42 protein-coding genes (2 of these 42 cut by a window edge) are annotated in these 57,671 nt (G+C 44.7%); 17 read left to right on the forward strand and 25 right to left on the reverse strand.

The window, feature by feature from the left end; all coding sequences use genetic code 11:
• Positions 1-556: the 3' portion of a hypothetical protein gene (locus BLU98_RS02910; RefSeq protein ID WP_092721765.1), read on the forward strand. It extends 35 nt beyond the left edge of the window; the window shows 556 of its 591 coding nt (coding positions 36-591); its start codon lies beyond the left edge, outside the window; its stop codon occupies positions 554-556.
• On the opposite strand, the gene BLU98_RS02915 is transcribed toward BLU98_RS02910, so the two are convergent.
• Complete coding sequence (locus tag BLU98_RS02915; RefSeq protein WP_092721767.1) at positions 540-1,079, reverse strand: LOG family protein; 540 nt, start codon at positions 1,077-1,079, stop codon at positions 540-542. The two genes, BLU98_RS02910 and BLU98_RS02915, sit on opposite strands and share 17 nt — an antisense overlap.
• Positions 1,080-1,152: 73 nt before the next feature.
• On the opposite strand from BLU98_RS02915, the gene BLU98_RS02920 reads away from it, so the two are divergent.
• Genes BLU98_RS02920 through BLU98_RS02940 form a run of 5 tightly spaced genes read left to right on the forward strand, consistent with a single transcriptional unit; the run spans position 1,153 to position 6,693 of the window.
• A complete protein-coding gene (locus BLU98_RS02920) occupies positions 1,153-2,610 on the forward strand; it encodes a sodium:solute symporter (protein ID WP_092721769.1) in 1,458 nt (485 codons plus the stop codon).
• Between the two features lie 17 nt (positions 2,611-2,627).
• Positions 2,628-3,260 carry an O-methyltransferase gene (locus BLU98_RS02925; protein ID WP_257574667.1) on the forward strand — a complete coding sequence of 211 codons (633 nt, stop codon included), beginning with the start codon at positions 2,628-2,630 and terminating at the stop codon, positions 3,258-3,260.
• Positions 3,261-3,262: 2 nt separating this feature from the next.
• Complete coding sequence (locus BLU98_RS02930; protein ID WP_092721773.1) at positions 3,263-4,351, forward strand: glucosaminidase domain-containing protein; 1,089 nt, start codon at positions 3,263-3,265, stop codon at positions 4,349-4,351.
• Between the two features lie 6 nt (positions 4,352-4,357).
• A complete protein-coding gene (gene hpt, locus BLU98_RS02935; RefSeq protein WP_092721775.1) occupies positions 4,358-4,906 on the forward strand; it encodes a hypoxanthine phosphoribosyltransferase in 549 nt (182 codons plus the stop codon).
• A gap of 44 nt (positions 4,907-4,950) precedes the next feature.
• Positions 4,951-6,693 (forward strand): vWA domain-containing protein, encoded by a 1,743-nt coding sequence (locus BLU98_RS02940; RefSeq protein WP_092721777.1) that lies wholly within the window; start codon positions 4,951-4,953, stop codon positions 6,691-6,693.
• Between the two features lie 16 nt (positions 6,694-6,709).
• Here the strand turns inward: BLU98_RS02940 and BLU98_RS02945 are convergent, their stop codons facing one another.
• Both BLU98_RS02945 and BLU98_RS02950 read right to left on the reverse strand, forming a co-directional pair.
• Positions 6,710-8,839, reverse strand: a complete 2,130-nt coding sequence (locus BLU98_RS02945) for an N-acetylmuramoyl-L-alanine amidase (RefSeq protein WP_092721779.1) — start codon at positions 8,837-8,839, stop codon at positions 6,710-6,712.
• Positions 8,840-8,850: 11 nt separating this feature from the next.
• Positions 8,851-9,213: a BlaI/MecI/CopY family transcriptional regulator gene (locus BLU98_RS02950; protein ID WP_026769380.1), complete on the reverse strand. Its 363-nt coding sequence runs from the start codon at positions 9,211-9,213 to the stop codon at positions 8,851-8,853.
• Between the two features lie 143 nt (positions 9,214-9,356).
• Here BLU98_RS02950 and lpxB point away from each other — a divergent pair, with 143 nt between their 5' ends.
• The gene (lpxB, locus tag BLU98_RS02955) at positions 9,357-10,469 is read left to right on the forward strand and encodes a lipid-A-disaccharide synthase (RefSeq protein ID WP_092721974.1); all 1,113 of its coding nucleotides are present in this window, start codon (positions 9,357-9,359) and stop codon (positions 10,467-10,469) included.
• Here the strand turns inward: lpxB and BLU98_RS02960 are convergent.
• Positions 10,455-10,634: a DUF6728 family protein gene (locus tag BLU98_RS02960; protein WP_026769378.1), complete on the reverse strand. Its 180-nt coding sequence runs from the start codon at positions 10,632-10,634 to the stop codon at positions 10,455-10,457. The genes lpxB and BLU98_RS02960 overlap by 15 nt on opposite strands.
• A 106-nt stretch (positions 10,635-10,740) precedes the next feature.
• Complete coding sequence (gene metX / locus BLU98_RS02965; protein ID WP_092721781.1) at positions 10,741-11,757, reverse strand: homoserine O-acetyltransferase MetX; 1,017 nt, start codon at positions 11,755-11,757, stop codon at positions 10,741-10,743.
• A 77-nt stretch (positions 11,758-11,834) separates the two neighbouring features.
• On the opposite strand from metX, the gene BLU98_RS02970 reads away from it, so the two are divergent.
• Positions 11,835-13,001, forward strand: coding sequence for a trans-sulfuration enzyme family protein (locus BLU98_RS02970; RefSeq protein ID WP_092721976.1), 1,167 nt, complete (start codon positions 11,835-11,837; stop codon positions 12,999-13,001).
• 22 nt (positions 13,002-13,023) lie between these two features.
• Here BLU98_RS02970 and BLU98_RS02975 read toward each other — a convergent pair whose 3' ends face one another.
• From BLU98_RS02975 to BLU98_RS02985, 3 genes are read right to left on the reverse strand one after another with little or no spacing between them, the layout of a single operon-like run.
• The gene (locus BLU98_RS02975; RefSeq protein WP_092721783.1) at positions 13,024-14,196 is read right to left on the reverse strand and encodes a glycoside hydrolase family 130 protein; all 1,173 of its coding nucleotides are present in this window, start codon (positions 14,194-14,196) and stop codon (positions 13,024-13,026) included.
• Positions 14,197-14,212: 16 nt separating this feature from the next.
• On the reverse strand, positions 14,213-14,938 hold the full coding sequence (locus BLU98_RS02980; protein ID WP_026769374.1) for a ThuA domain-containing protein: 726 nt from the start codon (positions 14,936-14,938) through the stop codon (positions 14,213-14,215).
• An 11-nt stretch (positions 14,939-14,949) separates the two neighbouring features.
• Complete coding sequence (locus BLU98_RS02985; RefSeq protein WP_026774675.1) at positions 14,950-15,966, reverse strand: polysaccharide deacetylase family protein; 1,017 nt, start codon at positions 15,964-15,966, stop codon at positions 14,950-14,952.
• 116 nt (positions 15,967-16,082) lie between these two features.
• Here BLU98_RS02985 and BLU98_RS02990 point away from each other — a divergent pair, with 116 nt between their 5' ends.
• Genes BLU98_RS02990 through BLU98_RS03000 form a run of 3 tightly spaced genes read left to right on the forward strand, consistent with a single transcriptional unit; the run spans position 16,083 to position 18,823 of the window.
• Complete coding sequence (locus BLU98_RS02990; RefSeq protein ID WP_092721785.1) at positions 16,083-17,270, forward strand: nucleoside permease; 1,188 nt, start codon at positions 16,083-16,085, stop codon at positions 17,268-17,270.
• Between the two features lie 33 nt (positions 17,271-17,303).
• Complete coding sequence (locus tag BLU98_RS02995; protein ID WP_092721787.1) at positions 17,304-18,497, forward strand: Gfo/Idh/MocA family protein; 1,194 nt, start codon at positions 17,304-17,306, stop codon at positions 18,495-18,497.
• Positions 18,498-18,502: 5 nt separating this feature from the next.
• Entirely contained in the window at positions 18,503-18,823 is a 321-nt protein-coding gene (locus BLU98_RS03000; RefSeq protein ID WP_092721789.1) for a Dabb family protein, read from the forward strand.
• Positions 18,824-18,848: 25 nt separating this feature from the next.
• Here the strand turns inward: BLU98_RS03000 and BLU98_RS03005 are convergent, their stop codons facing one another.
• Positions 18,849-19,772: a sugar phosphate isomerase/epimerase family protein gene (locus tag BLU98_RS03005; RefSeq protein ID WP_092721791.1), complete on the reverse strand. Its 924-nt coding sequence runs from the start codon at positions 19,770-19,772 to the stop codon at positions 18,849-18,851.
• Between the two features lies 1 nt (position 19,773).
• The gene (locus BLU98_RS03010) at positions 19,774-21,681 is read right to left on the reverse strand and encodes a glycoside hydrolase family 3 protein (protein WP_257574669.1); all 1,908 of its coding nucleotides are present in this window, start codon (positions 21,679-21,681) and stop codon (positions 19,774-19,776) included.
• Between the two features lie 101 nt (positions 21,682-21,782).
• Between BLU98_RS03010 and BLU98_RS03015 the strand changes: the two genes are divergently transcribed.
• Entirely contained in the window at positions 21,783-22,556 is a 774-nt protein-coding gene (locus BLU98_RS03015) for an NUDIX hydrolase (RefSeq protein WP_092721793.1), read from the forward strand.
• Between the two features lie 19 nt (positions 22,557-22,575).
• Positions 22,576-23,259: an HAD family hydrolase gene (locus BLU98_RS03020; RefSeq protein WP_092721795.1), complete on the forward strand. Its 684-nt coding sequence runs from the start codon at positions 22,576-22,578 to the stop codon at positions 23,257-23,259.
• A gap of 8 nt (positions 23,260-23,267) precedes the next feature.
• Here BLU98_RS03020 and BLU98_RS03025 read toward each other — a convergent pair whose 3' ends face one another.
• Positions 23,268-24,587, reverse strand: a complete 1,320-nt coding sequence (locus BLU98_RS03025) for a vanadium-dependent haloperoxidase (RefSeq protein ID WP_092721797.1) — start codon at positions 24,585-24,587, stop codon at positions 23,268-23,270.
• Positions 24,588-24,597: 10 nt separating this feature from the next.
• Positions 24,598-28,176, reverse strand: a complete 3,579-nt coding sequence (locus BLU98_RS03030) for a CRTAC1 family protein (protein ID WP_092721799.1) — start codon at positions 28,174-28,176, stop codon at positions 24,598-24,600.
• Between the two features lie 104 nt (positions 28,177-28,280).
• On the opposite strand from BLU98_RS03030, the gene BLU98_RS03035 reads away from it, so the two are divergent.
• Positions 28,281-29,789 (forward strand): DUF1593 domain-containing protein, encoded by a 1,509-nt coding sequence (locus tag BLU98_RS03035; protein WP_092721801.1) that lies wholly within the window; start codon positions 28,281-28,283, stop codon positions 29,787-29,789.
• A 192-nt stretch (positions 29,790-29,981) separates the two neighbouring features.
• Here the strand turns inward: BLU98_RS03035 and BLU98_RS03040 are convergent, their stop codons facing one another.
• The 7 genes from BLU98_RS03040 to BLU98_RS03070 all read right to left on the reverse strand — a co-directional run bounded on the left by BLU98_RS03040 (position 29,982) and on the right by BLU98_RS03070 (position 47,762).
• The gene (locus BLU98_RS03040; protein ID WP_092721803.1) at positions 29,982-31,583 is read right to left on the reverse strand and encodes a carboxylesterase/lipase family protein; all 1,602 of its coding nucleotides are present in this window, start codon (positions 31,581-31,583) and stop codon (positions 29,982-29,984) included.
• Positions 31,584-31,830: 247 nt separating this feature from the next.
• On the reverse strand, positions 31,831-33,558 hold the full coding sequence (locus BLU98_RS03045) for a RagB/SusD family nutrient uptake outer membrane protein (protein ID WP_092721805.1): 1,728 nt from the start codon (positions 33,556-33,558) through the stop codon (positions 31,831-31,833).
• A gap of 21 nt (positions 33,559-33,579) precedes the next feature.
• The gene (locus BLU98_RS03050) at positions 33,580-36,798 is read right to left on the reverse strand and encodes a SusC/RagA family TonB-linked outer membrane protein (protein ID WP_092721807.1); all 3,219 of its coding nucleotides are present in this window, start codon (positions 36,796-36,798) and stop codon (positions 33,580-33,582) included.
• Positions 36,799-37,267: 469 nt separating this feature from the next.
• Positions 37,268-40,861, reverse strand: coding sequence for a VCBS repeat-containing protein (locus tag BLU98_RS03055; protein ID WP_092721809.1), 3,594 nt, complete (start codon positions 40,859-40,861; stop codon positions 37,268-37,270).
• An 89-nt stretch (positions 40,862-40,950) separates the two neighbouring features.
• The gene (locus BLU98_RS03060) at positions 40,951-42,678 is read right to left on the reverse strand and encodes a RagB/SusD family nutrient uptake outer membrane protein (RefSeq protein WP_092721811.1); all 1,728 of its coding nucleotides are present in this window, start codon (positions 42,676-42,678) and stop codon (positions 40,951-40,953) included.
• A gap of 30 nt (positions 42,679-42,708) precedes the next feature.
• On the reverse strand, positions 42,709-45,888 hold the full coding sequence (locus BLU98_RS03065; protein ID WP_092721813.1) for a SusC/RagA family TonB-linked outer membrane protein: 3,180 nt from the start codon (positions 45,886-45,888) through the stop codon (positions 42,709-42,711).
• 149 nt (positions 45,889-46,037) lie between these two features.
• Positions 46,038-47,762, reverse strand: a complete 1,725-nt coding sequence (locus BLU98_RS03070; protein WP_092721815.1) for a GMC oxidoreductase — start codon at positions 47,760-47,762, stop codon at positions 46,038-46,040.
• 195 nt (positions 47,763-47,957) lie between these two features.
• Between BLU98_RS03070 and BLU98_RS03075 the strand changes: the two genes are divergently transcribed.
• On the forward strand, positions 47,958-48,848 hold the full coding sequence (locus BLU98_RS03075; RefSeq protein WP_092721817.1) for a helix-turn-helix domain-containing protein: 891 nt from the start codon (positions 47,958-47,960) through the stop codon (positions 48,846-48,848).
• A gap of 10 nt (positions 48,849-48,858) precedes the next feature.
• On the opposite strand, the gene BLU98_RS03080 is transcribed toward BLU98_RS03075, so the two are convergent.
• Positions 48,859-50,574 carry a GMC oxidoreductase gene (locus BLU98_RS03080; protein ID WP_092721819.1) on the reverse strand — a complete coding sequence of 572 codons (1,716 nt, stop codon included), beginning with the start codon at positions 50,572-50,574 and terminating at the stop codon, positions 48,859-48,861.
• A gap of 99 nt (positions 50,575-50,673) precedes the next feature.
• Positions 50,674-51,921 (reverse strand): peptidase T, encoded by a 1,248-nt coding sequence (pepT, locus tag BLU98_RS03085; RefSeq protein WP_092721821.1) that lies wholly within the window; start codon positions 51,919-51,921, stop codon positions 50,674-50,676.
• A gap of 151 nt (positions 51,922-52,072) precedes the next feature.
• On the opposite strand from pepT, the gene BLU98_RS03090 reads away from it, so the two are divergent.
• Positions 52,073-52,621 (forward strand): hypothetical protein, encoded by a 549-nt coding sequence (locus BLU98_RS03090; protein ID WP_092721823.1) that lies wholly within the window; start codon positions 52,073-52,075, stop codon positions 52,619-52,621.
• Positions 52,622-52,687: 66 nt separating this feature from the next.
• Here BLU98_RS03090 and BLU98_RS03095 read toward each other — a convergent pair whose 3' ends face one another.
• A complete protein-coding gene (locus tag BLU98_RS03095; protein WP_092721825.1) occupies positions 52,688-53,143 on the reverse strand; it encodes an FKBP-type peptidyl-prolyl cis-trans isomerase in 456 nt (151 codons plus the stop codon).
• Positions 53,144-53,242: 99 nt separating this feature from the next.
• Here BLU98_RS03095 and fmt point away from each other — a divergent pair, with 99 nt between their 5' ends.
• Positions 53,243-54,205 carry a methionyl-tRNA formyltransferase gene (gene fmt / locus BLU98_RS03100; protein ID WP_257574670.1) on the forward strand — a complete coding sequence of 321 codons (963 nt, stop codon included), beginning with the start codon at positions 53,243-53,245 and terminating at the stop codon, positions 54,203-54,205.
• 4 nt (positions 54,206-54,209) lie between these two features.
• Here the strand turns inward: fmt and BLU98_RS03105 are convergent, their stop codons facing one another.
• The 3 genes in view from BLU98_RS03105 to BLU98_RS03115 are tightly spaced (at most 38 nt apart) and all read right to left on the reverse strand, a layout consistent with a single transcriptional unit that may run on beyond the window.
• The gene (locus tag BLU98_RS03105) at positions 54,210-55,181 is read right to left on the reverse strand and encodes a lytic transglycosylase (protein ID WP_257574671.1); all 972 of its coding nucleotides are present in this window, start codon (positions 55,179-55,181) and stop codon (positions 54,210-54,212) included.
• A gap of 29 nt (positions 55,182-55,210) precedes the next feature.
• Positions 55,211-56,572 carry a methyltransferase RsmF C-terminal domain-like protein gene (locus BLU98_RS03110; RefSeq protein WP_092721830.1) on the reverse strand — a complete coding sequence of 454 codons (1,362 nt, stop codon included), beginning with the start codon at positions 56,570-56,572 and terminating at the stop codon, positions 55,211-55,213.
• A 38-nt stretch (positions 56,573-56,610) separates the two neighbouring features.
• Positions 56,611-57,671: the 3' portion of an NAD(P)(+) transhydrogenase (Re/Si-specific) subunit beta gene (locus BLU98_RS03115; RefSeq protein ID WP_092721832.1), read on the reverse strand. The gene runs 337 nt beyond the window's last position; the window shows 1,061 of its 1,398 coding nt (coding positions 338-1,398); its start codon lies beyond the right edge, outside the window; it ends in the stop codon at positions 56,611-56,613.

A 57,671-nucleotide genomic window follows, 5' to 3' on the forward strand; every position in this document is an offset into this window, starting at 1 on the left:
CTTGTGTGCGGGGCTTTTTGCACAAGACAGCACTGAAACAGAACAAAAAGGAAAATTCAAAAGAGAGAATATCTTTTTAGGTACCAGCCTCAACCTCGGGTTTGCCAGTCGTTCATTCAATGTGGGACTGAACCCGGAGATTGGTTACAGCATCAATAACTGGCTTGATTGCGGCCTCGCTTTCAATGTCAATTATTTTTCACAGAATGCATCTGATTATGATCCTACCCGTTACAGGAATTTTAATTTCGGTGGCGGTACTTTTTTGAGAATATGGCCGGTAAGCTTTCTGCACCTGCAGGTACAGCCCGAATACAACTGGATCAATTCTTCACAGAAAGTAGGATCGCAGCCCAGCGTTACTTATCATTTCAACGCAGCCAGTTTATTATTGGGCGTTGGTTACGGCACCAGGATCATTGGCGGGCAATACCAGTACATCACCCTCATGATCGATGTACTGCAAAACGCCAACTCGCCTTATCGCGACAGCTACAATGATCCGTTGCCCGTTTTCAGAGCAGGCTTTGGCATTTATCTCAATAAAAAGCACTGATGGCCGCTGCGGGTGTATCATATACCAGCAGTCTTTCCTGCCAGTTCTCATAAAGGAATCCTTTTTGCCACATGGCTTGAAGATGTGTCACCAGTGTATCGTAAAATCCTGCTGTATTCAGCAGGATTATTTTTTTGTTGTGTATCTGTAAAGTGTTCCAGGTAAGCATCTCAAACAATTCATCGAGTGTACCATTTCCGCCCGGCAATACCACCGCCATATCGCAGAGATCATACATCATTTTTTTACGCGTGTGCATATCGGATACTACATGTAATTCTGTAATGCTTTCGTGCTGGTGTTCCCAGGCCAGCAGTAGTTCGGGTATCACACCGATCACTTTCCCACCTCCCTCCATAACCGAATTGGCCACAGCGCCCATCAGTCCTTTGTTACCGCCACCATACACCAATGTGATATTACGTTCGGCCATAAGCCTGCCCAACGCTTTCGCATCCTGCTCAAAAAGCGGATCCGATCCGCTTTTCGAACCACAGAAAACGGCTATTCGCTTCTCCTGCATACTAGGGTTTTGCCAACAAAGTAAGAGAATTGGATATAGTCTTGTGCATTATCTTTACTTAAACCAAATACAGATGTCTCCCCTTCTGCTCTTTTCTTTTGTTATAAGTTATTTTTTGATACTGCTGGTAGTGGCCTGGTACACTGGAAGAAACAGCAACAACGATTCTTTTTTTATTGGCAACCGGAACAGCAACTGGATGCTGGTTGCGTTTGGCATGATCGGCACATCGCTGAGTGGTGTTACGTTTGTAAGCGTACCCGGAGCTGTGGCCCGGGAATCGTTCGCTTATTTCCAGATCACCCTGGGTTACCTGCTGGGCTATTTAGTGATCGCTTTTGTTTTATTACCGTTGTATTACCGGCTCAACCTCACTTCTATTTACAATTACCTGAGCAGCCGGTTAGGGTTCATTTCATACAAAACAGGCGCTTCTTTTTTCATCCTTTCACGCACCCTCGGCGCCACGGCGAGATTATACCTGGTGGTAAAAATATTACAGGATGCCATCCTGGAAAGTTTTCATGTTCCCTTCTGGCTCACCACACTCATCATACTGGCCATGATATTGCTGTACACTTATGAAGGAGGTGTGAAGACCATTGTATGGACCGATACATTGCAGACCTCCTGCATGCTGCTGGGTCTTGTGATCTGTGTTTATTATATCCTGAACTATCTACACCTGGGTGTAGGCGAAAGTTTGGCCGCGATGCAGGAAAAAGGGTATAACAAGATTTTCTTCACCGATCCGCACAGCAAGTTCTTCTTTTTAAAACAGATCCTGGCCGGCGCTTTCGTTACTATTACCATGACGGGGATGGACCAGGAAATGATGCAGAAAAACATTTCGGTTAAAACACTGAAAGACTCTCAGAAAAATGTGGTTACCCTCGGCTTCATCATGCTGGTGGTGATCTTTTTGTTCCTCTTCCTGGGCGGGCTGCTCTACCTGTTTGCCGGAACGCAACAAGTAACGGCTACCGGAGATGCACTCTTCCCTGCGATTGCCCTGAACCACATGCCTAAAATGGTATCCGTGATCTTTATCATCGCACTGATCTCGGCCCTGTTTCCCAGTGCCGATGGCGCCATTACTGCACTAACTTCTTCCTTTTGCATCGATATCCTGGGTATGCAAAGGCGTAACGACTGGAATGACGCACAAAAGAAAAAGATCCGCCAGCGCATACACCTGGGCGTTGCCTGTCTCTTCCTGCTTTTTGTGATGGTGTACAAATGGGTAGACAGCAGCAGCATGATCGGGGTGATATTGAAAGTGGCTGCTTATACTTATGGTCCCTTGTTGGGTCTTTTCACTTTCGGTATACTGCTCAAAAGAAATGTGCAGGACCGGCTGGTGCCCCTCGTTTGTATACTCTCGCCATTGCTCTGCCTGGTGATTGACAAATACCAGAAAGCGCTTTTCGGCTCTTTTGAGATCGGACTGGAGCTACTGATCATCAACGGGTTGATCACTTTTACAGGCCTATGGCTCATTTCAAGCCCTGCTGTTAAGCAAAAAGCATAGATATTTGCGCAATGGATATGATCTCCCCCCTCGTTGATGCTTATGCGCTGCAGTATACATCGCCGGAAGAAGCGTTGATGCAGGAGATCAATGAATTTACCATGCGTAACCACCCACAGTCGAATATGCTGAGCGGCCACGTGCAGGGAAAATTATTAAGCTTCATCAGTACTATTCTGCGTCCCAAATACGTTTTAGAGGTAGGAACTTTTGTTGGCTATAGTGGCCTCTACCTGGCACAGGGTTTGTCGCCAGATGGTGAGTTGCATACCCTGGAGTTAAGGGAAGAAGACGCGCAAACTGCCCGTAGGTATTTTGCCAGGAGTGAAAAAGGCAAGCAGATACATTTACATACGGGCAATGCGCTGGACCTGATACCCCAGATCGACAGGAAATGGGACCTGGTGTTCATCGATGCAGATAAAACCGGCTATATCGATTATTACGAGCTGGTGGTTCCCCGCCTGAGCGACCGCGGCATGATACTGGCCGATAATGTGCTCTTTCATGGCGAAGTATTGGAGGAACCCATAAAAGGTAAAAATGCCAAAGCGATCCAGGCTTTCAATGAGCACGTGAAGCAGGATCCCAGAACAGAACAAATTTTATTAACCGTCAGAGATGGTTTGCTCCTTATAAAAAAGAAATAGGCATGATGAAGAAACTGATTTTGTTGGTATGTCTGGGCTTATGTTTCAACGCAGCTATGTCGCAGAGCGAAAGGGCAACGACTTATATCAATACGTATAAAGAACTGGCTATTGCCGAAATGATCCGGTCGGGTGTGCCTGCGTCTATTACCCTTGCACAGGGCATACTGGAATCGGATTACGGCGAAAGTGAGCTGGCGCAGAAATCGAACAACCATTTCGGCATCAAATGCAAAACGGAATGGACTGGTCCCAAAACCTACCACGACGATGATGAGCGCGGGGAATGTTTTCGCGTTTACGCATCTGCTGCAGCATCCTATCGCGATCATTCCGATTTTTTGAAGAACAGGCCTTATTATACCGATCTCTTCAAACTTGACCCCACCGATGATGAAGGATGGGCCTATGGTTTGAAAAAAGCAGGCTATGCCACAGAGCGCGATTATCCGCAGCGCCTGCTGAAACTCATCAACGATTACGATCTACACAAATATAACCTGGTAGCCCTCGACAGGATCAAAAACGGAATGCCTGCTTCTAATGCGACCGCTCCTGTTAAAGCAATTTCCGAAGATGCTGTTCCCGGTTCCATCAATCTTGCTACAACTACAACCGCTACAGAAGAAAAAGCAGAAGAAGAACATGCAGAGGCAGAAAGCGTAACACATGCTACAACTGTTACAAGCAAAAAAGCCCGGCCCTCCAATTATCCGGCGGGAACCATTTTTACCATCAACCATACCAAAGTGATCTATGCCGCAGAAGGCACGTCCCTGCTGGCTTTGGCGGGGCAATACGATATCAGCCTGGGTAAACTGCTTGATTTCAATGAGCTGAACGAGATGGATATATTGGATACCGACAGGCTCCTTTTCCTGGAAAGAAAAATGAAAAGAGGCGCTACCGATATTCACATTGTAGCCGAAAATGAAAGCCTCTATGATATTGCACAGAAAGAAGGCGTGAGGATGGAAAGCCTGATGGAATATAACAACCTGAAAAAAGATGCGCGGCTTTCTGCTGGTCAGAAATTATACCTTCGCGCTGCCAGTCCCGTTGTGGCCAAATCATCCAAAGCTTCTAAATAACTGCTTATGTCAGTGATCACTGTTCACGATAAATCCTTTGTTTCTTACCTGCCCGAATCATTGATACTGGAAAAGATCAAAGCGCTGGCGGATGAATTGAACCGGGATTATGCCGGCAAAAAGCCTTTGTTCATTGCCATACTGAATGGTTCCTTCATGTTCGCTTCCGACCTGTTCAAAGAACTCCATATCGATGCAGAGATCTGCTTCATCAAACTGGCTTCTTACAAAGGAACCAAGTCTACCGGGCATGTGATCACCGCCATTGGACTGGATACCGATATTACCGACAGGCATGTAGTGATACTGGAAGATATCATCGATACGGGCAAGACCATGAATGAGTTCCTTCCCCAGATACGCAACCAGCAACCTGCATCCCTGAAAATTGCGGTATTGCTGCACAAGCCCGATGCCACCGTATTTCCTATACAGATTGATTATTGCTGCTTTTCCATCCCCAACAAATTTGTGGTAGGTTATGGCCTCGATTACGATGGCCTGGGCAGGAATATCCGCGAATTATACCAGCTCGAAACAGGGCCTAGCGTGTAAATACGCGTTTTTTTCAGTAAATTGTAGTAAATCCATGCATACAGATGAAGGCTGTCGCCTGGTTATTACTTGCTTGTTCTTTTCCCTGCCTGCTCATGGGGCAGAATTACCTGCGTGGAGAAGTGAAGGATGAGCAGGGGCGTTTATTACAGGGCGTACGCATACAATTGGCAAGCACCGGCACTTATCCATATTATACCGGCAACCTGGGCAGCTTTGGCATCCCTTCTTCCAGGCTCATTGATACCATTACATTGTCTTACGAAGGTTATGATACCCTGCGTACTGCCATCGATACCAGGAAGACCCAGTTCTTTGTTTTGAAAATGCAGCCTGAGCTGGCAAATTTTTACAGGGCCAGGCTCAGCTCTCTCACCAACCATCTCCAAACAGAACCAGTTGTACCTGCTTCTGTAATGGGCGAGAGCTACAGCGACATTATGGAAAACCGTTTTATCCAGGCATCGCAATATCCGGAAACAGGTTTTGCACTGAACATCGACAAAGCTTCTTATAGTAATATCCGTCGTTTCATTCACAATAATATGCGGGTGCCTGTGCATGCGATCCGCATTGAAGAAATGCTTAATTATTTCAGTTATCCTGCTGCTGAAAATTCCCGTGCCTTTACCTGCCAGACAACCGTTACATCCTGCCCCTGGCAGCAGGAACATCAACTGCTGTACCTTCATATTCATGCACCGCAATTGCAACTTGACAGTGTGCCTCCTTCCAATCTTGTTTTTTTGATCGATGTGTCTGGCTCGATGGATAAGCCCAACCGGCTCCCCTTGCTGCAGTCGGCATTCAAGTTACTGGCAGATAATTTACGTCCGCAGGATACCATCAGTATCATGACTTACGGCGGCAATGTGCGCATTGCATTGGCGCCAACAGGAGGCGCTGAAAAGAAAAAGATCAAAGCAGTCATCGATTCGCTGAGTGCTGCGGGTGATACACCGGGCGCCGGAGCCATCCAGCAGGCTTATGCATTGGCTTCGCACACTTATATGCGCAATGGCAACAACAGGGTGATACTGGCTACCGATGGGGATTTCAATGTGGGACAATCATCGGAAAAAGAGCTGGAAGACCTGATTGTTCAATATCGCAAAAGCGGTATTTACCTTACTTGCCTGGGAGTAGGCATGGGCAATTATAAAGACAGCAAGCTGGAAGTGCTGGCTAAAAAAGGCAATGGCAATTTTGCTTATCTGGATCATTTAGGCGAAGCACAAAAAGTATTGGTAACTGAATTCACACAAACATTATATGCTGTTGCCAACAATGCAACGGTTATCGTTCGCTTCAATCCCAGCCTTGTCAAAACCTATCGCCTGATTGGCTTTGACAACAAGAGAACCGCTTTGAACGACAGTACCCGTGAATTGGAAGGTGGAGAAATCGGCAGTGGGCATGCCCTGATGGCTTTGTTTGAAATAGAACCGGCAACTACTCATTCATCAACGGAAAACCTGGCCTCCATTGATTTGCGCTACCAGCTTCCCGACAGCGCATCTTTTATGCATCATGCATTTACAGCATCTAATCAACCCATAGCAATTGAAAAAGCCGAACATGCTTACCAATTCGCTGCGGCAGTAAGCATGTTCGGCGCTGTATTGAAAGGTTCTCCTTATACAAAAGACCTCACTTTAGAGAAAGTGCTGGCATTCGCTGAACCTGTTGTCGATCCTGCTAATATTCAACAAGAGGAACTATTGCAGCTTATCAAACAGGCCATTGAAATATATCATCCTTCAAAGAAGCGAAAGAAGAAAAAATAATCGAATGATCAGCAGTTTAGTTTACTGCCAGCATTTTTTGTATTTCTTTAATTGAATGTGTGCGTGTGGATAGTAACAATACTCCTTTGTGGTATTTTTTTGAATAATCGTTTCCAGCGGCCTCAACAAAATCACTTCGCTTGTATGATGTGTTAAGTTCGTCAACACTCACCCGCTTTCCGTCTACCAATACCAGGTCTGTGACACCTTCTATCCAAACCGTCTGCCCGCTTTTGGTAGTGATGACGGATTTACCATCAATCTCGAAATAAGATTTCTCATTATCTTTTTTCAGCTCATTCAATTTTTTCATCATCAGATCAGCTTTACTATGCTGCTTTGTCGTTGTAGAGTCAGCTACTTGCTTTTTAGTGGTGATCTCTACAACTCCGTTTTTGCCTTCCTCTCCATACTTTTTAAAGGCGGCCTCATCTTTTAAAACACTAATATTGTCAATATCATTTGGATCCAGTTTTAATTCTTTCAAACCCTTCCGGCCCATTTTTTCTCCGTCAACTACAAACAAAGGATGAGCAGCCGTATCTTTTACTTTCACTTCTATGGCAGTATCTACCGGAATGAAGGTGGTTTGATTTTCATGAGCCGATAAATATTGCTGGATACCGGTCAATATAGCGCCGGCCATTTTCTGCTGGTAAGCAGTGCTCTTCAGATTGGACATATCAGATGGGTTGGACATGAACCCTGCTTCTATCAATACAGAAGGGCAATTCACTTCCTGCAATACCCAGATGCCCTTGCGGCTGGATTGTATGCCGCGGAATTTGTTCACTCCCCCGAGTGAAGAAGCCATATAATTGGCCAGCCTGTAATTGGCCTGGTAGTCCTTCGCTTTTTCTTTACTGGCAATGAACAGCTCGATGCCCTGGGTTGAAGTGGAAGCTGTGTTATCGCAGTGCAGTGAAATGAAAAGATCAGGATGTTGCGCATTCGCCAGTTGCGCTTTTTCTGTTACCGGCTGAAAAACATCGCTCTCCCTGGTGAGCACGATCTTAACACGATCATTGCTGTTCATGGATTTAATTTTTTGCGCCAGTTCCAGCGCAATGTCTTTTTCAATGGATCCGTCCACACCCACAGCGCCACGGTCTTGTCCGCCATGCCCTGCATCGATAACCACTGTGTATTGTTTATCCAATTTATACACTGCGTTTGAAACTACTTCCTGCTGATCGGCAGCCGCATCATGCACGATGTTGTTCATCACGGTTTCCATCACGGTTCCCACCGATATGGGTTGGCGTCTTTCTTTGTTACGAAAAGCAAAGAGCATTACTACAACAGCCAGCAGCGGCAGTACCACCAGCCTTCTTACATAGGTAAACCTCGGATTTTTGTTGTTGGTGAGCATTTGTAACCTCCTTTTAATGGGTGAAAAAAAGAATGGATTAGTGAGTGCAAAATGTTGTTGCGGGTAAGCTGCTGTAAGTAGCATCTGCGCCAGTGAGGCAGTATCGCCGTTCACAACGGCTTTCTTATCGGCAATGAATTCATGGATCATATCCATTTCTCGTCGCAACAACCAGAAAAAAGGGTTAAACCATCCCAGCACCAATACCAATTGCATCAACAGTTTATCTATCGAATGTTTTTGACGCACATGTGTTAATTCATGTTGCAATATCTGTTTACCTGATTCGCTGTACAGGTCAATGGCTTCATTCCAGAAAATATACCGGAAGAAAGAAAAAGGAGTACCCTTGGCGCGGGTAATGATGAGATAAACATCTTCTACATTGCGACAGGAATGCATTTTGAGCAAGCGATACAAACGTATCAGGGTTTTGATGGTGAACAGCAGGATAAGTCCTGCCACTGCAACATAGAGTGTTGCTGCCACCGTATCCCAGTTCCACAGAAAGCCTTTGTGCTGTATCGTTTCTTCCATTTCGGAATTGCTATCGGCTACCACATACAACCATCGCATCATATCCTGGTTACTGGCCTGCGGCCTGTTCCATTGTATTTTGATCAGCGGAACCGTCCAGGATAAAAGCGCTACGGCCAGCAAATAAAAACGGTTGTACTGGTGAAACCGTTTATTACGCAGTACCAGCCAGTAATATCCCATCATAACAGCGCTGCATACGATCACTTGCAGGAAATAATAAGCAATAGAAAGCATGGCAAAGGGTTTTATGATTTTTTATTTTTGAGCTGTTGCAGCAGTAATTCCAGTTCTTTCACGCTGATATCTTTCTGTTTCAACATAAAAGAAACAGCGTTGCTGAAAGAACCTTCGAAGTAGCCCTCTACCATGTTACGGATATAACTGGATGAGTACTCCTCTTTCGATACCAGCGGATAATACTGGTGTACCCTGCCAATAGGCGTAATACCTACAAAGCCTTTATCAACCAGTATTTTCACAATGGTGGCCACCGTATTGGAATGAGGCCGTGGTTCCGGCTGTGCTTCCACAATGTCTTTGAGGAATGCTTTGTTGAGCCGCCAGATACTCTGCATGATCTGCTCTTCTGCTTTTGTTAAGGATCTCATTAGGGGGATGTATTAATTGAATTCAAACATAAAACTATTTATTTAGTTAAACAACTATTTTTTTAGTTTTAAAAGTCCGTTAACATTTATGCCTGGCAAAAACAGTCTCACACAATCTTTTGAAAGCGGTATTTTGCAGCCCGATGAAATACTATCTTATTGCAGGCGAAGCCAGCGGCGATCTGCACGGCGGCAACCTCATCAAACAATTATTGCAAAAAGATGCTTCGGCCGGTATCCGCTGTTGGGGAGGCGATCTCATGCAGGCTGCAGGAGCCACACTGGTCAAGCATTACCGCGACCTGGCATTCATGGGTTTTGCGGAAGTAATCATGAACTTGCCTACTATCCTGGGTAATATCCGGTTCTGCAAACAGGATATCCTCGCCTATCGTCCCGATGTGCTGGTACTCATCGATTATCCCGGCTTCAACCTGCGCATTGCGCATTGGGCTAAAAAGCAAGGGTTCAAAGTGGTGTATTATATCTCGCCACAGGTATGGGCATGGAAAGAGAACAGGGTGAAGCAAATGAAACAAAGCATCGACAAAATGCTTTGCATACTACCCTTTGAAAAAGATTATTATCATACGAAATGGAACTGGGCCGTAGATTATGTAGGCCATCCATTGGTGGAAGTGGTGAATCAGGCCATTACGTCCCGCGGCGAACACAGCAGCGAAAAAAAGATCATTGCTTTGTTGCCCGGAAGCCGCAAACAGGAGATTGGTAAGAAGCTGCCCATTATGCTGGAAGTGGCGGCGCATTTTCCCGATTACCAGTTTGTAGTAGCGCAGGCGCCCGGACAGGATGAAAGTTTTTATGCACCCTTCCTCGCTCCCTATTCGAATGTATCGGTTGTTCGCAACGAAACTTATTCTTTGTTGTTGCAGGCCTGTGCCGCCTTGGTTACCAGTGGCACTGCTACTTTAGAGACTGCGCTCTTCGGTGTGCCCGAAGTGGTTTGTTACAAAGGAAGCAACATCAGTTACCAGATCGCCAAACGGCTCATCAAAATAAAATACATTTCACTGGTAAACCTCATCATGGATAAACCTGTAGTGAAAGAACTCATACAGGATGATCTCACGGTTCCCAACCTCATCCGCGAACTTCGCCTGCTGCTGACCGATGAACGGCATCTGCAAATATTAAAAGAAGATTATGCCAGGCTGAAAGCCATACTATCTGAAGGAGGCAATGCCTCAGAACAAGCAGCTACTATCATTCATCAGTTTGCCCTAGTGTCGCAATAGCGGTAAGATCAGGAGTTTGAAAATAGCAATGATCAGCACTATGATGAACATGATGAGCGATATACGGTTCATGCCATGCATGTATTTCATCCACTTGGTGAGTGGTTCTTTCGGGTCTCTTTTCTTGATATAGAGGTATTCTGCCAGCTGCCGCAAGATGCCCATGAAATCGTTTTTTGTAAAGCTACTTAAATTAGTTGTTAGATGTCAGTTGTCAGTTGTTAGAATTCTTTTGCTTACGATCTGACATCTAACAACTGACAACTGACATCTAACAACTCTTTAACCAATGACTTAAATGCTCCGTGATCTGCTTCGCTTCAATAATAAAGCCATCATGTCCGTAAGAAGAGCCGATCTCTATCAATGACGCATGCGGAATGTGTTCGGCCATGAATCTTTGCTCTGCCAACGGACAAAGTATATCACTATCGATACCAATGATCAATGTTGGTTGTTGAATGGTATTCAATGCGCTGATCAGATCGCCGCCCCTTCCCCTGGCCAGGTGGTGACTGTCCATCGATTTGGTCAGCAGCCAGTAACTGAACGCATTGAACCGCTTCGCCAGTTTTTCACCCTGGTATTGGATATAGGAAGAAGCCCTGAAATGATCGATCTTCTCCGGGTCGGGATCCGTTTGTGTATCCTGAAAAATGCCATAGTTGCGGTAGGTGAGCATGCCGATGGCCCTTGCGGCTTTGAGTCCCTGTGCACCTGCATGTGCATCGTGGTTGCGCCAGGTATTATCGGCTTCAATCGCCAGCCGTTGCGCAGTATGTACTGCCACACCCCAGGCACTTTCAGAAGGTGATGTGGCAATCAGGAAGGATTTTTCAATCCTACGGGGTTCCATCATACACCATTCCAACACCTGGTAGCCGCCCATGCTACCGCCCATCAGTAAACCGATCTTTTCAATGCCCAGGGCTTCCCGCAGCAGGATATGGGCTTTTACCATATCGCGGATAGTAACGGTGGGAAAATCGGAATAATAAGGCGCTCCGGTTTGGGGGTTGATGCTTGTTGGGCCGGTGGTTCCGTAGCAGGAGCCCAATATATTGGCACAAACAATAAAGTATTCCTCGGGGTCGATGAGGCAGGAAGGACCTATCAATCCCTTCCACCAATCGACGCAATCGGAATTAGCCGTCAGTGCATGACAAACCCATACCACATTGCTTCCATTGGCATTCAGCTTGCCATAGGTGTGGTAAGCAATTTGCAATTCGGGCAAAACGACTCCGTTTTCGAGCGTAAAGGGTTGGGGGTAGTTAAACACATTCATACTGATAATTCCGCATTTCAACGCAAAATAAGGGCATGGTTGAGTTACATTTGCATAAATATTTCAAAAATCGTCCCATGAGGCCTCAAACCAAAGCCATCCGCACCCGTGTTGACCAGACAAATGAAATGGAACATTCCTCCCCTGTGTTCCTTACCAGTAGCTTTTCATTTGATAATGCAGAAGAGATGCGGGCTGCTTTTGCCGATGAAACAGACGACAATATTTACAGTCGTTTCAGCAACCCCAGTGTACAGGAGTTTACCGACAGGGTCTGTGTTCTGGAAGGCGCTGAAGCCGGCTTTGCCACTGCATCGGGCATGAGCGCGGTGTTTGGTTCTTTCATGGCTTTGATGAAGCAGGGCGACCATCTCCTGTCATGCAATGCCATTTTCGGCAGCACCCATACGGTGATTGCCAAATACCTGCCCAAATTCGGCATTGAACATAGTTATGTGAGCGCCACGGCCACGGAAGCCGAATGGGAAGCTGCCATCCGGCCCAATACAAAGATGATCTACCTTGAAACGCCCACCAACCCGGGGCTTGACATACTGGACCTGGAAATGATCGGCAAATTGGCTAAAAAGCACAAGATCATCCTGAATGTAGATAATTGCTTCGCTACCCCGGTGGCTCAACAGCCCATTGCCTATGGCGCTGATCTTGTGGTGCATTCCGCCACCAAGTGGCTCGACGGACAGGGACGCGTTTTGGGTGGTGTGGTAGTTGGCCGCAAAGATCTGATCAAGGATATTTATCTTTTTTGCCGCAGTACCGGCCCCGCCCTCTCTCCTTTCAATGCATGGGTATTGAGCCGCAGCATGGAAACGCTCGAAGTGCGCATGGAACGTCATGCAGCCAATGCACACTATATCGCAGAAAAGCTGGAGAAACATCCGAAGCTAAGCTGGCTCAAATATCCTTTCCTCAAAAGTCATCCGCAGCATGCAATTGCTGTAAAACAAATGCAGAACGGAGGCGGGATCGTATGTTTTGAACTGAAAGGAGGCATTGAAGCAGGCCGCAAGTTCCTTGATGCGCTCGATATTTTATCATTGACTGCCAACCTCGGCGATACACGCAGCATTGCTTCACATCCTGCGAGCACCACGCATGCCAAGCTTAGCGAAGAAGAAAGACAGGCCGTGAATATTACGCCCGGACTGATCCGCATCAGCGTTGGCCTTGAGCACAAAGACGATATCCTCGAGGATATTTTGCAGGCATTGGAAAAATGCTGATGCATAGGAATTACGTGCACAATTAATAACCGGACCTCGCTACTGCTATTTTGGAATCGGCTGTGCCATAATACAAAAACCACTGGTTATGGAATTGAGCCAATCCCTCTAAAAAACATACCCGGTTTACCTGGCCATTGATTTCATAAGGTTTATCGGGGTGCATGAAATGATGCGACAACCTTTTGTTCAATTGCAAAGGGTTGTCTTTATTTAGTAATGCCTGTCCTGCTGCATAAGTGCCTTCAGGCAAACTCGTATCGCCGATGGCAGGAATATTGCGGCTGTTATAGATCAGCAAAATGCCGCTGTCTGTAAGCATGGCAGGTGGGCCGGATTCTACAAGATCGCAGTCGAATTTACCATCGCGTGTAGCCACCACAATTTTTAACCGTGGCGTTTGTTTCGCTTCTCCCTTTAAAGGAGCCGAAGGTTGTTCATCAGCAGCCATTTCAATAGGAGTCCAGTGAATCAGGTCATCTGAAGTAGCTGCATAAATGAATTTATCGCCCCAATACATCCAATATTTACCATGAATCTTTGTTGCGATGATCTTTCCTTTTGTGTACCGTGATACAATGGATCCCGATTTCGACCATGCATTCAGGTACCTGCCCTCATAAGCGGTTGCAAAAGCCGGTCCCTGTTTGGTCCAATGCAGCAAATCATTTGAAACCGCGACCATTAACCTGGCTGTTTTACCATCGAAAGCAGTGTACGTCATATAGTAGATGCCTTTATCATCTTCTATGATCCTGGGATCTTCGCAGCCGCCTTCCCATTCATATTGTTGATAGGCATCTTTATCTGGATACAGTACCGGTGTGGCTAATCGCGTAAAATGCATTGCATCGGTGCTGTAAGCTAATCCAATACGAGAAGTGCCACCGGGCAATCCGATCTTGTCCTGCGCACGATAGAGCATGTATACGGTATCATTGCGCACTACAATGGCAGGATTGAATACATCTTTTTCTTCCCAAAAGATTGGTTGTTGGCGTATGGGATCGATGAACCGGCCGGTACCTGGCATCAGCACCGGATTAACACTATCGAGTTTTTCGAAACCTAACAACGCCCAGGAACTGTCTGACACCGGCGCTGTTGTTTTTTTACCTGGCATTTGGCAAGCTGCTACCAAAAGAAGTCCGCATCCGATTATCCAGGAAAGCCTTCTTGAATCACTGCTTTTCATGTACAAAGATTGATCTCTATTTTTTCATTACCGATGCAATGCCTCCGTACAAATGTTGCAGGTACAATGGATCTGCATAGGATTCATCAGTATGACCCAACTCTGTATAAAAAGCATGCCCTCCATCAAAATCATGATACCATGCCATGGGATGGAGATCGCCGTTTTCTCCTCCTGTATAAGATTTTTCATCGATGGTGATCAGTATGTGCAGGTTGGGTTGTATGCTTTTGAAATTATACCACTCGTCTTTACGCTTCCACTCTGCCGGTAAATGTTTGGTAGAAAGATGCGAATGGTCTACAATATGGAGCACAGCTTCCTGTTGCTTGGGGTGACTTTTGAAATAGGCTCCTACCAGTTGATTGTACCAGGGCCAATCGTATTCAGTATCAGTGGCCGCATGCACGCCTACAAAACCGCCACCTGAACGGATATACTGTTCAAAGGCTGTTTGTTGTTCATCGTTCAGCACATCCCCTGTAGTGCTCAGGAATACCACTGCTGCATATTTTTTCAGGTTATCCGCAGTGAACAGGTTGGCATCGGTAGTAGTATCCACATCGAAATGATGTTCTTTTCCCAATTGCTGTATCGCTGCGAGTCCCTTGGGTATAGAAGCGTGATGATATTTTACGGTACGTGCAAACACCAATACTTTCGGCGTTTTCTTAAAATTGATGAAAGACAAACTGATCAGTGCCATTAAAGCAAGGCAGGACGATAATAATAATTTTTTCATGATGATGATGGTTATGGATTGGTTCTGTTTAATTTCTCTCTTCTTTCTTTGACTTCCCGCCAGGTAGTAAGTATGATACCTTCATCCTGGATCGCTTTTTTCAATGCCGGGTCTAACATCGCCAGCATATCGCCCCGGCGAACGGGACCTGAATCGGAAATATGCGGAAATACTTCTGTAGTAGCGGTACAATGCATGATCATCATGGTAAGTCCGGGTAGCAATGAACGGATACCTTTGATGTATTGCTGTGTTTTAAACGCTTGTATTTTGGCATCATCGCCCTGCAATTCCTGTGGAATTTTATCGCCATAACTGCCGTTGTGCAGATCATCCAGTACGGGCAGTCCGCTGGCCCAAAGCATTTTACCTGCCTGCCGCATTTGTTGTAGTAATGCTTCGGATGCCTGCGCCTGTTCACTGATCAGTTTCGCATGACCTCCGGGCACCATAACAGGGATATGGTTCCTGATGCCCAGTTCTATGTATTGTTGCGCAAAATCCGGCTTGGCCAGTAATGTTCCCATGTGTGTATCGAGGTGTGTAGGCTCAAAACCCATGTTCCTGGCCCTTTCCAGTTGTGCAGCAATTTCTGTCCCTACTTCCGCTGCACTCGCATGTTCTACCACTGCTGCAACAGAAGGCCAGAGTGCACCTTCAGCATCGACCAGTCCGGGGGTTGCCTTTTTTCCCGAAAGCGGTCCCCACCGGTAACCCTTCCATTCTGCCGTAAGCGTGAGGTGTAACCCTACATCCAACTTTGGGTGTTCTTTGTAATAATGTACAAAGGCCGGCACCCAGGGACAAGGCATCATCACGCTACAGGAAGTAGCGACGCCTTCTGTCATGGCTTTAATAGCTCCTTCATTGGAATCATACGACATGCCTACATCATCTACGTGTAAGATGAGTACCCTGGCTCCTTTGGGGAAGCCTAGTTTTTCGGCGTAAGTACTATCGGGCTGTTGTGCGGCAACAGCCATACAAACCATACAGGCTGCCGCAAACACAAGCAATCGTTTTTTCATGGATGAGGTTTGATATCAAGAAATAATCGCGATGGGTTAACTTTTACTTGTCAATTATCCCTATATTGAACACGCACAAAATGCCGTTAAACACGGATTAAATCTAACGAAAGAAAATGAAAAACAGAACTGGTTTCCTGCTGGCCATCATGATGTTCTTCGAATATTTTATCTGGGGCGCCTGGTATGTGACCATGGGCACTTATATGGGCGAACATTTACACGCCAGTGGCTTCCAGATCGGCGCTGCTTACAGCGCACTGGCCATTGCCACCATGATCTCTCCTTTTTTTGTGGGATTGATAGCCGACCGTTTCTTCGCCGCACAACGCATTATGGGTGTATTGCACCTGGTTGGCGGTGCCTTGTTGTTCCTGGCCACCAAAATAGAAAACAACGATGCTTTTTATTGGATCATCCTGGCCTATTCCCTGCTCTACATGCCTACTATTGCGCTGAGCAATAACGTAGCTTTCACACAAATGAACAATCCCGGCAAACAGTTTCCCTGGATAAGGGTATTCGGTACGCTGGGATGGATCGTAGCCGGCCTCTTCATTAGCAAACTGGGTATCGAAAGAACATCGTCTACTTTTTATATGGCAGCGGCCGTATCTGCCGGACTGGGGCTGTTCAGTTTCGTGCTACCCCATACGCCACCCAAAGCGGCAGCCGACAATGTTACCGCATCCAAAGCGCTGGGAGCAGCCGCTTTTGTATTATTCAGGAACAGACCTTACCTCATCTTTTTCATTGCTGCCATATTGGTGTGTATTCCGCTTTCTTTTTATTATGGTTTTGCCAATCCGTTTCTCAACGAGATCGGGTTTTCGAATGCAGCGGGTAAAATGACACTCGGACAGGTATCGGAAGCCGTTTTCATATTGGCCATTCCTTTTTTATTCAATCGCATTGGTGTTAAAAAAATGATCCTGCTGGGCATGACGGCCTGGATACTGCGTTATCTCTGTTTTGCTTATGGCAATATCGATACAGGTACCTGGATGTTGTATGCCGGTATTATACTGCATGGTGTTTGCTATGATTTCTTTTTTGTTACCGGTTATATGTATACCGAGAAAAAAGCAGGTGAGAAAATCAAGAATGCTGCGCAGGGGCTGTTTACGTTTGCTACATACGGATTGGGCATGTTCATCGGTACCGGTTTTAGCGGGTATATTGTAGACCAGCACAAGAATGGCCAACTGCATAACTGGCAACAAATCTGGTTTGTGCCTGCCTATATCGCCCTGGGCGTATTGCTGTATTTTATTTTATTCTTCAAAGAAAAAAAGGAAGCCTGATCTTCCTGATTTAAAAACGATAAATACTAAGAGATGAAAAGAATTGCCATGCTTGGCTCGGGGTTCATTGGCAGGTTTTATGCCGATTCCCTGCAAGGTTACAGAAGCCGTGATAAAGTGATCAGCATTTATTCCCGTCGTGAAGAAAGCGCCCGGAAATTTGCAGCAGATTATGGATGTACACACTGGACCATTAAAATGGAAGAAGCCATTGCACATCCGGATGTGGACATTGTATGCATCTCTTTACCCAATAACCTGCATGAAGAAGCGGTGATGTTGTGCTGCAAACACAAAAAAGCGGTAATGACCACCAAACCGCTCGGACGCAATGCCGAAGAAGCCAAGCGCATGTTACTGGCCGTAGAAGCAGCGGGTATTTTTAATGGTTACCTGGAAGACCTGGTATATACACCCAAATTCATCAAAGCTTCCGAGAGCGTGAAGAACGGTGCGCTTGGAAGGATATTGTGGGCCAAGTCGAGGGAAACACATCCTGGTCCGCACAGCGAATGGTTCTGGGATATTGAACAGGCAGGCGGCGGCTGTATACTCGACCTGGGTTGCCATTGCGTGGAGATCACCCGCAGTTATATTGGTAAAGACATCAAACCCGTTGAAGTTATGTGTTGGGCCGATACACAGGTAAAACCCATCGATGCAGAAGACCATGCCATTGGATTGGTGAAATATGAGAACGGCGCTATTGGTCAGTTTGAAGTGAGCTGGACTTTCCGCGGCGGCCTCGACCTGCGCGATGAAGTGATGGGAACCGAAGGCACCATCTGGATCAACAGTTTCCTGCGCACCGGCTTTGATATGTTCACCACCGGTAAGGGCGGCGATTATATTGCAGAGAAAGCCGAAAGCAATACTGGCTGGCTATTCCCTGTTGGCGATGAACTGAACGAACTGGGCTATAATCACATGTTCATGGACATGTTCAATGCGATGGAAAAGGGTGTTGCTCCTAAAGAAACTTTTTACGACGGTTACGTGGTGAATGCTATTTTGGATGCAGCTTACCGCTCAGCGAAAACTAAAATATGGGAGCCGGTGAAACTGGATATCTGGCGCGGACAAACAGGATTGACTAAAGAAAGTCACCTCGTACCTTACGACGCCGAACATTATCTCATCAAAGAAGAAATGACCCACTTCGGTGCAAAAAAGATAATCCTCAAACACAAGGAAACCGGAAAAATAACAGAAAGAACAATAGAATAAATATCATGCTAACACAAGACCTTTTCGTACACCATGTTTATTTCTGGCTGGGCAATCCAGTCAGCCAGGAAGATCATGCAGCATTGCTGGCGGGCTTACAGGCATTAAGTAAAGTGCCTTCTATACAACAATCCCATATTGGCATACCTGCAGGCACCAACCGCGACGTCATTGATACCAGTTACGCATTTTCCTGGCTGGCAGTATTTGCCAACCAGGGAGATCAGGATGCCTACCAGATCGATCCGATTCACTTGCATTTTATAGACACCTGCAAACACCTGTGGAATAAGGTAGTTGTCTACGATTCTATCCAGGCGCGGTAATGCATACCTATTCATCAGCTGTTGTTTATTGCAACAGCTGATGAATATTACGATAGCTGGTAGCGATGTTCTCAAAAGGCTTCGGCGCCCCATCCTGTTCTACGAAGAAATATTTCATACCGGATGTATGCGCATGTGCAAAAATGCGCTTGAAATCGATGGAACCTGTTCCTACTTCTAGTATGTGTTCATGCGTTGCATCGAGGTCTTTCACATGCCATAAATGGAAGCGGCCAGGATGTTGTTTGAACATTTCTACCGGATCTTTTCCTGCCTTGATGGTCCAGGCCAGGTCCAATTCCATCTTCATTTTATCGGCATCGGTTTCTGATAACAACAGGTCATAAGGAATCACACCGTTATGGTCTTTGAATTCCCTGTCGTGGTTATGGTAAGCAAACAGCAAGCCGGCTTTTTGGGCGGCCTCTGATGTTTTATTCAATACTTCTATGGAAGTTTTGAGTTCTTCTGTTGTTTCAAACGGTGTGCTCGCACATACCAGGTAAGTAGCACCGCCTTCTGCAACTTCATCTACCAATTCCTGGTAATTGTCGCGCAGGTTCCTCATTGGTGGTATGGTGATGGGTTTGCCATCGGCACCTGTTGGCATTTTGGCGCCGGGCGGCATTTTAAAAGGAGCGCCCAGCACATGATGTGACCGCCAGTTCATGCCTTTGTCTTTAAGCATGGCAGCAAACTCTTTGGGCTTCATTCCATAATACCCGCCCTTTCTGCTGAATGCCGATTCAATTTCTTTATAACCGGTATCGGCTATTTTTTGCAAGCTGCCGGGCACATCCTGGTCTATCACACCAAAAAGTGTGAACAATTGCAGGCCTATACCAGGATATTTTTTCTTGAAATCTGCGGCCAGCATTTCCTTGTTCAGCAGCAGGCTGCCAAGCGCCAACGCAGATGTTTGTTTGAGGAAGGATCTTCTGTTGTGCATATTATTTTTTTAAGGATGAATAATGTAATCCAAACCCGAAAGGATACAATGGATCCTTGGAGTCATGGGGCAGGTCTTCTTTCTGATTACGAACAGCTTCCATGGAAGAAGGCAGTTCAAAAGGCAGTTTACCACCCGGGTGGTATTTACCAAAGACCACATCGAGAACTGCGGCGTCACTTGCACCGAAATCTGCCAGCAGTCCTTTGGCCTTGGCGCTGATTTCCGGTATCACGGCCGGGCGGTCGAGAAAAATATCCACGATCGTAGGCACTGTATTCAGCAAATGAAGGATATTATCTTTCACCGCTCCTTTGAAATCGAGATCGCCATGATGGAACATTTTAGCCAGGAAATTGGCAGTGTCGGCTGGCACCCAGGGTGTATTCAGCCGGATGATCGCCAGATCGGCCTGTTCAGGTTTTTCTACCACTGTACCATATTCCGCAGCTACTTTGGGGTCGATGTGCTCCACATAGATTTTCAGCTTTCCTGCTGTTAAAGGAAGGGTATTAGATTGATTCTTCAATAAGATCATGGACCTGCGCTGGGATTCATCGCCGAGTTTGCGGAAAGCCTCTTTTCCTACGATCTGTGTGGCTTTCTCCACATCTACATAAGGATTGTCAAAAAGTCCCAGTTCGAATTTCTGTCGTAATAATCTCTTTACAGAAACATCGATCCGGCTTTCTTTGAGCTTACCTTCTTTCACCAGTTGAATAACGATCTCCGGCAGGTTTTCTCCGCCGAACTGGTCTACGCCGGCATTGATGATCTTCAATACCCTTTCTTCTGCGGATAAATTCTCAACACCCCAGGCGCGCGCCGGCCATACATAAGAGCCGATATGCGCATCTGTGACCAGACCCCAATCGGTACATACCACGCCATCGTAATGATATTTGTTGCGCAATAAACCTGTGATGATCGCTTTATTATAAGAGAAGCCTACATTCTCATCGGTCTGGTTCATCGGTACGCCGTAATAAGGCATGATGGCAGCCGTATGGGCTTTGAAAGCGGCTTCGAATGGGATCAGGTGATAATTGAAATTCTTACCGGGGTACACTTGCCCTTTCTGAAATTCAAAATGCGGATCGAGTCCTTCTTTCTGAGGGCCGCCACCGGAAAAATGCTTGGTCATGGCAGCTACACTGGTGCTATTGAGTTTAGCGCCCTGCAATCCCTCTACATAAGCATAGGTCATTTTTGCAGATAGTTGTGCGTCTTCTCCAAACGTACCGCTGATGCGCGGCCAGCGCGGTTCGGTAGACAGATCGGCCATGGGATGCAACGCTTCACGTATGCCTACGGCAACGTATTCCTGTCGTACTACATCGGCAAATTTCCGGGTGAAGGCTTCATCGCCGATAGCGGCCAATCCTAATGGCTCACACCAAAGCGAGAAACCATTGGCAGCCATGGCAAAAATGCTGCTGCTGAATGCATGCCTCGGATCGGAAGCGATGGTTACCGGTATTCCTAGCCGGGTACTTTCTGCGAGGTGTTGCACATTGTTGTACCAAGTGGCCAGTGCACGGATGCCCGGTACCTGCCAGAGATTGAAATGGTTCATCATTTTTTCGCGCATCAGCTTGGGAGCCGTGGGTGCGAAAGCGAACATGCCTTGTCCGGGCTTCTCATCCAGCGAACCATCGTCGTTGATCCTTGCACCATTGATGAACAGCATACCTGCTTTTTCTTCCAGTGTCATCTGTGAAAGCAGGTTGTTCACACGGGCTTCGACAGGCTGCGTTTTGTCTTCATACACATCCATCTTTCTGTTCTTATTCAAGTCTCGGAATGCAGGCTGGGCCTGGGTAATAATGGGTTTCCAGCAAAAGGAAACCAGCAGCAGGGGTGCAGCAATCCACCACCTGAACTGCGTAGAAATGGCAAGCTGTTTCATGGGGTTATTTTTTCATTGCGTCGTTATGACACAATGATAATCATTTCTGATCCAATTTCAAAATTGTTTGGCAGGAAGGTTTCGCTTATTTTCGAAGTGGTATGCGAACACTAAAGAACATTCGTGAGTTTATGGAAAAGGGTGGCAAATTGTTCCATCCGGGCCTTTCGCTGGACTGTGTGATCTTCGGTTTTCACGATAACCAGTTGAAAGTATTGCTGCTCAAAATGGAGCACACCGATCACTGGGCCCTTCCGGGGGGATTTGTTTATAAGGATGAGACGCTGGAGGCGGCGGCAACAAGGGTATTGCAGGAACGCACCGGTATCAATGATATTTTCCTGCAACAGTTTCATGTGTTCGGCGACCCTGCCAGGTCGGACCGGAAATACCATTCAAACCGGCTGAAAAAATTGGGCATAGAGGCTGAAAAAGACCATTGGTTGCTGAACCGTTTCATTACCGTAGGTTTTTATGCACTGGTTGAATTTTCGCACGTGACCCCCACGCCCGACAATACTTCTGTTGCCTGTGAGTGGCAGCATCTCCACAACATCGGCAACCTGTTTATGGATCACAGGCAAATCCTGGACAAAGCATTGGAGACCCTGCGCCAGCAATTGAACTACCAGCCGATCGGTTACAAGTTGTTGCCCGATAAATTTACCATGCCTGAATTACAAACACTATACGAAACCATCCTTGGTAAAAAACTCGATCGTAGAAATTTTCAGCGGCGCATGAACAGCTATGGCATCCTGCGAAGGTTGAAAGAAACACGAAAGGGCGGCGCTCACAAAGCGCCCTATCTTTATTCATTCAATTTGCGTAAATACCAACAAGCCCTGCTGGAAGGATTGCAGGGAGGATGGTGAAGCAAACTAAAAACAAAGTATGTCGGCCCCTATTATCAAAGCAGTCATTTTTGATCTCGACGGAGTGATCATTGATTCCAACCCGGAAATTGAAAAATTCTGGCACCGATGGGCTGCCAGGGAAAATGTAGCGCTCACAGATGAATTGGTGCGCATGCACATCCATGGCAGGAAAGGTACTGAGACCATCCAGGTTTTGTTTCCTCATGTTACCGAAGCTACCAAACAAGCCATCAGGCATGCAGCCGATGCGCTCAACAATGAAATAAATCCGGCCGCCATTACAGGTGTTGTATCATTCATCCAGTTCCTTCGCAAACAAAAAATCACCACCGGGGTAGTGACCAGTTCCCACAAAAGCCGCATGGTGCAGATGTTGCAAAAGCATGGGCTGGAGCAATCATTTATTTCTTTTGTTACGGCGCATGATGTAACAAAAGGCAAACCCGATCCTGAGCCTTACCGGAAAATGGCTGAGCAGTTGAACCTGTCTCCTGCTCAATGTCTTGTCTTTGAAGATGCCGTGAGTGGTATCCGTTCAGCGGTTGCCGCCGGTATGCATGCCATTGGCATCGGCAATGCTGCGGCCGAAAAAGGATTGCTGGCCGAAGGCGCTGTGCTGGTGATACCTGATTTCACACACCTGCGTTTGTCAGAAACATCACTGGGTTTGCCCAATGGTTTTTCTTTTCAATGGGATTGAAGACAGTTTTATTTCAACAGTTTATCTACTACCAAAGCGCCTACTTTTTTACCGGACTCGGCGCCAATGTCTACACTATGACGGTAATGGATACCTCCGTACACACGGCTGATAGAAGCTTCTGCCGCTGCATCCTGAAATGAATTGAAATGACGTTGCATACCTATGTAATGCAAGTCGCTGGTATCCTGGAAAGCAAAATGATCGCCATACAAAGCAGTGAGCGCTGTTGCCGCCGATGCAGTGATGGTACTGTGCCCGCTGGTATATTCCGGAAAGGGCGGTGTTTGCAGGAACGGAACCCAGTTCCTGTCGATGAATTCATTGATCACGGTAACCGGCCGGATCACATTGCTGCGATATTTCTCATCCCAGCACGAAATAAATGCATCATACAAAGCAATGGCCGTAAGCGCGTAAGACTTAGCTGTTTTAACAGCATCGGCATGCGATTGTTTTGCTGCAATTGCTGTAATGCCCATCCAGTGACCGGCAGGCGTGATCTTTTTATTGCCGAACATCATGTGCCCGGAATGTTCTATCACGAACGGATTGTCATCCCAATACCTGGCAATGGTCTTTTGTTCGCCTGTGAGCGTCTTTCCAATCGTATACACTTCTTTATTGGCCCTGAAGAAAGCGCTGTTGGTATCTGTGCTATATGCAGGAGGCCGGGGCGGCATGAACTGTGCAGCGGAGTCCAGCACCAGGGGTTTCATGGTATTCCAACACCATTCTACGCCATCCATATAATCAGGAGGCGTTGGGCGCCATTTGCCCGGCGCATTGCTGCCGAGGAATTTGGGTTTGCCTCTCGACTTAATATACCCGTCTGCATTAGCCCTCTCCAACACTGCTTTACCAACCGCTTCACCAAAAGCAACAGAGCGTTGATACGTATCTGCATCCATACGGTCTTTGAAATCGTTGAAAGTAGTTTCTTCGAAATGCTTTAATGAATCCAGTGAAAACACCACTTTGTGCACCACCGTAAAAAAGGCTTTGGTGGCCGCCAACGTGAAGTTGTAGTTCTTGTTTTTTTCCGGTTCAGGCATAGGCTTAAATCCACGCAAACGGGCAGTCAGCGATGCATTCCCTGGTTTTGCATAGCGGATGGCTTCATAGGCGGCCAACGAAGAATAAACATAAATACGGCTGCTCACCGGAGGAGTAAACACGTCATAGATAATGATCTGCGTAAGCAAATCCTGGCTGTTGTGCATTACCTGGGCATCATCCATAGGTTTTTGGGATTTATTTCCGCAGGCAGTTACCAGTGCAATGCACACGCTTGTTATCAGGAATAGTGATATTAATTTTCTTGACATAAACAGTTTGTTAAAGAGGAACTGAGCGTGTCTTCCCCATATTGTCAGTAATAATAACGGATTGAACATCGGCCTCAATATTCAGGAACCTGGCAGATTGTGAGAGGAAAGAAATGCCATAGCCAATTTCCCTTTTTTGCTTTTTCCCGTTTTTGTATTGAATAACAGCAACTGCATCATTGGGTTGCAGCGCCACGCAACGAACGGGTTGTTTTTCTTCAAAGACTTTCAAAGGCCCCCTGTTCTGCGTGGCTGCTACCAGGCATTTACCGGAAGCTGACCGTAGTTTGGCCAACGCTTTACCGTTGCCGGGTATGAAAATGCCGCTCTGCAAAATAGACATCGGCGCAAAATCTCCTTTGCCGTTTCCTTTCAGCAGCAAGCCGTTTAAAGCATCATAACGTCCTACGGAAACCTCCGTACCATAATCGTTGCCATTGATCAAAACATCCAGGTTGCCGTCTCCGTCGAAATCTTCTACCAGCATGCCATTCAGCACAGAGAATTGCGCCTGGGCTGGTAAAGGATGCAGGCTGAAATGGCCATTACCTTCATTTTTTACAAAACAGGAATTGAATTGGTTGGCATGTAGTATCAATGCTCCCTGCAGTTGTTCTTTGGTGAACAACTGGTCCATAGTAGCGGTAGCAAATGATTTGTAGTTCTGGAATTTGTTCCGCATACTGATCATTTGCTTCACTACATCATCGCGCGTTTGAGCCGGGAATTCTTTACGGGTAGTATCAGTGATGGTAGCCGGTAGGTAAAGTGAACAAAAAGCATCCAGGCTACCGTTGTTGTCAAAATCCTTTGCATAGATAGAAACAGGATATTGTTCTGAAGCGCGGTAAAAAGAGTTTTGACCCAGATTGCCCACGATGTAATCCATCCGGCCATCGTTGTCAAAATCACCGGCTGTAATGGTATTCCACCAACCTAGTTGGTTGTTGATGCCAGATTGCGCAGATATATTGGTGAAGACACCCTTATTATTTTTCAGGAAGGTCAACGGCATCCACTCTCCTGCCAGTACCAGGTCTGGCCATCCATCGTTATCAAAATCTGTGAAAATCGCGTCGCACACCATACCAATGTTGGTGAGATCTTTGGCCACCTGTTGGGTAACATCGGTGAATTTTACATGACCATCTTTGGAGTCGTTTCGATAAATAAAACTGGAAACAGGTTTGGGATAATTCCAGGGATCAACACGCCCGGAAATGAACAGGTCCAGGTCACCATCTTTGTCGTAATCAATAGCCCTGACACAAAACTTGCTGGTAAAATTTTGTGGAAGTGCCGATATATCTAGTGTGAAGTTTCCTTTACCATCGTTGATATAAAGCCTGTCCTGGTATGCGGCAGTACCAGGCTGGTTCTCGTATCCGCCGCTGGCAATATACAGGTCGAGGTCACCATCGCCATCGGCATCAAACAAGAGCATGCCCATATCTTCTTCCTTTTTTTGCGCGGCATCGCTTCCGGGCAATAAATCACGCTGTATAAACCGGCCGTTGGATTGTTGCAGGAATAATTGTGTGCGATAAGTAAAAGCGCCTCCGCATATAATATCGTCCAGGCCGTCTCCATTCACATCACCTGTTGCGAGTGCAGGTCCGTATTCAGAGAGCTTATGCGGTAATAATTTTTGGATATTGAAATCTATAAAATCGCGCTCCTGGTGAACATATTGAATGCCGGTCGCAGTTGTTATCTCTTTGAACAAAGTGTTTTTCGCCAGTACTTCCCTGGCATCCTGACTATTGCTTTGTGCATTGGCTATGTTGATCTTCAATAACTGATCGGCGCTTACATTGGTTATCCATTGTTCTTTTCTATTAGGCCATCTAACAAGAACCGAATCCACTTTATTCAAAGCGCCCAATCCAAAATGGGCGATATCCTGAACAGATGAGAGATAACCCCTGTAAGGTGTGTTTTCCCATACCTGTTTTTTTCCATGATCGTAATGTATTTCTATCCAGGCGCCCAGACCGTTCTTATTCAGGCTGTCGCCTGTTAATTGAACCTGCAAGTAATGGCTGTTCTCTTTATTCAACTCTCTTGCATTGTTCCTGTATATAGCAGCGATATCATTGATATTATTGATGACCATGTCAAGATCGCCATCATTATCCAGGTCAACATAAACGGCTCCATTCGAGAAAGTAGGTGTACTGAGTCCCCATTTGTCAGATACATCTGAAAAGTGCAGGTTGCCATTATTTTTGAAAGCATAGTTGCGCAATTTAACTTCCGGTATCTGTGATAAGATTTGCTGTTTCGATGTAATGAGATAAGCTTTATCTCTGAATACACTAAAATCGTGATCGGTAATGTCTTTAGGAAATCCATTGGTGATGATAATATCACGATTACCGTCGTTGTCAAAATCAGTAACCATTGGGGTCCAGCTCCAATCCGTTTCGGCAATACCGGCGTAAAAGCCTATCTCACTGAAAATGGGAACACCGATGGAATCATTCTGACCTACCCTTCGCCCCTGATTGAGCTGTAAGGTGTTTCGTACGTACTGGTAATTATATCCATACAGATCAGCATTCAGGTAGCGTTGGTAACTATTGGCCGACAGCATCATTTTCTTACGGTAATTGTCTTCTGGATTCATATCCAATACTACCACGTCTACCAGTCCGTCGTTATTGATATCTGTTACATCATTGCCCATGGCATTGGCAGAAGTGTGTTTGAAATAAGTAGACAGTTGTTCTGAAAAAGTACCATCGTGGTTGTTGATCCAAAGTAAGTCATTGGTCACAAAATCATTGGTTACATAGATGTCCTTCCAGCCATCATTATTGATATCCATTATATTAACAGAATGTCCATATCCTTCCGTTTGAATGCCAGCTTGTTTAGAAACATCTATGAACACAGGATGTTTCAAAGAGTCATTCCATTCATTTCGATAAAGTCTTCCTGTGCTTGGATTGGAGCCATCTTTTAACACCGCTCGGAAATTATCAGGATATATCTGCTTTTGAATTTCGTTCACTACAATATATACGTCCAGGTCACCGTCATTGTCATAATCAAAAAAGGCAGCATGTGTACTATGTGTAGTATCAGCTAATCCATATTCTTTAGCCATTTCCTTGAAATAGGGGACACCATTTTTATCAACTCCCTGGTTTATGTATAAGAGATTCTCTCTTTCATTAGGGTTATTTTTTAGTGTCGCACAAACATACATATCCATCCATCCGTCGTTATTGATGTCTACAACAGCTACACCTCTACACCATTTCCCATTCCCAGTTACACCAGCTTTATCGGTTACATCATCGAATTTAAAATCTCCTTTATTGAGGTAAAGTTTGTTGGAAACAAGGTTACCGGTGAAATAAATATCCGGCAACCCATCGTTGTTGAAATCCCCGATGCCTACACCACCACCGTTGTACACATTTTCAATATCTATCTCATTGATGGAATCTGTTTCAATAATCTTGTTATTGAAGTACACGCCGGAGTGGGTGGCAGGAACGGGGACAAACAGATTTTTCTGGCGGCAAGCCAGCAAGCTGAAGCAGCAACAAATGTAAGCAGCAATTCGGTATAGGGTCATAGATACTGCAATATAACAAAATTCAGAGGTAGGTCAATTAGACATTTATCTCTAATTTTAAACTGTTTACAACTTAGTACTTACAAAAAAGTTAATGATTCAAGATGAAAAATAAATTAATACTAATATCTGTTTGTTTTTTGGCTGTGGTACAGCAAGGCATGACACAAACAAAGATATCAAAGCCAAGAGTTATTATTACAACTGACGGCGAAGTAGACGATCAAGATTCTTTCATTAGATTTCTGCTTTATACAAACGAATTTGACGTTGCGGGCTTAGTATATTCCAGCTCTCAATGGCATTATGCCGGAGATGGAAAAGGGACTGTTTTTATCTCAGAAATGCCCATTACAGCAAAGCTATATGGGCAGCGTACTGAACTTCGTTGGCCGGGCACAGACTGGATGCAGTACTTTATAGGGCTGTATACAAAGGTTTACCCTAATTTGACAAAGCATGCTAAAAATTATCCTGCTCCTAATGACTTGTTAGCTAAAGTAAAAGTTGGAAATATCAACTTTGAGGGTGATATGAAATTCCCAACAGAAGGTTCTGATTTTATTAAAAAAATTCTGCTGGATGAAAAGCCCGGACCTGTTTATTTGCAAATTTGGGGTGGCACCAATACCGTAGCCCGTGCCTTGAAGTCCATTGAAGAAGAGTACAAGAGTACTTCAAATTGGGATGCTATTTATAAAAAAGTTTCTCAGAAAGCAGTTCTTTATACTGTGTTAGACCAGGATGCAACATATCAAAATTACGTAGCTCCTAACTGGCCAAATATCAGAGTGATTTATAATTCTACTCAGTTTGGTTGCTTAGCTTATCCTTGGCCGAGGGTTGTGCCCGATGCACTAAAATCTTATCTCGGAGGGCCTTGGTTTGCAAAACACATTAAGTTCAATCATGGTCCCTTATTAGAAAAATATTTCCTTTATGGAGATAATCAAAAAATACCTGGTGACCCGGAACATACACAAGGTAATCTTGAAGAAGCTAAAAAAAGCGGCTTTATTCAATATGATTTTATTTCAGAAGGAGATTCACCATCCTTTTTCCATTTCTTAAATGTCGGCTTGCGAAACATGGAGGATGCGTCATATGGTGGTTGGGGAGGTCGCTTTACACGATCGGAAAAGAATCCTACACGATGGGAAGATGGTCTAAGTTCTGCTGATTATAATCCTTACACATATAAAGAAGACCCAACATATTCACAAACCCGTTGGATAGATGTACTTCAGAACGATTTTGCAATGCGTGCCGACTGGTGTGTGAAAAGTTATAAGAAAGCAAATCATCCGCCTGTTATTGCATTAAAAACTGCAAAAAATATTTCAGCGAAACCCGGAGTAGTTATACATCTAAGCGGTTCAGCAAAAGATCCTGATGGCAATAAAGTAATTTACAAATGGTGGCAATATAAAGAAGCTGGCACTTATAATAAAACCATTGAGATACAAAATCCGGAGAATGCGGATGCGTCTTTCATTGTGCCTGCGGACTCTAAAAAAGGAGAGACAATTCATATTATTCTCGAAGTGAAAGATAATGGATCACCACAGTTAACGCGATATCAAAGGGTTATTATTACAGTGTTGCCTCAATAACGTAGACGCCGAGTGCAGGCTTCTCACACGCACCTATATATATTCAACACAAAGAATTAAAAAAGCTTACCTCAAAAGCAAGTCTTTTGAGGTAAGCCCTAAAAATCATATTTTGAAAAAATAAATAAGATCGATTATTCTATATTCAAAGAGTATGTCATTTTTTGTACCTGAAGTGAAATTAAGTAGCTCTTATTGTTTTACCATCTCAAACAATTCTTTGTCAAGCTGTGGTTTTACCACGCATTTATTATCAAAGTGCATGGTGGAAGTATTGATGGCATTATAAGCAGGCCATGCAGGCAGATCCTTATGACCGGGGTTACCGTTTCTTGCAAAACTTATCCAGGCACTGCTCATTTTATCTGCCAGCGCAACCGCATCTTTATCACCTCCCGTCATTTCTGCACAGCGGTGAATATTATTAAATACAAAAGGCAGTTCCATACAGTGAACAGCTTTATATTTTCCATCCATTACAGGTGATTGCCAAGTAAATAAATACATATAAACCGGCGCAGCATTTAAAGCAGATTTTTCATTAGCCTGGTAAACGGCCCCGGGGCGAAACGTAATATCAATATCCAAAAGATCAGAAGGTTTCGTATCATCAGGGTACGCTTTTTTTACAGCGGCAATGTAGGCATCTGCATTATTGCCTCTTTGTTTTTTTATTACATCGTTTACCTTTTCTAATGTGGCCGTGCTTAAAGCAATGTTCATAAAAGGCATAAACTCATTTTTAGTAGTACCTATAAGCAAAGGAACATTTTTAGATAGTTCGAATGCTTCTTTTGAAAAAAGCTGGTAAGGTAAATCTTCACCGTCATTACTTGGACCCCAGCTTAATCCAAAACCAATAACAGGCTTTCCTTCCGCCTTCATTTTATCAGCGACTGCTTTAAGCGCCTTTTTTCCTGCATCAGCTAATTGTGTATATGGAATTTTTTGCAGGCTGTCAACTTGTGAAGGTTCAATATTCAAAGCTTTCAAAACTTCAGCAGCAATTTCCTGTGTGGCTTTTTTATCAAGCGCAGCCATTCTAAATGAACCACTTTGATTTATGGCTTTATGAAACAAGCCTTTTGCGGCAGGCATTGCCATCAAGGTGTTTACTTTTGCACCTCCGCCCGATTGGCCAAAAATGGTAATGTTGTTTGCATCGCCGCCAAAATTTGAAATATTATCCCTCACCCACTCCAATGCTGCTTTAATATCCAATATGCTTGCGTTGGCAGAGTGTTTGTATTTTTCACCATATGCCGACAAGTCTAAAAAGCCAAGTATATTAAGCCGGTGGTTTATTGAAACCACTACCACGTCTCCTTTTTTGGCAAGGCTTTCCCCATCGTATGACGGTAGTTCCTGCGAAGAGCCTGCTGTAAAACCACCACCATGAATCCAGAACATAACGGGCCTTTTCTTTCCGTCATTAATACCAGGCGTCCATACATTTAATACCAGACAATTTTCGCTGGTATATCCCCAGTCGTGATGAAAAATGAATTCACCTTCGTCACGCACAGAGGTTGTCGGATCAATTAAGGGTGCTACCGGCCCGTACGTCATTGAGCTGCGTACGCCATCCCATGGTTTTACTTTTTGCGGCGCCTCAAAGCGCTTAGCCTCTGCATATGGAATACCCTTGTAAGTAAAAACAGTGTTGTTAACGTAACCACGTACTTTACCCGACATTGTACTTACAACTGCAATATTTTCACCCGTTACAAGTTGGGCAACAACTTCAAGTCTTATAGCGATACAACAAACAAAGAAAATTATTATTTTTTTCATAATAGCAATTTTACAAATTGAAAGAATTAGTATTAATGTTTTAGCATATCAGCTAATAAATAAAGGCTGCGTTGTTAAGAAAAGATTGATTATGTACAAAGCAAATCAATAAACTGTGTTAAGAAAAAACCAAAGAGGTATAAACAATGAATATGTATTGTACCTGTAGATAAAAATAAGAACCATTTGGGTAGATGGTTCTTATTTTTTACTTGTTGGCTTTTGTTTAATAGCCAAATGTTATCTGCTAGTACCCAGGATTTTGTTTTACGCCAGGCATGTTGGCTATAACATCCGAAGGGATAGGATAATATTCATGTTTGCCAGCAACAAATGTTGCACCTGCAAGTGTGGTAGGGCGTCTTCCACTTTCAACTGACAGATATGCATTCATCTCAGTAGCAGCTATACCCCATCGTACCAGGTCAAAGAAACGATGTCCTTCCATGGCTAACTCTAATTTTCTTTCAAAACGAACTGCTTTACGAGCTGCTACCTGGTCTACAAAAGGAACTGTGTATAATCCTACATTGTATGTGGCATAAGTTGCAGTAGTTGCCGGTTGGTTGTAAGGCGCTGCATTTGAAGGAGCAAATGCTGCCGCCCTTGCTCTTACCATATTAATATATGTTTGTGCTATAACAAGGCTTCCCGCCTCAATTTCGGCTTCAGCTGCCATTAACAATACATCTGCATAACGCATGATGTTATAGTTTAAAGCATTTGCACTAAAGCCCCAGCCTACTTTACCGGCAGTAGAACCTTCGTCGGCTTTAAAATATGTATTCTTTTTCGGGCTGTACGGGCCACCATATGTTACATCACGGATCCAGTCACGGCCTGGATGGTTACCCCAATCATGATAAGGAACGCCTCTGCGGCCAACTGACCAGTCTAAACGAGGATCAAGGTTTCCACTGTATGGAGTAAATGGCTGGCTTGACAATAACGCTTCATCACTTGTTACATTGGATGCATTATACGTATCAGGCATTGGCAAACCTGTTGCATCTGTTTCAAATGAGTTAACCAATGCTTGAGATGGCTGAAAGAACCCACAGCAACCACCTGGTTTGCTGCCACCGCCATGAGGATAGTTTAGAATGTTATCAAAGTTAGCGTTGGTGGTAGATCCATCACCATAAGAAAATTGAATGGCAAAAATAGTTTCAGAATTATTTTCTTTCTTTACCACGAAGTTATCCTGGTAATTACTTGTAAGGGCATATTTGACACCTTGTGCATTTTTTCCGTTAGCAATAATAGTGGTAAACAATGCTTTGGCTTCAGCAAATTTCTTTTCAAACATATATGCTTTGGCTAAATAACAGGCAGCAGCCCATTTATTAGCCTGGCCTTTATAAGGCTTTACCTCATTAAGCGTGTTATAAGCAAATGATAAGTCAGCTTCAATTTTTGGCCAAATATCAGTTGTATTCGTAAGCCCTTTATGGTCTGTTACAGTTTCATCCACCCAAGGAACATTGTTCCACATTTTTTTAGCTTCAAAAAAGTGGTGAGCCCTGATAAACTTTGCTTCTGCCTCAATCTGCTTTTTATCTGCATCACTCATACCGGTAACTTTAGGCAACATTTTAAGTACAGCATTTGCTTGCCCAATACCATCGTAACATCCGTTCCATTTAGCAGAAACAATTGGGTTTGCAGGAGTTAATTCAAAACGCATAATTGGGTTATCGTCTGTACGGTCTGCTAATTCAGTGCCTTTGTAAGCATCACCTCCAGCTATGCTTCCCCACTCCCAGTTACTGGCGCTTGCAGATATTACACCCTCGGGCCCGCGTAATGTTGCATAAGCATTAACAAGCATTCCATTTATACCTTTTGCGTTAGCCAGTTGACTTTCGTCATAAACACCTTTTAACGGTGGATTTAAAAACTTTTTACATGCAGTAAATGCAGCTATGGCAACCATCATTACTGCCGATACATATATTATTTTCTTACTTTTCATAATACTCAATTTTAATAACTATTAAAAAGTTATGTTTAATCCAAACAGTACTTGTTTAGGGTTAGGGAACCCGCTTTGATCAACGCCTAAAACATAATCGCCGGCGCTACCAGCATTACGCTGCGCACGCTGTACGTTTAGATCTGGATCTGCTCCGGTATATTTAGTAATGGTAAACAAGTTTTGGAACTGAATATAAGCCCTTGCTTTTTGCAGTTTTACTTTACTTAAGATGGTGCTTGGAATGGTATAACCAATCTGGATATTTTTAGCTCTAAAGTATGACCCTTTTTCAATGTAATAAGAGTTAGACTCACCTGTTACAAAGTTACCGGGCACTACAAAACCGGCCTGCAGTAAAGGAAGTTTAGCGTTTGTATTACTGCTTGTCCAGCTGTTATCAAGCACCCTTGTACTTACACCGCCCACAAAACCTCTCATATCCGTATACCATTTGGTATAGTTATATATGTCATTACCATAGTTCCAAAAAAGGAATGAAGTAAAGTCCCATTGTTTATATGTGAATCCGATATTAAAGCCCATCTGGAATTTCGGGTGAGGGTTACCAATAGGCCCAGCATCCGAGGAGTTAATATTGCCATCACCATTTCTGTCTAAATATTTCCATGTACCTATTACTGCAGGCTGGCCGGCTAATTTTGGCCCCTTCGCCACATCGTCTGCATTATTGTAGAAACCAACAATCTGGTAGCCCCAAAATGTGGAAATAGGCAACCCTTTATCAATCTTTACGGCATTAGAGAATCTGTCCAATCCATAGTAAAAAGGATTTCCCTCAGCGTTTAATTTAACCACTTCGTTTTTGTAGCTAGAGAAATTAACTTGTACATCATAACCTAAATCCTTGGTTATGTTCCCATGATTTGCAATCGAAAACTCAAAACCAGTATTACGCATTGTACCAACATTAACGTTTGGCTGAGTAATAATGGGTTCAGTGGGGATACGGTTACGAGGTATAAGCAAATCTTTGGTTTCGTTTTTAAACACGTTAAAATCAATCACCCATTTTCCGTTAAATAAACTTAAGTCGAAGCCTATGTTCCTGGTAACAGTAGTCTCCCATTTTGTTGAATCGTTACCCAAAGTATTACCACGGTAGCCCAGCATAGCAGATGTATTGGTACCATTTAAATCATAGTTACCAAAACCAGGTCCTGTACGGAAAGTAGTGAATGGGTTGAAAGCCGTGTTGTTAGAGATGCTACCTACCTGGCCATAACCACCTCTCAATTTAAGATCACTAATCCAGGTTATACCTTTCATGAATTTTTCTTCAGACACCCTCCAGCCAAATCCTATAGAGGGAAAATATCCCGCACGGCTCTTAGGACCAAATACAGAGGCTTCATCTCTCCTTATCGTTCCATTAAGCAGGTATTTATTTTTATATGCATAGTCCAACCGGCCAAATACAGAGAAAATGGTCACACTACTTTCAGTGTTTTGACCCACATTTCTATCACCCGCTGCAGTACCGGCATTGCTTAAAGAAATAAAATCGGCATTATCTAAGTCAAAATTCTGACCGAAGGCAAAAGTCGATTTAATATACCTTCTAACAGCTTCTGTACCTGCAAGCAATTTTATATCATGGCTGCCTATGGTTTTTTGAGCAGTAAGCGTATTTGTCCATGTCCAGTCAATTGCGTTATTATAAGTTTCTGTTAACTGGGTACTGCCCTGGTTCTCTGATCTCTCATATGTTTTCCTTGATATGGTCTTAACAAAATTATTAAGGATATCGGCACCAAATGAAGTACGCAATGTAATCCATTTAACAGGCAGAATTTCTGCAAAAACATTACCGAACAGACGAGTGCTCAGATTACGGTCGTCCTGGCTCCTGATAAGGTTGGCAACTGGATTAGACCCGTTACCAGATTGACCCACTCCATTACCACCAAAGCCGCCATTAATATCATAAACGGGAATATAAGGCACCATACGATATGCCCAGCTCCATGCGCCTCCTTCGCCTCTTTGCTGTCCGCCTATCGATGTATTATAACTCAACTGTGCATTTTCACCCAGTCTTAACCATGAAGCAGGTTTAAATGACGAGTTAAATCTTACAAGATAACGTTTGTACCCTGTCGTCATTATAGTACCTTTTTGATCAAAATAGTTCATGCCTAAAGAATAGGCTCCTTTATCATTTCCGCCAGACGCTGTAATTTGGTGGCTTTGTATAATACCTGTTTGCAAAATAGACCGGAACCAGTCCGTACCTTGAGGAGTCGTTTTTAATATTTGATACAATGGATTTAAAGAATATAAAGAAGGATCTGCTTTAGGATCACCTGCAGCCACACCCCCTTTAAAGGCACTGCTCACAACAATATAATCAGGCACCTTAAATGAACCGGGTACACCAAAAACCGGATGACTTCCTGCACCGCTTCTGTTTAAATAATCAATATAACGCTGGTTGTTCAGCATCTCCGGGATCATTTTTCCGGTTACAGTTTGTGTGCCGTAATAACCTTCATATGAAATATCTGTTTTACCTGCACGACCCTGCTTGGTGGTAATAATTACCACACCATTAGCACCTCGGGTACCATATATTGCAGCAGAAGTACCATCTTTAAGTATTTGCATAGACGAGATATCCTGAGGATTGATATTTGACGGATCAGATGTAGGCACCCCATCAATTACATAAAGAGGTTCGTTATTACCACCAGACTGAAATCCACGGATACGCACAATAGCAGGCGAACCGGGAGCCCCGTTACCACTTACTGTAACACCAGTAGTGCGGCCCTGCAATTGAGCACCTAAATTTGCAGAAGGAGTGGATTTTAGCGCTTCCACATCTACCACAGCTACCGCACCAATAATATCTTTTTTACGTTGGGTCGAGTACCCAATTACAACCACTTCATTAAGGTTGTCTCTTCTTACTTGTAGACTTACATTAATACTGGTGGTGTTACTTACGTCAACTTCTGTTTCATTAAAACCAATTGACGTAATGACAAGTGTGTTTTTTCCGGCAGGCACAGAAATCGCGAAACTGCCATCTGACAATGCAGCAGTAACAACTTTAGTGCCCTTTACCATCACTGTGGCACCAGAAACAGGTTGATTGTCATTGGCATTAATAACTTTACCAGTTACCTTTTTTTGGGCGGAAGCGCCCGCGCTGAATAGCGCGAAAAGAAGCGCTAGCAAGACTGTCCTTGCGAGTAGTTTTTTTCTCGTTGGCATAGCAATGTAGGGTTAATTAGATATAGACGAATAAACGTTACAACATGTAATTTAAACCGATTGCTTAAAAAACGCTTGTTCTTTTTTAACATTTTATTGTAGTATTTCGCTTAATTAAATGCGTAAAAAATACACAATAAAGCAGCTATTGTCAAAATCAAGTTCCATAGGTACATCCTGAAAAGAGCCCTCCGCTTGTATAATACCCACCATAAGTATAAGAGGCAGTTTCTGCAACTGCATTTCAATATCTCTTTAGTTGATTTATTACGGATTAATCCGCTAAAATCAGAGATACAATCATCTAAATTAGTATGAACATGTTTGCTTCGGGGTGGTCAATTTGTTCCGGAATACCCCGGCATTATCCATAGGTTTTTGGGATTTATTTCCGCAGGCAGTTACCAGTGCAATGCACACGCTTGTTATCAGGAATAGTGATATTAATTTTCTTGACATAAACAGTTTGTTAAAGAGGAACTGAGCGTGTCTTCCCCATATTGTCAGTAATAATAACGGATTGAACACCGGCCTCAATATTCAGGAACCTGGCAGATTGTGAGAGGAAAGAAATGCCATAGCCAATTTCCCTTTTTTGCTTTTTCCCGTTTTTGTATTGAATAACAGCAACTGCATCATTAGGTTGCAGCGCCACGCAACGAACGGGTTGTTTTTCTTCAAAGACTTTCAAAGGCCCCCTGTTCTGCGTGGCTGCTACCAGGCATTTACCGGAAGCTGACCGTAGTTTGGCCAACGCTTTACCGTTGCCGGGTATGAAAATGCCGCTCTGCAAAATAGACATCGGCGCAAAATCTCCTTTGCCGTTTCCTTTCAGCAGCAAGCCGTTTAAAGCATCATAACGCCCTACGGAAACCTCCGTACCATAATCGTTGCCATTGATCAAAACATCCAGGTTGCCGTCTCCGTCGAAATCTTCTACCAGCATACCATTCAATACAGAAAACTGCGCTTGATCCGGCAAGGGATGCAGACTAAAGCGGCCGTTACCTTCATTTTTAACGAAGCAGGAATTGAAATTATTGGCATGCAATATCAAGGCGCCCTGGAGTTGTTCTTTAGTAAATAACTGATCCATGGTAGCAGTAGCAAATGATTTGTAGTTCTGAAATTTCGTTCGCATACTAATCATCTGCTTCACCACATCATCCCGGTTCTGCGCGGGGAATTCTTTCTTCGTTGGATCGGTGATGGTAGCCGGCAGGTACAATGATGGAAAAGCATCGAGGCTGCCATTGTTGTCAAAATCTTTGGCGTAAATGGAAACAGGGTATTGATCAGAAGCACGGTAAAATGAGTTTTGTCCCAGGTTGCCTACAACATAATCAATACGGCCATCGTTGTCAAAATCACCGGCTGCAATGGTATTCCACCAGCCTAATTGGTTGCTGATACCAGATTGAGCGGTTACATTGGTAAAGACTCCTTTGTTATTTTTCAGGAAAGTCAGCGGCATCCACTCTCCTGCCAGCACCAGGTCGGGCCAACCATCGTTATCAAAATCGGTAAAGACTGCGTCGCATACCATGCCAATGTTGGTGAGGTCTTTGGCTACTTGTTGGGTAACATCGGTAAACTTGATATGGCCGTCTTTGGAGTCGTTACGGTAGATGAAACTGGAAACTGGTTTGGGATAGTTCCAGGGATCTACACGTCCTGCGATGAAAAGATCAAGGTCCCCGTCTTTATCGTAATCAATAGCCCTGACACAAAACTTGCTGGTAAAATTTTTCGGGAGCGCTGCTGTATCTAATGTAAAGTTCCCTTTACCATCATTTATATACAGTTTGTCCTGATATACAGGTGTATTGTGTTCATTCTCGAAGCCGCCCGCAGCAATATATAAGTCCAGATCACCATCTCCATCGGCATCAAATAACAACAATCCAAGGTCTTCCCATTGTTTGGCTCCAAAGCCTTTATCAGATTGAATATTTTTTTGTACAAACTTACCATTGGGTTGTTGGAGCAATACCTGAGTAGCGTTCCCAAAAGATCCTCCTATTATAATATCATCTAATCCATTACCATCAACATCGCCAACAGCTATACCAGGACCATATTCAGATAGTTTATGCGGTATCAGTTTCTGAATATTAAAATCGATAAAATCTCTTTCTTCGTGTTGGTAATGAATATCCAGCGAGCCCGTCACTTCTTTGAATAGTGCGTTTGACGCTAATAAAGCAGGTGAGGGAGATGTATGCATTTGAGCATCTGATGCTTTTATTGTCAACCATTGATCCGCCTGCACATGATCTAGTCGCTGTTTTTTCCCATCCGGCCATGTGATGCAAACCGAATCGATCGTAGTAGTAGTTCCCAGTCCAAAATGAATACGGTTATCCATAGATGAGAGGTATCCCCTATAAGGTGTATTTTCCCATACCTGGTGTTGCCCGTGGTCATAATAAATATCGGCCCAGGCACCCAGTCCGTTTTTGTTCTGCGCTGTGCCATCAAAACGAATATTCAGGAAACGAGCGGTGGTACTATCTCTTTCCCTACTGTTATTTTTATACACCATCGCTTCGTCGTTGATGTTGTTGACTACCAGATCAAGATCACCGTCATTATCCAGGTCAACATAAACCGCTCCATTTGAAAAACTGGGTGTATTCATGCCCCATTCACTGGATGCGTTGGTGAAATGAAGGTTCCCATTGTTTTTAAATGCATAATTGTGAATTTTCACAGCAGGTATTTGTTCCAACAGCTGCTTCTTTGTTGCTATCGAATAAGACTCATTGCGGAATGTTACAAAGTCATGATCCGTGACATCTTTTGGAAAGCCATTGGTAATGATGATGTCCCGGTTGCCATCATTATCAAAATCTGCCACCATCGGTGCCCAGCTCCAGTCGGTTTCAGCAATACCTGCATAAAAAGAGACCTCGCCGAATACAGGATCTCCAATGGTATCATTTTGCAGTACCCTTGGCCCTTGATTCAACTGAAGCGTATTACGCACATACTGGTAAGAGTAGCCAAAATAGTCGCTATTCTGATAAGTTTGATAACTATTGGGATTGAGCATCATTTTTTTCCGGTAATTATCTTCCGGGTTCATGTCCAATGTAATCACATCTGCCAGCCCATCGTTATTAATATCTACAATATCATTCCCCATGGCATTGGCAGATGTATGTTTGAAATAGGTAGAAAGTTTCTCTGTAAATGTGCCATCATGATTATTGATCCATAACAAATCGTTCGACAGATAGTCATTCGTCACATAGATATCTTTCCATCCATCTTTATTAATATCAGCAATCGTTACTGCATGTGAATATCCTTCTATCAATATGCCTGCTCCTTTGGATACATTGGTGAATACCGGGTGCCCAAGTGATGAATCCCAATCGTTGCGATACAACTTATCAGTACTCGGATGGCTCCCGTCTTTCAAAATAGGCCTGAATCGATTGGGATAATCGTATTTGATGATTTCGTTCGTCGCAATGTACACATCAAGGTCTCCATCATTGTCGTAATCGAAAAAAGCAGCTTGTGTATTGTGACTGGTATCGGCCAACCCGTATTCTTTTGCCATCTCTTTGAAATGGGGTATTCCTTTTTTGTCAACCCCTTGATTGATATATAGCAAACTTTCTCTCAAGGCTGGATTTTTTTTCAGCGTAGCACACACATAGATATCCATCCAACCATCATTATTGATATCAACTACGGCAACCCCACGACACCATTTCCCACCTCCTGTTACACCTGCCTGCGCAGTAATATCATCAAATTTGAATCCCCCTTTGTTCAGATAAAGTTTATTGGAAACGAGATTGCCTGTAAAATAAAGATCGGGTAGCCCATCGTTGTTGAAATCACCCACACCTACACCACCGCCGTTATATACATTTTCAAAATCAAGCACATTGATCGAGTCCGTTTCAGTGATCTGATTATTGAAATGAATATTCGTTTGATCTGAGGTCAGACGGCTGAAAAGAGGAGCTTTACTTTTGCAGGACGATAGCAAAAAGAAGGGTATAGCGGCGAATAGTAATATAAGATACCTGGTATTCCGTAGCATTTGTGCAATGTTGAATCTGGAAGTACTAAAATAAATGAAAAGAGGTAGAGCAGTACCCTACCTCTCACATAATTTAATCAATCAATTGATCAATAACCAGGATTCTGTTTAAGTGTTCCTTTACTAAGATCTATTTGTGATTGCGGAATAGGGAAATACTCACTTACTCCAGCAGTAAAGGATTTACCATTAAAATAAGTGCGGTATTGTTTCTCCTTAGCCATATATGCATTCAGTTCTGTAGCCGCCGTACCATAACGCACAAGGTCGAAATGGCGGTGTCCTTCCATAGCCAGCTCCAGTTTTCTTTCAAAACGGACAGCTTTACGGGCATAGGCCTGATCAGGGAATACCAGATAAAGGCCAACCATATAATTAGCTGCGGGCGAGCCGCTCGAGTTTTTCACCCATCCATTGGGATTAGCAGCACGGCTCCTTACCTGGTTCACATAGTTCATTGCATTGACCAGGCTACCTATTTCCACTTCACACTCAGCTGCCCAAAGCAATACATCAGCAAAACGGATAATGGTATAGTTATTGGCAGTAACGCCATTGGTCCAGAATGATTTGTCGGTTAAGGAACCTTCCTGGCGTTTATAATACACATTTTTCTTCGGAGCATAAGGGCCACCGTTGTTCTGATCACGAATCCAGTCGTTACCGGGGTGATTACCCCAATCCAGATAAGGAAGGCCTCTTCTGCCTACAGTCCAGTCAAGACGGGGATCCAATGGTCCCGTTTCGGGTGTAAACGGATCTGTAGACTTCAGGCCCTGGTCGTTCTTAACATCAGTACTGTTCCAGGTGTCCAGCAAAGGCAAACCGGTAATCGGATCTACCTTGTAAGAGTTCACCAGGCTTTGAGAAGGCTGGTAGAATCCGCAACAGCCACCCGGGCCTCCATTATAAGGAAAGTTCAATACATCGCCCCAACCACCATTATTGCCATTAGAGTTATCATTAACAGATTGTTGTACAGAAAATACGGCTTCCGCACTATTCTTTGTTTCTGCATTGAAGTTATCAGAAAAATTTACCAGGGCATATTTTTTTCCAGAAGCTGTAGTTCCATTAGCTATCACATTATTCAAAAGGGGCAATGCTTTAGCGTATTGCTTTTCAAACATGTACACTTTGGCTAAATATGCCATTGCAGCCCATTTGTTGGCACGCCCCACTGCAGTCTGCGTAGCAGGAAGGTTGTCTATTGCATACTGGAAATCGGCTTCTATGTTGGGCCAGATGTCTTTGTCATTAGGCACATTGTAATTGCCCGCTGCATAAGTGATGCTTTCATCTATATAAGGCACTTTATTCCACATTTTCTTTGCCTCAAAATGAAAGTGCGCCCTTAAAAAGCGGGCTTCAGCGGCAATCCTTTTTTTATCTGCATCAGAAATGTCAGAAGCTTTAGCCATTACACGCAACACAGAGTTACACCGCTGTACAGCATCATACACTGCCTGCCATTTCTGGTTAAAGTAGCCGTTGGATGCGTTGGAAGTATAGGTTTCAATGGGTACAATATCCGGCTGGTCTCCAGGGTCAGATCCTTTGTAAGCATCATCACTTGCCACGCCACCATATACCCAGTTGGAAGCTGCTGTTTGCCAGCCGCCACCTGCACCACCAAAGCCGCTCACTAAGTGATAAGCGCCAATCAGCAATCCGTCAACACCCGCTTTGGTAGCCAGTGTTGATTCATCCAGAGAACCCAATGGAGCTTTCTCCAAAAAGTTTTTGGAACAAGCATAGAACATGGTAAGTGTTGCAGCTATTCCAACGATTAATATTCGAATTCTAAACTTTTTCATATTTAATTTTTTTCATTTAATGGATTAAGGTTAGAATGTAACACTTACACCCACATTATAATTTTTCTGATTATTGGGGTAGTTACCATAATCGATGCCGAATGCTGCGTTGGAACCAGACAGCTCGGGATCCAGACCCGTGTACTTGGTAATCGTAAACAGGTTAGCCGCTTGCAAGTATATCCTGAATTTTTCGATACCCCATTTTTTCAGTGTGGTAGAAGGTATGGTATAGCCCAGGATCAGTGATTTACACCTGAGATAAGAACCATCCTCTTTATAGTAAGAGTTCACAACGCCATTGTTGCTGAAGTTAGATTCGTTCTCAATAATGGGTGTTTTGGCTCCGGTGTTGCTGGGTGTCCAAGAACCGTACAGCATATCCTTGCTCTTCACTCCCTGGAAAGAAGGATAGAAATCCGTCCAGTAACGGACATAGTTAATCACGTCATTGCCAAAAGAACCATACATGAACATGGACAAATCAAAATCTTTATACGATACGTTCAGATTTAACCCACCCGTGAACTTGGGGTTGGGGTCACCGAAAAAGGTTCTGTCATCAGCAGTGATCTTACCATCTCCGTTCACATCACGGTATTTGAATCGACCCGGAGCAGCAAATTTTTGAGTAGCAGATTTACTTACATCATCGGCACCGCTGAACAGCCCTACTACATCATAGCCATAAAAAGCGCCAATGGGGTGACCTACTGCATTCCGAACAAAATTTCCGATACGTGAGCCACCCGCTTCAAAGTATTGTCCTGGAATATCGGTGATATTGCTCTTATAAGTGGTTACAATCAAACCGATATCGAACTTGAGGTCTTTTGAAGCAGTTCCATGATAAGTAGCGGAGAAATCAAAACCTTTATTCTCAATATTACCGATGTTTACAACGGGCAGGGTAGCACCACCTACTGTTGCAGGAGCCTGGTCAGTGAACAATAATCCATTGATCGATTTTTTATAGTATTCAAAAGAGATGTCCAGTTTGTTTTTGAACAATGCCGCATCCAAGCCAAAATTCGTTAACACATCCTCTTCCCAACCTGTTTTTGGGTTACCAATACGTGTAGCAATAAAGCCTTGTACAGAACTGGTGCTGGTTCCATTGATATCATAATAAGATGATCCCGGTCCACCACCATAAAGACTGAAAGCATTGGCCGGATTTACGTTCAACTGGTTGCCCAGTTTACCCCAGCTTCCACGCAGTTTCAGGTCAGATATCCATGATACATCCCTGAGGAAAGATTCACGGGATATACGCCATCCCAATGAAAAGGCCGGGAATATACCATAACGTTTATCTGCACCAAACCTGGAAGATCCATCTCTTCTGATGGTTCCGCTAAGCAGGTATTTATCATTATAAGCATAATCCACTCTGCCGAATAAAGAATACAATGAATTCTGGTATACGTTGCTGTAATTGGTAAAGCCAGATGAACCATTGCTAAGGGTACGGAAATTCGGATTATCCGTAAAGAATCCTAATGCTCCACCACCTACACCACGGCCATACGACTCTACTGCTTCTATACCCGCCAGCGCTTTTACATTGTGTTTCTCAGCAAAAACATTGCTATAGGTTACTGTATTGGTCCAGGTCCATGAACGGTTGTAGCCGGCATTTTCGCTGAATGAATTGGAACCGTTGTTCTCCGCATTCTCATAACTGCGGTAACCATAATAGTAATAATAGAAGTTATCAAGTGTACCACCAAAAGAAGTCCTGGCAGTCAAATGACGCAGGAAATCTACTTCTGCATAGGCGTTACCTTGTATGTCCCAGGAATATCCTTTGTTATCAGCGGCCCTCACTCGCATAGCTACAGGATTCTGCGCATTACCCAAGCCTTTAGCAGCAGTACCCGCAAATCCTCCTTTGATATCATACACCGGGATGATGGGCTGCTCACGATAACTCATAGAGATTTCATTTCCCTCACTTAGGTTGCCAATCTGAGGGTTTTCCCTGGCATAGATGAACAGGTTTTCCCCCACCCTGATGTTGTTCTTAATATTAAATGTAGTATTTACACGTGCTGAATACCTTTTCAGATAAGTATTCATCAAGGTGCCCTGTTGGTTTAAATAACCCAGGGAAAATAAATAAGTGTTTTTTTCATTACCCCCACTGGCAGAAACGGTATGACTCTGTATCATTGCGGGCTTGAATATCTCATGAAACCAGTCTGTGCCCACCTTGTTGGCCTGTACAATCTGATAAATGGGTTTACTGAAATCAATATTATACAAAGATGGATCGGTAGCCGGACTTGATCCTACAATTCCTGCAGTACCACCTGCCAGGATGTAATCGGGGATAATTGGAGTAGCTCCTGAACCGTACTGGGGATGGGTTAGTGTTTGTCCGGAATTTTTTAAAGCTGCCCAGGTAGCTGTTGCCATTTCCTGCGTATTCAGCAAATGGAATGGATTACCTGAAGCCGGGCGTTGGGTACCCACATAGGCATCATAAGTAACAGTGGCTTTACCTGATTTTCCCCTTTTGGTAGTTACAATGATGACTCCATTAGAACCACGCACACCATAAATTGAAGCAGCACCCGCATCTTTCAACACCTGGATAGACTCAATGTCATTGGCGTTGAGGTCGCGTATGCTTCCCTGCACACCATCAATGATGTATAAGGGATCCACATTACCGAATGAAGTAATACCGCGGATACGGATATTACTGCCCGATCCTGGTTGACCTGAAGTGATAACGTTGACACCGGAAGCCCGGCCTTGCAGGAGTTGTTCGCCACTTCCTGCCGGCACTGCTTTCAGGTCTCTTACATTCACCACAGATACTGAACCGGTGATGTCTTTTTTTCGCTGGACAGAATAACCGGTAACCAGTACTTCATTCAACTGGCTGATAGTTTCTGATAGCGCAAAATTGAAAGTGATTTTTCCACTGATAGACTGTTCTACAGGTTCAAAACCGATAACAGAAACTACCAAAGTACCGCTGGTACCCTTGGTAGGAATGGAAAAAACACCTTCAGCATTGGTAACGGCAACTGTGGTAGTACCTTTCAATTGAACGGTAGCACCTGCAATGGGCTGGCCATTGGCTTTGTTTGTTACCTTACCTGAGAGGCTTTTTTGGGCGTACGCGCCCGCGCTGAGTAGCGCAAAGAGGGTCGCAAGCATGACGGTCCTTGCGAGTAGTTTTTTTCTCGTTGGCATAGCAATGTTGGGTTAATTAGATATAGACGAATAGCGTTACAACACGCAATTTAAAACGATTGCTTAAGAAGCATCTGTCCTTTTTTAACATTTTGTTGTAGTATTTTGTCCTATTGATAGTGTAAAAAATACACAATAAAATCAGGGATTTACAAATTTCCTTTCTTCAATTCCTCCACCGCATGATTGGCTGCCCTGGCTGTAATGGCCATGAAGGTCAGCGAGGGATTCTGTGTACTCACAGAAGTCATACAAGCACCGTCAGTAACAAATACATTGTTACAATGGTGCAACTGATTCCAGCGATTGAGTAAAGAAGTCTTGGGGTCATGTCCCATGCGTACACCTCCCATTTCATGTATATCTAATCCAGGCGCCTGTTTACTGTCGTTCGGCCGGATATCCGATGCCCCTGCTTTTTGCAGCATCTCAGCACCCTGTTCCAGGAAATCTTTGAGCAGCTTCTCATCGTTTTCATCATACTTTACCGAAACAACGAGTTGCGGGATACCCCATTCATCTTTCTGGTCTTTACTCAAACTCAGGTGATTGGTCTCTTTGGGAATGGTTTCACCTTGCATCATCATGAAAATATGCCAGTCGCCCGCCTCTGTGATCGCATCCTTATAATTGCCACCAATACCTTCTGCTGCAGCCCTGCCTCGGCTCGCGCTGAAATGCACCATATAACCGCGGAGAAAATCCATTTCCTGCCGGTACACATTCCTGAAGTTGGGCATCATGGCCGCCGTTGGCTTGCGGCCATAATAATATTTGTCTTTCGGCCCATCATAATTGGCCGTAAGGGTTCCCCGGTAATTGTGAAAAGCTACGTATTTGCCCAATAAACCACTGTCATTTCCCAATCCGTTTGGAAAACGCCGTGAAACCGAATTCAATAAGATCAAATTCGTATTCAAACATGCAGCATTCACAAAAATGATTTTCGCAAAAAATTCCGTTGCCTTCCTGGTAACTGCATCGATCACCCGCACACCTGTAGCTTTACCCTGCTGCTCATCATAAATGATGGAATGCACAACCGAATCGGGCCGCAGCGTAAGGTTTCCTGTTTTTTGCGCCCAGGGAATAGTAGAGGAATTGGAGCTGAAATATCCTCCGAAAGGACACCCCCGTTCACACAAATTCCTGGCCTGGCACTGCCCCCTGCCTTGTTGCAGGTGAATTGCATTCGGTTTGGTAAGATGCGCACATCGCCCCTGTACCACGTACCGGTCTTTATAATTTGCCATTATCTTTTGCTGCAGTTCTTTCTCCACACAATTCATTTCCCAGGGTGGAAGGAATTCACCATCCGGAAGGGTTTCCAATCCATCTTTGTTCCCACTGATACCGGCAAAAAGCTCTACATGGGAATACCATGGCGCCAGGTCTTCATAACGGATGGGCCAGTCCACCGCAAAACCATCCCTGGCAGGTCCCTCAAAATCAAAGCGGCTCCAACGCTGCGTTGCACGCGCCCATAATAAAGATTTGCCGCCTACCTGGTAACCACGGATCCAATCGAAAGGCGCTTCCTGGATATAAGGGTGCTGGTGATCTTTCACGAAGAAATGTTCACTGGCTTCACTCAGCGCATAACATTTGGTAAGCACCGGATTTTCTTTGATAAACGTATCCGGCATTTTGCCGCGGTGCGGAAAATCCCAGGGGTTCTTGGTGGCAGTAGGATAATCTTTCAGGTGTACCACATCGCGCCCTCTTTCGAGTAATAAGGTTTTCAAGCCTTTTTCACAGAGTTCTTTGGCGGCCCATCCGCCACTGATACCCGAGCCAATCACAATGGCATCATAAGTATGAGATGCAGCAGTAGTTGAATGAACGGCGGGAGCAACCGATGAAGTATCTGGCATAATCGTTACGGTATGAGGTGTAGAATATAAGTTAAAGATAAAATATTTTATTGTCAATATTACACTAACAAGCATTCATAAGCATTCCAGCTTCTATTATGATGCAGCATATCAAAAGCAAGTTTTGTCTAAATAATTACCGATATTAGAAAACGAGTTCGTCCTGAATAAAACTATCGCATAAACTTTTTTCTATTGGCTGCACAAAGAGAAATATTGCAGGAGTTCACACCGCTTGCTCAATCTGATTGCTTCCATGTTTTTTTCAATAAAAACAAGAGTGTTTTCGATTTGCCCATTCATTACCACAAAGCGTTCGAACTGAACTTTATCACAAACGGCAAAGGAATCAGGCGTGTGGTAGGAGATAATGTAGAAGATGTTGCTGATCTTGAACTGGTGCTCATTGGTCCGGAGCTGCAACATGCCTGGTTTCAGCATAAATGCGATAACACCGATATCACAGAAGTAACCATCCAGTTTCACCACGACCTTTTCGAAGAAAGTTTTCTGCAACGTAGCCAATTGGCTGCTATGCGTAATATGCTGGAGAAAGCACAAAGGGGTATTTTGTTTTCTTACGAAACAGCAAAACTACTCTCCTATCGCATCATGCGCCTGTATAAAAAAGATGGCTTCGAATCGGTACTTGAATTGATGTCCATCCTGCATGAATTATCTATTTCCCGGCATACACGCCTGCTCGCCAACACCACTTTCAGTAATACCGAACACCTTTCTTACAACAGCCGGCGTATAGAAAAAGTAATGGAATACATGAATGAACATTTTCAAAGACCCGTTTCCCTGTCAGAAGTAGCTGCCCTGACCAATATGGCGGAATCTGCTTTCAGCCGCTTTTTCAAAGCCCGTACGGGCATGACTTTTATTGAACGCATGACAGATATCCGTCTTGGTCATGCCTCACGTATGCTCATCAATACCACACAATCTGTTGCAGAGATCGCTTACACCTGCGGGTTCAACAATATCTCTAATTTCAACCATACCTTTAAAAAGAAGAAAGGCTGTACTCCCAAAGAGTTTAAAGAAACCTATACATCTGAAGCCAGGATATTTTTCTGATCCTTGCTTCTTACAAGTTTCCCTTCTTTAATTCGTCTACCGCATAGTTGGCTGCCCTGGCCGTTAATGCCATATAAGTGAGTGAAGGATTCTGGCAGGCTGAAGAAACCATGCACGCGCCATCGGTAACAAATACATTCTGCGCATCCCATACCTGGTTATGGCCATTCAGTACCGATGTCTTCGGATCTCTTCCCATACGGGCTGTTCCCATTTCGTGGATACCATGTCCGATCGCGTGCCCCTGGTCCCAGGTATTCACTTGTTTCACGCCCGATGCTTCAAGCATAGCTTTCATTTCCGCTACAATATCTTTCCGCATTTTCAATTCATTCTCCCTGAGTTCACAATCCATGGCCAGCACCGGTAACCCCCACTTGTCTTTCCGGTTCGCATCCAGCATGATCTTGTTTTCATGATAAGGCAGGATTTCACCAAACCCTGTAGCGCCAATGCTCCAGCCGCCCGGCTCGGTGAGCGCTTCTTTGAATCCCGCACCTATCTCTAATTCTGCAACGCTCCGGCTCCATCCTGCCCTGCTGGCCCCTCCCTGGTAGCCAAAGCCTCGCAGGTAGTCTCTTTTGTCGCTGCCGATATTTACAAACCGGGGAATATAAAACCCATTGGCCCGTCTGCCATAATAATATTTGTCTTCATAGCCTTCTACCTGGCCACTTGCCCCCAGGTTATAATGATGATCCATCACATTATGCCCCAATTCGCCACTGCTGCTGCCCAGTCCGCCCGGCCATATATCCGTGGCGGTATTGAACAATACCCATGCAGAGTTCAGCGCAGATGCATTGAGGAATACGATCTTCGCATGGTATACATAAGTCTTGTTGTTGACAGCATCCAGTACTTCCACGCCTTTCACTTTTTTACTGTCTTTATCGTATAGCAGCCTTGTTACAATAGCATCGGGGCGCACCGTTAAATTACCCGTTTTCATGGCCGCGGGCAAAGTAGAAGATTGCGTGCTGAAATAGCCACCGAACGGACATCCCTCCCAACACCTGTTGCGGAACTGGCACTGGGTCCTTCCCGGAATGGGCGCCGTTAAGTTGGCTACTCTACCGATGATCAGGTGCCTGGCTCCCTTGTATTCTGTTTTGATACGGGCCGCTACATCTTTCTCTACACAATTAAGATCCATTGGCGGAAGGAATTGCCCGTCGGGCAGGTGCGACAAGCCTTCCAGCGAACCGCTGATGCCCGCAAATTTTTCAACATAATCGTACCAGGGTGCGATGTCTTTGTAACGAATGGGCCAGTCAACCCCAACGCCTTCTTTGGCATTGGCTTCAAAATCGAGATCGCTCCAACGATAGCTCTGCCTGCCCCATAAAACAGAGCGCCCCCCCATCCGGTAACTACGCCACCAGGTGAAGGGTTTGATTTCCGTATACGGACAATCTTCTTCATTTACCCAGGCATCCATCACAGCTTCGCTGGCTGCCCACCCCCTATGTATAACCGGATATTTTTTTCTTTGTTCTGCAGTGGTCCGGCCCCTGTGTTCAAACTGCCAGGGATCTTTATTCGCAGTCGCATAATCTTTGATGTGCTCATGTTGTTTTCCTCTTTCGAGCATCAATACTTTCAACCCTTTTTCGGTCAATTCTTTTGCGGCCCATCCGCCGCTGATGCCCGAGCCTATTACAATGGCGTCGTAAGTATTTTGTGTAGTTGCTTTGTTGTTGATGTGCAATGAATCGTTGGGCATAGCAATGATATTTTAGATAAGATTGTTGATGTTAAATGTATAATCAACACTTAAATCTAAGGCATTCTTTTGGTTTTGCAACGAGTCCACCTTTTTTTTTCAGGATCGCTCTTCCCATACCTGCACAAGCTGCGTCAACACATCTACCGCTTTTTCCATATCACGCACACCGATCCATTCGTGTTTGCTGTGAATGGCTTGCATGCCGGTGAAAATATTCGGACAGGGCAATCCCATAAAGCTCAGCCGGCTGCCATCTGTTCCGCCCCGGATGGGTTCTTTGATCATATCCACTCCCGCGCGCCGGTAGGCTTCAGCTGCATATGCACTGATGTGCGGATGCAGGTCCAGTATTTCTTTCATGTTCCGGTACTGTTCCGTTACTTCAAATTCCATGGTGGCGCCAGGATATTGACCCAGCACGGCTATTGCCATCTGCTTCAACCTGTTTTCATATACTGCCAGTTTCGCAGTATCAAAATCACGCACAATGAATTCGATCGTTGCTTTCTCAGCAATTCCATTTATGCCAACAGGATGTACAAATCCTTCCCGTTTCTCCGTAACCTCAGGAGCCCATTCGTTCTTAGGTAATGCAGCGAGTATCTCTCCTGCGATCTTCAAGGCATTTACCAGTTTGTTCTTTGCATAACCTGGATGTGCAATGACACCTTGTACCGTAATACGCACACCATCTGCGCTGAAAGTTTCATCTTCAAAACTACCCAGCTCACCCCCGTCCAATGTATAGGCAACGGATGCCCCCAATTTTGACAGATCGAGTTTGGCCGTACCCTGTCCAACTTCTTCATCGGGCGTAAACAACAATTTGATGGTACCATGTTTTATTTCAGGATGTGTAAGCAGGTAATGCGCCAGGTCCATGATGATGGCTACGCCGCTTTTATCATCAGCACCCAGCAAAGTGGTGCCACTGGCCGTGATCACAGGCTGGCCAATATGTGTTTTGAGATAAGGATAGGTTGCAACACGGATTATCTGTTCCGGGTCATCGGGCAATGCAATATCCCTGCCATCATAAGATTCGTGCAGGATCGGCTTTACACCTGTACCGCTGCAATCCGGCGCTGTATCTACATGACTGCAGAAACAAATGACAGGCACTGGTTTCGAAATAGTAGCAGGAATCGTGGCATATACATACCCATATTCGTCCATCATGGCATCTTCAATGCCCATGGCTTTCAATTCTGCTGCCAATATGGAAGACAGGTCTTTTTGCTTATGGGTACTGGGGAAAGAATTGCTGTGCGGATCGCTTTGGGTATCTACCTGCGCATAACGCAGGAATCGTTCTGTAACTGTGTATGAGTAGCCAGTTGCCATGTGAGTTGTCAGTTGTTGGATGTTAGTTGTTAGAAAAATTTCATTACCCGTACAAAATAAACAACATCTGACAACTATCAACTAACATCTAACAACTATTGCAAAAGCCAATCACATTGTTTATTTTGTTTGCATAACCAAACCCCTATATATGAAAAAAACCATCGTCGGCGCCCTCGTAGGCGCCATCATCATTTTTCTCTGGCAGTTCCTTTCCTGGACGGTAACCGGTTTGCACAGACAAGGTGCACAGTATACGCCGAAGCAGGACAGTATCCTGAGTTACCTCAGCGCTCAATTCTCAGAAGATGGCGCTTATATGCTGCCTTCTTTCCCTGACGGAACTTCCATGGAAGACCAGAAAAAAATGGGTGAAGCGGCTACGGGTAAACCATGGGCACAGGTTTATTATCATAAGGCCATGAAGAGTGACATGGGCAGCAATATGGGAAGAGGATTTTTGGTAAACCTGGTGATGGTATGGCTGGCTTGCTGGATATTCTCCAAACTGAATGGTCCGTCGTTCGGAACCATCTTCCTTTCTTCTGTGTTTATCGGGTTGATCGTGTTCCTCAACTCGGCATATACGATGCATATCTGGTTCCAGACGAAAGATATCAATGCGCACCTGATCGATGCTTTGGTAGCTTGGGGCGTAACAGGTATCTGGCTGGGATGGTGGATGAAGAAAAAGAGCTGAGCGTTAGTTGGGCTATAAAAAAGCGTGAGGAGATGGATCAATAGATACTCCTCACGCTTTTTTTTATCAGGGCATGATGATCAAAGGACTTCCTCCTTCGATCGCTACCAATTCCAGGTCGAAGACAAGATCTTCTCCCGCCAGCGGATGGTTGGCATCCAATACCACCACCTCATCTTTTATTGCAACAATACGTACCGGGATATGTTGTCCTGCACCATTGCTCATGTTCAATTGCATGCCCACTTCCGGTACCATATCGTCAGGGAAACGGTCTTTGGGAAAATCCATGATCATATCTTCCTGCTTGGGTCCGTATGCTTCGGCTACCGGAATATGAATGGTCTTTTTCTCTCCAATGGCCATTCCTGTAACACCATTGTCGAAACCAGGTATCACCATTCCGCCTCCCACTTCAAATTCAAGTGGCTCCCTTCCCGCTGAAGAATCAAATGTGGTACCATCGGTTAATTTACCGTGATAATGCACTTTTACTTTATCACCTTTTTTTACTTGTTGCATGTGTCTTGTATTGTCATTAAATTATGTGTAAAAGTACAATCGGGGCTGCATGTAAGGAGAACTATTTTGGTTTCATCAACTAACGGCTACTTTTGCAGCATGACAAATACCCTTTCGCCCCTCACCAGGAAGGATTTACGTATTGTATTCATGGGTACTCCGGAGTTCGCCGTGGCTTCATTGGATGCATTGCTCAACGCCGGATTTTCGGTGGTGGGTGTTGTGACGGCTCCCGATAAACCTGCCGGCAGAGGTATGAAACCAACCACCAGCGCCGTAAAAAAATATGCGCTTGAAAAAGGGTTGACAGTATTGCAACCCGAAAAGCTGAGAGACCCTGCTTTCCTGGCAGCGCTCAGCGCTTTGCAGGCACATGTTCAAATAGTAGTAGCGTTCCGGATGTTACCGGAGGCCGTTTGGAATATGCCTCCTGTGGGTACCATCAATGTACATGGTTCTTTGTTGCCTCAATACCGTGGCGCCGCTCCCATCAACTGGGCCATCATCAACGGAGAAACAACTACCGGTGTTACCACTTTCAAATTGCAGCATGTGATCGATACGGGCAATATATTGCTGCAAAAAAGTTTTCCTATTGGTGAAGATGAAACAGCGGGCGAAGTACATGATCGCATGAAAATCATCGGCGCCTCCTTGTTGGTAGAAACTTTACAAAGTTTACTGGACGGATCATTGGAAGAAAAAGATCAATCGGCGTTCCCCGGACCGGATCAATTAAAGCATGCGCCCAAGCTGTTTACAGAAGATTGTCGCATCAACTGGACGGAGACAGCAGCACAGATCCACAATCGCATCCGCGGCCTTTCTCCCTTTCCCGGCGCACTGACCATGCTGGATGGAAAAATTTTGAAACTCTTCAAAAGTTCAAAAGAACTGGTTGATCACCAACATATACCCGGCGCTGTATTTACCGATGGTAAAACTTTCCTGAAGTTTGCCTGTAAAGATGGCTTTATTCACTTGCTGGACCTTCAGCTCGAAGGAAAGAAAAGAATGCCCGTAGCCGAATTCCTGCGCGGTTACCGGTTGCAGGCATCATAAACTGTTATTCAAAATAAGTAACGGAAACCGTCGATTTACCATCCGTCATGTCGAGCGCCACAGCCGCCGCATTACTCATGCGCAGCAACAAGCCCGCCCCTCCTTTGGTTTCCACGAGTTTGTCGAGCACTTTGGCGCAAATACTTTTGTTGCTCGTAGAAGTGATGCGAACAATGGTTCCCGGAGGCACATCATTCATCAACACATAAAACTTACGGTCTGTCCACCCGCTGATGGTCTTAAAAATGCCCGCATCACCCGAATGGAATTGCTGCGTCGCTGTCTCGGGGTGGTTGGCAAATTGAAGTGCGAAATATCCTTCATCACCCGGTTTGGGGTCGTATTTGATATCGGCATTGGCAGTCTGTTGTTGCGGCGCTTCGTTTTTTACTTCAACCGATTCTTTTTTCGGTTCTGTAACCGGTGGTTGCTGGTTTTTCTTCGCAACCGGAGCAGGTGTGCTGGTATTAACAGATGCAGGAGGTGCATCAACTGGTGCTGTTACAGCCGGGGCAGCCGCCACTTCATTTCTTTTTCCTCCTTTGATATAGCCTACGATCAACAACTGTCCATCGCGGATAACATCTCTTTTCAAACCGTTCCAGTCGCGCAGTAATTGTATGTTCACATTGTTGAACGACTGGCTGATATGAAAAAGATTGTCTCCTTTGGCAACCGTGTGATACACCGGTTCGTTGAAGCTGGCTGACTGTCCCTGCGCCAGGTTATTGCGCGTAAGGGGTATCTTCAGGATTATTCCTTTTTTGAGCAGGGTAGCTACTTTGATGCCGTTGAATTTGGCCAACTGTATGGAAGTGGTTCCATAATGACTGGCAATACCTGACAGTACTTCTCCTCCGGCCACTTTATGTTTAACATAGAGCGCAGGCGCTTTCCCCAGGGCTACCAGTTTTTCCTGGGCCTGCGCGGTACTCACAACAAAAAAACAAACGATCAGCCAACCAAAATTTTTCATACGTTTCTGTGGATTGCAATGTTGCAAATCTAATCTTTTAATATTCTCCATGCTGCCGGGTAGTAATTATTGATGCGGTTCGGTAATATTTTCACCCATCCTAACGGTAAATGGTCATATCTTATTATATTCCATCCATGTTTGGCATCTACCCGGAACTCTTTCCGGCGGAGGTATTGTAAAGCCTCTTCCCTTGGCAAATCAATAGCCGGGAAATGATCGATGGGTAACAAACTTAATGCCAGTTCATGCGATGGAACGATATCACGTCCTTTGATGCTGCCCAGTTCTGTTCCTGCTTTTTTAATATACAACTGACCCGCCAACAGTTTCAGGTCCTGCCACCAAGGCTCGGATATACAACGAATGGCATCTGCCTGTTTGAAAAAAACAACATCGGTCAGGTTCGGCATGAATGCCTGCAGCATTTGCATCTCTTGCCGGGATGGTTGCGGTAAAGACGGTTCCTTTTGTTTCTTTCCTGCACCAACGATACCTTTCTTTTGCCGGAATACACTTATAAAAAAACCTTCTCCTTTTATTTTATCGGGATAGAAACGATAACCCTTTGCCTGATGCCGGGGAGAATTGGTTTCTACAATAGCCCATGCTGCCGGTAATTGCAGTTGCACAGATTCCATGCCCATTTCATCAACGAGCCAATCGGCAATCGCTTCATCTTCTTCCACCGAATAAGAACAGGTAGAATACAGGAGCAATCCATCCTGTTTGAGTGCAGGCAGCACATCGGCCAGTATCCTTTGTTGCCGCTGGCTGCACAACTGCACATTGTCTTCACTCCATTCCGCTATGGCCGAAGGGTCTTTCCGGAAAAGGCCGCTGCCGCTGCAAGGCGCATCTACCATCATCACATCGAAATAAGCAGGCAGTGATTGAAAATGTACCGGGTCGTTATTCGTAACAACCACAGGCGTTGTTCCCCATTTGGTGATGTTTTCCACCAGCACAGCCGCGCGTGTTTTGATCACTTCGTTGGCCACGAGCAATCCGTCTTTAAAATAAGTACTGAGCAATGTACTTTTGCCTCCCGGCGCAGCACAAAGGTCCAGCACTTTTTTTCCGGCCGTTTTACCGCCAATCAACTGCTCCAGCACATACCAGATGAACATACTGCTGGCTTCCTGTACATAATAAGCGCCCGCATGAAAAGCCGGATCGAATGTGAAAGAGGGGCGTTCTTCAAGGTACAGACCTTGCAGACACCAGGGCACCTGCACTCCTTCGGGTAACGAAGCATTATTTTCCTTTTTGAAAGGATTCAGCCTGATAGAAGTTACCTGTTCACCGGTTGTATGCGCTGCTTCAAAAGCAACCCGGTCGAAGCCTTTTGCTTTTTCCAGCGAATCCAGGAATGACTGGGGAAGGGTCATCTACAAATGTAATGTGAAAATGGCGCAATGATAGAAAGTCAGGCATTCTTGATCTCCGCTACCAGTTTCTGCAAAGCCGCTTTGGCATCGCCAAACAACATCGAGGTTTTGGGTTGAAAGAAGAGTGCGTTTTCAATGCCGGCATAACCGGGCTTCATGCTTCGTTTGTTTACGATAACCGTTTTGGCCTGCTCTACTTCCAATATGGGCATTCCGTAAATAGGAGACGCAGGATCTGATTTAGCGGCAGGATTGACTACATCATTGGCGCCTAATACCAACACTACATCGGAGGTTTTGAATTCGTCATTCGCCTGCTCCATTTCAAGCAGTTTATCATAACTCACATCGGCTTCCGCCAACAATACGTTCATGTGTCCGGGCATCCTTCCGGCTACCGGGTGAATGGCATATTTCACTTCCACTCCTTTTTCTTCCAGTAATTTTTCCAGTTCATGGCATACATGTTGCGCCTGTGCCACTGCAAGACCGTAACCAGGCACGATCATCACTTTATTGGCATAGCTCATACATACAGCAGCATCTGACAGGGATATTTCTTTGTAGCTACCCTGTTCTCCTTTGGTACCTGCCGCAGCGGCACTACTGCCACCAAAAGAACCGATGAGCACATTGGTAAGACTGCGGTTCATGGCTTTGCACATGAGCATCGTAAGCAGGGTACCGGCAGCGCCTACCAATATACCTCCGGTAAGCATCACCTGGTTATTATACAGGAATCCGCCGCAGGCAGCTGCCACACCGGTGAAAGAGTTCAACAAAGAGATCACGACCGGCATATCGGCGCCACCGATGGGTAGCACAAACATCACACCATATACCAATGCTGCAACAAAAATGATATAGAACAACCAATAATTATCGTTGTTCAGGTTGAAGAGCAGGTATGCTGCCGCAGCCAGCGTCAACAACAGCAATATGATATTGCCTATCTGTTGTCCTTTGAAAGCAAAATCTTTGATACGGCCGTTCAGTTTACCCCAGGCAATGATACTGCCGGCAAAAGAAACCGATCCTATGATCAGTCCCAATAAAATAGTAAGCAAGGTTCCTTGTGCTGCATCACGACCAACGAGGT

It is taken from the genome of Hydrobacter penzbergensis, from assembly GCF_900106985.1.
GTDB classification, from domain to species: Bacteria; Bacteroidota; Bacteroidia; order Chitinophagales; family Chitinophagaceae; genus Sediminibacterium; species Sediminibacterium magnilacihabitans.

Bases quoted from the DNA above. Each gene is read 5' to 3' on its own strand.
- BLU98_RS03065 (WP_092721813.1), bottom strand. From the start codon at position 45,888: ATGCCAACGAGAAAAAAACTACTCGCAAGGACCGTCATGCTTGCGACC.
- BLU98_RS02985 (WP_026774675.1), bottom strand. From the start codon at position 15,966: ATGAAAAAACGATTGCTTGTGTTTGCGGCAGCCTGTATGGTTTGTATG.
- BLU98_RS03070 (WP_092721815.1), bottom strand. From the start codon at position 47,762: ATGCCAGATACTTCATCGGTTGCTCCCGCCGTTCATTCAACTACTGCT.
- BLU98_RS03095 (WP_092721825.1), bottom strand. From the start codon at position 53,143: ATGCAACAAGTAAAAAAAGGTGATAAAGTAAAAGTGCATTATCACGGT.
- BLU98_RS03080 (WP_092721819.1), bottom strand. From the start codon at position 50,574: ATGCCCAACGATTCATTGCACATCAACAACAAAGCAACTACACAAAAT.
- BLU98_RS03005 (WP_092721791.1), bottom strand. From the start codon at position 19,772: ATGCACAACAGAAGATCCTTCCTCAAACAAACATCTGCGTTGGCGCTT.
- BLU98_RS02940 (WP_092721777.1), top strand. From the start codon at position 4,951: ATGAAGGCTGTCGCCTGGTTATTACTTGCTTGTTCTTTTCCCTGCCTG.
- BLU98_RS03030 (WP_092721799.1), bottom strand. From the start codon at position 28,176: ATGACCCTATACCGAATTGCTGCTTACATTTGTTGCTGCTTCAGCTTG.
- metX (WP_092721781.1), bottom strand. From the start codon at position 11,757: ATGAATGTGTTTAACTACCCCCAACCCTTTACGCTCGAAAACGGAGTC.
- BLU98_RS03090 (WP_092721823.1), top strand. From the start codon at position 52,073: ATGAAAAAAACCATCGTCGGCGCCCTCGTAGGCGCCATCATCATTTTT.
- BLU98_RS02975 (WP_092721783.1), bottom strand. From the start codon at position 14,196: ATGAAAAGCAGTGATTCAAGAAGGCTTTCCTGGATAATCGGATGCGGA.
- pepT (WP_092721821.1), bottom strand. From the start codon at position 51,921: ATGGCAACTGGCTACTCATACACAGTTACAGAACGATTCCTGCGTTAT.
- BLU98_RS02960 (WP_026769378.1), bottom strand. From the start codon at position 10,634: ATGGGCATCTTGCGGCAGCTGGCAGAATACCTCTATATCAAGAAAAGA.
- BLU98_RS03045 (WP_092721805.1), bottom strand. From the start codon at position 33,558: ATGAAAAGTAAGAAAATAATATATGTATCGGCAGTAATGATGGTTGCC.
- BLU98_RS02980 (WP_026769374.1), bottom strand. From the start codon at position 14,938: ATGAAAAAATTATTATTATCGTCCTGCCTTGCTTTAATGGCACTGATC.
- BLU98_RS03060 (WP_092721811.1), bottom strand. From the start codon at position 42,678: ATGAAAAAGTTTAGAATTCGAATATTAATCGTTGGAATAGCTGCAACA.
- BLU98_RS02920 (WP_092721769.1), top strand. From the start codon at position 1,153: ATGTCTCCCCTTCTGCTCTTTTCTTTTGTTATAAGTTATTTTTTGATA.
- BLU98_RS02990 (WP_092721785.1), top strand. From the start codon at position 16,083: ATGAAAAACAGAACTGGTTTCCTGCTGGCCATCATGATGTTCTTCGAA.
- BLU98_RS02925 (WP_257574667.1), top strand. From the start codon at position 2,628: ATGATCTCCCCCCTCGTTGATGCTTATGCGCTGCAGTATACATCGCCG.
- BLU98_RS03040 (WP_092721803.1), bottom strand. From the start codon at position 31,583: ATGAAAAAAATAATAATTTTCTTTGTTTGTTGTATCGCTATAAGACTT.
- BLU98_RS03110 (WP_092721830.1), bottom strand. From the start codon at position 56,572: ATGACCCTTCCCCAGTCATTCCTGGATTCGCTGGAAAAAGCAAAAGGC.
- BLU98_RS03055 (WP_092721809.1), bottom strand. From the start codon at position 40,861: ATGCTACGGAATACCAGGTATCTTATATTACTATTCGCCGCTATACCC.
- BLU98_RS02970 (WP_092721976.1), top strand. From the start codon at position 11,835: ATGAGGCCTCAAACCAAAGCCATCCGCACCCGTGTTGACCAGACAAAT.
- BLU98_RS03025 (WP_092721797.1), bottom strand. From the start codon at position 24,587: ATGTCAAGAAAATTAATATCACTATTCCTGATAACAAGCGTGTGCATT.
- hpt (WP_092721775.1), top strand. From the start codon at position 4,358: ATGTCAGTGATCACTGTTCACGATAAATCCTTTGTTTCTTACCTGCCC.
- BLU98_RS03105 (WP_257574671.1), bottom strand. From the start codon at position 55,181: ATGAAAAATTTTGGTTGGCTGATCGTTTGTTTTTTTGTTGTGAGTACC.
- BLU98_RS03050 (WP_092721807.1), bottom strand. From the start codon at position 36,798: ATGCCAACGAGAAAAAAACTACTCGCAAGGACAGTCTTGCTAGCGCTT.
- fmt (WP_257574670.1), top strand. From the start codon at position 53,243: ATGACAAATACCCTTTCGCCCCTCACCAGGAAGGATTTACGTATTGTA.
- BLU98_RS03010 (WP_257574669.1), bottom strand. From the start codon at position 21,681: ATGAAACAGCTTGCCATTTCTACGCAGTTCAGGTGGTGGATTGCTGCA.
- BLU98_RS02995 (WP_092721787.1), top strand. From the start codon at position 17,304: ATGAAAAGAATTGCCATGCTTGGCTCGGGGTTCATTGGCAGGTTTTAT.
- BLU98_RS02915 (WP_092721767.1), bottom strand. From the start codon at position 1,079: ATGCAGGAGAAGCGAATAGCCGTTTTCTGTGGTTCGAAAAGCGGATCG.
- BLU98_RS02945 (WP_092721779.1), bottom strand. From the start codon at position 8,839: ATGCTTTCTATTGCTTATTATTTCCTGCAAGTGATCGTATGCAGCGCT.
- BLU98_RS03035 (WP_092721801.1), top strand. From the start codon at position 28,281: ATGAAAAATAAATTAATACTAATATCTGTTTGTTTTTTGGCTGTGGTA.
- BLU98_RS03015 (WP_092721793.1), top strand. From the start codon at position 21,783: ATGCGAACACTAAAGAACATTCGTGAGTTTATGGAAAAGGGTGGCAAA.
- BLU98_RS02950 (WP_026769380.1), bottom strand. From the start codon at position 9,213: ATGAGATCCTTAACAAAAGCAGAAGAGCAGATCATGCAGAGTATCTGG.
- BLU98_RS03020 (WP_092721795.1), top strand. From the start codon at position 22,576: ATGTCGGCCCCTATTATCAAAGCAGTCATTTTTGATCTCGACGGAGTG.
- lpxB (WP_092721974.1), top strand. From the start codon at position 9,357: ATGAAATACTATCTTATTGCAGGCGAAGCCAGCGGCGATCTGCACGGC.
- BLU98_RS02930 (WP_092721773.1), top strand. From the start codon at position 3,263: ATGATGAAGAAACTGATTTTGTTGGTATGTCTGGGCTTATGTTTCAAC.
- BLU98_RS03000 (WP_092721789.1), top strand. From the start codon at position 18,503: ATGCTAACACAAGACCTTTTCGTACACCATGTTTATTTCTGGCTGGGC.